General features: G+C 69.2%; 59 protein-coding genes, 1 tRNA gene and 1 other RNA gene. 33 read left to right on the top strand and 28 right to left on the bottom strand.

Annotation, left to right across the window (positions count from 1 at the left end):
• Positions 1-649: 649 nt before the first annotated feature.
• Positions 650-1,849 carry an MFS transporter gene (locus DC434_RS08025; protein ID WP_279303203.1) on the top strand — a complete coding sequence of 400 codons (1,200 nt, stop codon included), beginning with the start codon at positions 650-652 and terminating at the stop codon, positions 1,847-1,849.
• On the opposite strand, the gene DC434_RS08030 is transcribed toward DC434_RS08025, so the two are convergent.
• Complete coding sequence (locus tag DC434_RS08030; RefSeq protein ID WP_116634794.1) at positions 1,812-2,396, bottom strand: TetR family transcriptional regulator; 585 nt, start codon at positions 2,394-2,396, stop codon at positions 1,812-1,814. The genes DC434_RS08025 and DC434_RS08030 overlap by 38 nt on opposite strands.
• Positions 2,397-2,485: 89 nt before the next feature.
• Here DC434_RS08030 and DC434_RS08035 point away from each other — a divergent pair, with 89 nt between their 5' ends.
• A complete protein-coding gene (locus DC434_RS08035) occupies positions 2,486-3,184 on the top strand; it encodes an ABC transporter ATP-binding protein (RefSeq protein ID WP_116634795.1) in 699 nt (232 codons plus the stop codon).
• The gene (locus DC434_RS08040; RefSeq protein ID WP_116634796.1) at positions 3,181-3,774 is read left to right on the top strand and encodes an energy-coupling factor transporter transmembrane protein EcfT; all 594 of its coding nucleotides are present in this window, start codon (positions 3,181-3,183) and stop codon (positions 3,772-3,774) included. Before DC434_RS08035 ends, DC434_RS08040 begins: the two co-directional genes overlap by 4 nt.
• A gap of 4 nt (positions 3,775-3,778) precedes the next feature.
• Here the strand turns inward: DC434_RS08040 and DC434_RS08045 are convergent, their stop codons facing one another.
• The 4 genes from DC434_RS08045 to DC434_RS08060 form a co-directional block, all read right to left on the bottom strand.
• Positions 3,779-5,089 (bottom strand): acyltransferase, encoded by a 1,311-nt coding sequence (locus DC434_RS08045; RefSeq protein WP_116634797.1) that lies wholly within the window; start codon positions 5,087-5,089, stop codon positions 3,779-3,781.
• A gap of 98 nt (positions 5,090-5,187) precedes the next feature.
• Complete coding sequence (locus tag DC434_RS08050) at positions 5,188-5,859, bottom strand: response regulator transcription factor (RefSeq protein WP_116634798.1); 672 nt, start codon at positions 5,857-5,859, stop codon at positions 5,188-5,190.
• Positions 5,856-7,100, bottom strand: coding sequence for a sensor histidine kinase (locus tag DC434_RS08055; RefSeq protein ID WP_116634799.1), 1,245 nt, complete (start codon positions 7,098-7,100; stop codon positions 5,856-5,858). Before DC434_RS08055 ends, DC434_RS08050 begins: the two co-directional genes overlap by 4 nt.
• A 5-nt stretch (positions 7,101-7,105) precedes the next feature.
• Entirely contained in the window at positions 7,106-7,723 is a 618-nt protein-coding gene (locus DC434_RS08060; protein WP_116634800.1) for a VTT domain-containing protein, read from the bottom strand.
• Positions 7,724-7,887: 164 nt separating this feature from the next.
• Here DC434_RS08060 and DC434_RS08065 point away from each other — a divergent pair, with 164 nt between their 5' ends.
• The 6 genes from DC434_RS08065 to DC434_RS08090 all read left to right on the top strand — a co-directional run bounded on the left by DC434_RS08065 (position 7,888) and on the right by DC434_RS08090 (position 12,325).
• Positions 7,888-9,486, top strand: coding sequence for an ABC-F family ATP-binding cassette domain-containing protein (locus DC434_RS08065; RefSeq protein WP_116634801.1), 1,599 nt, complete (start codon positions 7,888-7,890; stop codon positions 9,484-9,486).
• A 30-nt stretch (positions 9,487-9,516) separates the two neighbouring features.
• Positions 9,517-10,101 (top strand): pyridoxamine 5'-phosphate oxidase family protein, encoded by a 585-nt coding sequence (locus DC434_RS08070; protein WP_243408867.1) that lies wholly within the window; start codon positions 9,517-9,519, stop codon positions 10,099-10,101.
• Between the two features lie 128 nt (positions 10,102-10,229).
• Positions 10,230-10,589 (top strand): metalloregulator ArsR/SmtB family transcription factor, encoded by a 360-nt coding sequence (locus tag DC434_RS08075; protein ID WP_116634802.1) that lies wholly within the window; start codon positions 10,230-10,232, stop codon positions 10,587-10,589.
• Positions 10,586-11,083: an SRPBCC family protein gene (locus DC434_RS08080; RefSeq protein ID WP_116634803.1), complete on the top strand. Its 498-nt coding sequence runs from the start codon at positions 10,586-10,588 to the stop codon at positions 11,081-11,083. The genes DC434_RS08075 and DC434_RS08080 overlap by 4 nt, the downstream gene beginning before the upstream one ends.
• Before the next feature lie 36 nt (positions 11,084-11,119).
• Positions 11,120-11,554, top strand: coding sequence for a cupin domain-containing protein (locus DC434_RS08085; RefSeq protein WP_116635376.1), 435 nt, complete (start codon positions 11,120-11,122; stop codon positions 11,552-11,554).
• A gap of 3 nt (positions 11,555-11,557) precedes the next feature.
• Positions 11,558-12,325: a hypothetical protein gene (locus tag DC434_RS08090; RefSeq protein WP_116634804.1), complete on the top strand. Its 768-nt coding sequence runs from the start codon at positions 11,558-11,560 to the stop codon at positions 12,323-12,325.
• 6 nt (positions 12,326-12,331) lie between these two features.
• Here the strand turns inward: DC434_RS08090 and DC434_RS08095 are convergent, their stop codons facing one another.
• From DC434_RS08095 to DC434_RS20255, 4 genes are read right to left on the bottom strand one after another with little or no spacing between them, the layout of a single operon-like run.
• Positions 12,332-13,144, bottom strand: coding sequence for an SURF1 family protein (locus tag DC434_RS08095; RefSeq protein ID WP_116634805.1), 813 nt, complete (start codon positions 13,142-13,144; stop codon positions 12,332-12,334).
• Entirely contained in the window at positions 13,141-13,335 is a 195-nt protein-coding gene (locus DC434_RS08100) for a hypothetical protein (RefSeq protein ID WP_116634806.1), read from the bottom strand. The genes DC434_RS08095 and DC434_RS08100 overlap by 4 nt, the downstream gene beginning before the upstream one ends.
• Complete coding sequence (locus tag DC434_RS08105) at positions 13,332-13,682, bottom strand: DUF3099 domain-containing protein (protein ID WP_116634807.1); 351 nt, start codon at positions 13,680-13,682, stop codon at positions 13,332-13,334. Before DC434_RS08105 ends, DC434_RS08100 begins: the two co-directional genes overlap by 4 nt.
• 50 nt (positions 13,683-13,732) lie before the next feature.
• On the bottom strand, positions 13,733-14,347 hold the full coding sequence (locus DC434_RS20255; RefSeq protein ID WP_116634808.1) for a DUF4190 domain-containing protein: 615 nt from the start codon (positions 14,345-14,347) through the stop codon (positions 13,733-13,735).
• Positions 14,348-14,490: 143 nt separating this feature from the next.
• Between DC434_RS20255 and DC434_RS08115 the strand changes: the two genes are divergently transcribed.
• On the top strand, positions 14,491-15,201 hold the full coding sequence (locus tag DC434_RS08115; protein ID WP_116634809.1) for a beta-ketoacyl-ACP reductase: 711 nt from the start codon (positions 14,491-14,493) through the stop codon (positions 15,199-15,201).
• Between the two features lie 24 nt (positions 15,202-15,225).
• Here the strand turns inward: DC434_RS08115 and DC434_RS08120 are convergent, their stop codons facing one another.
• From DC434_RS08120 to DC434_RS08130, 3 genes are read right to left on the bottom strand one after another with little or no spacing between them, the layout of a single operon-like run.
• Complete coding sequence (locus tag DC434_RS08120) at positions 15,226-15,921, bottom strand: alpha/beta hydrolase (RefSeq protein ID WP_116634810.1); 696 nt, start codon at positions 15,919-15,921, stop codon at positions 15,226-15,228.
• A gap of 45 nt (positions 15,922-15,966) precedes the next feature.
• Positions 15,967-16,602, bottom strand: coding sequence for a phosphoserine phosphatase SerB (gene serB / locus DC434_RS08125; RefSeq protein WP_116634811.1), 636 nt, complete (start codon positions 16,600-16,602; stop codon positions 15,967-15,969).
• A 50-nt stretch (positions 16,603-16,652) separates the two neighbouring features.
• Positions 16,653-17,894 (bottom strand): glucose-1-phosphate adenylyltransferase, encoded by a 1,242-nt coding sequence (locus DC434_RS08130; protein WP_116634812.1) that lies wholly within the window; start codon positions 17,892-17,894, stop codon positions 16,653-16,655.
• 70 nt (positions 17,895-17,964) lie between these two features.
• Between DC434_RS08130 and glgA the strand changes: the two genes are divergently transcribed.
• From glgA to DC434_RS08145, 3 genes are all read left to right on the top strand, one after another.
• Positions 17,965-19,149 (top strand): glycogen synthase, encoded by a 1,185-nt coding sequence (glgA, locus tag DC434_RS08135; RefSeq protein WP_116634813.1) that lies wholly within the window; start codon positions 17,965-17,967, stop codon positions 19,147-19,149.
• 17 nt (positions 19,150-19,166) lie between these two features.
• Positions 19,167-19,952, top strand: a complete 786-nt coding sequence (locus DC434_RS08140; RefSeq protein ID WP_116634814.1) for an ABC transporter ATP-binding protein — start codon at positions 19,167-19,169, stop codon at positions 19,950-19,952.
• A 111-nt stretch (positions 19,953-20,063) separates the two neighbouring features.
• The gene (locus tag DC434_RS08145; protein ID WP_021200734.1) at positions 20,064-20,321 is read left to right on the top strand and encodes a type B 50S ribosomal protein L31; all 258 of its coding nucleotides are present in this window, start codon (positions 20,064-20,066) and stop codon (positions 20,319-20,321) included.
• Between the two features lie 65 nt (positions 20,322-20,386).
• On the opposite strand, the gene DC434_RS08150 is transcribed toward DC434_RS08145, so the two are convergent.
• From DC434_RS08150 to DC434_RS08160, 3 genes are read right to left on the bottom strand one after another with little or no spacing between them, the layout of a single operon-like run.
• Positions 20,387-20,671 (bottom strand): hypothetical protein, encoded by a 285-nt coding sequence (locus DC434_RS08150; RefSeq protein ID WP_116634815.1) that lies wholly within the window; start codon positions 20,669-20,671, stop codon positions 20,387-20,389.
• 56 nt (positions 20,672-20,727) lie between these two features.
• The gene (locus tag DC434_RS08155; RefSeq protein ID WP_116634816.1) at positions 20,728-21,984 is read right to left on the bottom strand and encodes an alpha/beta fold hydrolase; all 1,257 of its coding nucleotides are present in this window, start codon (positions 21,982-21,984) and stop codon (positions 20,728-20,730) included.
• On the bottom strand, positions 21,984-23,987 hold the full coding sequence (locus tag DC434_RS08160) for a DUF262 domain-containing protein (protein ID WP_116634817.1): 2,004 nt from the start codon (positions 23,985-23,987) through the stop codon (positions 21,984-21,986). Before DC434_RS08160 ends, DC434_RS08155 begins: the two co-directional genes overlap by 1 nt.
• A gap of 176 nt (positions 23,988-24,163) precedes the next feature.
• Here DC434_RS08160 and DC434_RS08165 point away from each other — a divergent pair, with 176 nt between their 5' ends.
• Together DC434_RS08165 and DC434_RS08170 are read left to right on the top strand one after the other, a co-directional pair.
• Positions 24,164-24,937, top strand: coding sequence for a hypothetical protein (locus DC434_RS08165; RefSeq protein ID WP_116634818.1), 774 nt, complete (start codon positions 24,164-24,166; stop codon positions 24,935-24,937).
• A 196-nt stretch (positions 24,938-25,133) separates the two neighbouring features.
• On the top strand, positions 25,134-25,637 hold the full coding sequence (locus DC434_RS08170; RefSeq protein ID WP_116634819.1) for a DUF3145 domain-containing protein: 504 nt from the start codon (positions 25,134-25,136) through the stop codon (positions 25,635-25,637).
• A gap of 137 nt (positions 25,638-25,774) precedes the next feature.
• Here the strand turns inward: DC434_RS08170 and DC434_RS08175 are convergent, their stop codons facing one another.
• Entirely contained in the window at positions 25,775-27,178 is a 1,404-nt protein-coding gene (locus tag DC434_RS08175) for a PLP-dependent aminotransferase family protein (protein ID WP_116634820.1), read from the bottom strand.
• Positions 27,179-27,273: 95 nt separating this feature from the next.
• Here DC434_RS08175 and DC434_RS08180 point away from each other — a divergent pair, with 95 nt between their 5' ends.
• Complete coding sequence (locus DC434_RS08180) at positions 27,274-27,939, top strand: hypothetical protein (RefSeq protein WP_116634821.1); 666 nt, start codon at positions 27,274-27,276, stop codon at positions 27,937-27,939.
• 60 nt (positions 27,940-27,999) lie between these two features.
• Here the strand turns inward: DC434_RS08180 and DC434_RS08185 are convergent, their stop codons facing one another.
• The 6 genes from DC434_RS08185 to aceE all read right to left on the bottom strand — a co-directional run bounded on the left by DC434_RS08185 (position 28,000) and on the right by aceE (position 35,628).
• On the bottom strand, positions 28,000-29,238 hold the full coding sequence (locus tag DC434_RS08185) for a beta-ketoacyl-[acyl-carrier-protein] synthase family protein (RefSeq protein WP_116634822.1): 1,239 nt from the start codon (positions 29,236-29,238) through the stop codon (positions 28,000-28,002).
• A 93-nt stretch (positions 29,239-29,331) separates the two neighbouring features.
• Positions 29,332-29,580: an acyl carrier protein gene (locus tag DC434_RS08190; protein ID WP_017830435.1), complete on the bottom strand. Its 249-nt coding sequence runs from the start codon at positions 29,578-29,580 to the stop codon at positions 29,332-29,334.
• Between the two features lie 67 nt (positions 29,581-29,647).
• Positions 29,648-30,649, bottom strand: a complete 1,002-nt coding sequence (locus DC434_RS08195; RefSeq protein WP_116634823.1) for a beta-ketoacyl-ACP synthase III — start codon at positions 30,647-30,649, stop codon at positions 29,648-29,650.
• Complete coding sequence (locus DC434_RS08200) at positions 30,646-31,566, bottom strand: ACP S-malonyltransferase (protein ID WP_116634824.1); 921 nt, start codon at positions 31,564-31,566, stop codon at positions 30,646-30,648. The genes DC434_RS08195 and DC434_RS08200 overlap by 4 nt, the downstream gene beginning before the upstream one ends.
• Positions 31,567-31,666: 100 nt before the next feature.
• Entirely contained in the window at positions 31,667-32,869 is a 1,203-nt protein-coding gene (locus DC434_RS08205; RefSeq protein WP_116634825.1) for a helix-turn-helix domain-containing protein, read from the bottom strand.
• Positions 32,870-32,901: 32 nt separating this feature from the next.
• Positions 32,902-35,628, bottom strand: coding sequence for a pyruvate dehydrogenase (acetyl-transferring), homodimeric type (gene aceE, locus DC434_RS08210; protein WP_116634826.1), 2,727 nt, complete (start codon positions 35,626-35,628; stop codon positions 32,902-32,904).
• 254 nt (positions 35,629-35,882) lie between these two features.
• Here aceE and DC434_RS08215 point away from each other — a divergent pair, with 254 nt between their 5' ends.
• The 8 genes from DC434_RS08215 (at position 35,883) to DC434_RS08250 (ending at position 40,771) form a co-directional block, all read left to right on the top strand.
• The gene (locus tag DC434_RS08215; RefSeq protein ID WP_116635377.1) at positions 35,883-36,488 is read left to right on the top strand and encodes a carboxymuconolactone decarboxylase family protein; all 606 of its coding nucleotides are present in this window, start codon (positions 35,883-35,885) and stop codon (positions 36,486-36,488) included.
• A gap of 10 nt (positions 36,489-36,498) precedes the next feature.
• The gene (locus tag DC434_RS08220) at positions 36,499-37,392 is read left to right on the top strand and encodes an RNA polymerase sigma-70 factor (RefSeq protein WP_116634827.1); all 894 of its coding nucleotides are present in this window, start codon (positions 36,499-36,501) and stop codon (positions 37,390-37,392) included.
• Between the two features lie 41 nt (positions 37,393-37,433).
• Positions 37,434-37,506 (top strand) — tRNA-Val (locus tag DC434_RS08225).
• A 136-nt stretch (positions 37,507-37,642) separates the two neighbouring features.
• The gene (locus tag DC434_RS08230) at positions 37,643-37,978 is read left to right on the top strand and encodes a metalloregulator ArsR/SmtB family transcription factor (RefSeq protein WP_116634828.1); all 336 of its coding nucleotides are present in this window, start codon (positions 37,643-37,645) and stop codon (positions 37,976-37,978) included.
• Positions 37,971-38,405, top strand: coding sequence for an SRPBCC domain-containing protein (locus DC434_RS08235; protein ID WP_116635378.1), 435 nt, complete (start codon positions 37,971-37,973; stop codon positions 38,403-38,405). The genes DC434_RS08230 and DC434_RS08235 overlap by 8 nt, the downstream gene beginning before the upstream one ends.
• 35 nt (positions 38,406-38,440) lie before the next feature.
• On the top strand, positions 38,441-38,791 hold the full coding sequence (locus DC434_RS08240) for a nuclear transport factor 2 family protein (RefSeq protein WP_116634829.1): 351 nt from the start codon (positions 38,441-38,443) through the stop codon (positions 38,789-38,791).
• Positions 38,792-38,883: 92 nt separating this feature from the next.
• On the top strand, positions 38,884-39,774 hold the full coding sequence (locus DC434_RS08245; protein WP_116634830.1) for a TIGR01777 family oxidoreductase: 891 nt from the start codon (positions 38,884-38,886) through the stop codon (positions 39,772-39,774).
• 43 nt (positions 39,775-39,817) lie between these two features.
• The gene (locus DC434_RS08250; RefSeq protein ID WP_116634831.1) at positions 39,818-40,771 is read left to right on the top strand and encodes an L-lactate dehydrogenase; all 954 of its coding nucleotides are present in this window, start codon (positions 39,818-39,820) and stop codon (positions 40,769-40,771) included.
• Positions 40,772-40,784: 13 nt separating this feature from the next.
• Here the strand turns inward: DC434_RS08250 and DC434_RS08255 are convergent, their stop codons facing one another.
• Positions 40,785-41,549 carry an SDR family NAD(P)-dependent oxidoreductase gene (locus DC434_RS08255; protein WP_116635379.1) on the bottom strand — a complete coding sequence of 255 codons (765 nt, stop codon included), beginning with the start codon at positions 41,547-41,549 and terminating at the stop codon, positions 40,785-40,787.
• A gap of 100 nt (positions 41,550-41,649) precedes the next feature.
• Between DC434_RS08255 and DC434_RS08260 the strand changes: the two genes are divergently transcribed.
• Entirely contained in the window at positions 41,650-42,486 is an 837-nt protein-coding gene (locus tag DC434_RS08260; RefSeq protein WP_116634832.1) for a helix-turn-helix transcriptional regulator, read from the top strand.
• Between the two features lie 6 nt (positions 42,487-42,492).
• On the opposite strand, the gene DC434_RS08265 is transcribed toward DC434_RS08260, so the two are convergent.
• On the bottom strand, positions 42,493-43,332 hold the full coding sequence (locus DC434_RS08265) for an aldo/keto reductase (RefSeq protein WP_116634833.1): 840 nt from the start codon (positions 43,330-43,332) through the stop codon (positions 42,493-42,495).
• Positions 43,333-43,393: 61 nt separating this feature from the next.
• Between DC434_RS08265 and DC434_RS08270 the strand changes: the two genes are divergently transcribed.
• The 4 genes from DC434_RS08270 to rnpB all read left to right on the top strand — a co-directional run bounded on the left by DC434_RS08270 (position 43,394) and on the right by rnpB (position 46,668).
• Positions 43,394-43,777: a YchJ family metal-binding protein gene (locus DC434_RS08270; RefSeq protein ID WP_116634834.1), complete on the top strand. Its 384-nt coding sequence runs from the start codon at positions 43,394-43,396 to the stop codon at positions 43,775-43,777.
• A 36-nt stretch (positions 43,778-43,813) separates the two neighbouring features.
• A complete protein-coding gene (locus tag DC434_RS08275) occupies positions 43,814-44,548 on the top strand; it encodes a C4-type zinc ribbon domain-containing protein (protein WP_116634835.1) in 735 nt (244 codons plus the stop codon).
• Positions 44,549-44,570: 22 nt separating this feature from the next.
• On the top strand, positions 44,571-46,268 hold the full coding sequence (locus tag DC434_RS08280) for a bifunctional 3'-5' exonuclease/DNA polymerase (protein WP_116634836.1): 1,698 nt from the start codon (positions 44,571-44,573) through the stop codon (positions 46,266-46,268).
• 43 nt (positions 46,269-46,311) lie between these two features.
• Positions 46,312-46,668, top strand: an RNA gene (rnpB, locus tag DC434_RS08285) — RNase P RNA component class A.
• A 57-nt stretch (positions 46,669-46,725) separates the two neighbouring features.
• On the opposite strand, the gene ppgK is transcribed toward rnpB, so the two are convergent.
• Positions 46,726-47,472: a polyphosphate--glucose phosphotransferase gene (gene ppgK, locus DC434_RS08290; protein WP_116634837.1), complete on the bottom strand. Its 747-nt coding sequence runs from the start codon at positions 47,470-47,472 to the stop codon at positions 46,726-46,728.
• 68 nt (positions 47,473-47,540) lie between these two features.
• Here ppgK and DC434_RS08295 point away from each other — a divergent pair, with 68 nt between their 5' ends.
• The 4 genes from DC434_RS08295 to DC434_RS08310 are packed head-to-tail and all read left to right on the top strand — an operon-like array spanning position 47,541 to position 53,061.
• Positions 47,541-47,765, top strand: a complete 225-nt coding sequence (locus DC434_RS08295) for an SPOR domain-containing protein (protein ID WP_116634838.1) — start codon at positions 47,541-47,543, stop codon at positions 47,763-47,765.
• A gap of 2 nt (positions 47,766-47,767) precedes the next feature.
• Positions 47,768-49,105 (top strand): type I glutamate--ammonia ligase, encoded by a 1,338-nt coding sequence (glnA, locus tag DC434_RS08300; protein ID WP_116634839.1) that lies wholly within the window; start codon positions 47,768-47,770, stop codon positions 49,103-49,105.
• 9 nt (positions 49,106-49,114) lie between these two features.
• Positions 49,115-52,090 carry a bifunctional [glutamine synthetase] adenylyltransferase/[glutamine synthetase]-adenylyl-L-tyrosine phosphorylase gene (locus DC434_RS08305; RefSeq protein ID WP_116634840.1) on the top strand — a complete coding sequence of 992 codons (2,976 nt, stop codon included), beginning with the start codon at positions 49,115-49,117 and terminating at the stop codon, positions 52,088-52,090.
• Between the two features lie 50 nt (positions 52,091-52,140).
• Positions 52,141-53,061, top strand: coding sequence for a diacylglycerol kinase family protein (locus tag DC434_RS08310; protein ID WP_116634841.1), 921 nt, complete (start codon positions 52,141-52,143; stop codon positions 53,059-53,061).
• Between the two features lie 7 nt (positions 53,062-53,068).
• On the opposite strand, the gene DC434_RS08315 is transcribed toward DC434_RS08310, so the two are convergent.
• The 3 genes from DC434_RS08315 to DC434_RS08320 form a co-directional block, all read right to left on the bottom strand.
• Complete coding sequence (locus tag DC434_RS08315) at positions 53,069-54,226, bottom strand: AI-2E family transporter (RefSeq protein WP_116634842.1); 1,158 nt, start codon at positions 54,224-54,226, stop codon at positions 53,069-53,071.
• An 83-nt stretch (positions 54,227-54,309) separates the two neighbouring features.
• Positions 54,310-54,468, bottom strand: coding sequence for a hypothetical protein (locus DC434_RS20100; RefSeq protein WP_165808032.1), 159 nt, complete (start codon positions 54,466-54,468; stop codon positions 54,310-54,312).
• A 73-nt stretch (positions 54,469-54,541) separates the two neighbouring features.
• Positions 54,542-55,030 (bottom strand): pyridoxamine 5'-phosphate oxidase family protein, encoded by a 489-nt coding sequence (locus tag DC434_RS08320; RefSeq protein WP_116634843.1) that lies wholly within the window; start codon positions 55,028-55,030, stop codon positions 54,542-54,544.
• Between the last annotated feature and the right edge of the window lie 125 nt (positions 55,031-55,155).

Raw genomic sequence — 55,155 nt, forward strand, 5'->3', positions numbered from 1 at the left:
GGTGTAGTTCATTTACCTGGGCGTGCTCAGGCGAGCACCCCCAGTGCCACTGCAGTAAGCAAAAGGAGAGCCGCATCGAGCATCAGCACGATGTGCCAGCCGTTCTCTCGCGCAGTACGCCTGGTCATGGAGCCGCGCTCCGTGACCGACTGGGGGAGAGCAAGCGATATCGAGGCGGCGACGATCGAGGCGAGAGTCAACACAAGAACCACGGCTGTCCCGCTTTTCATTGCACTCGACGCTTTCTAAGCCCGGCCGCTTGATCGGACCGACCCGTGCGCCCCGCCTTAGGAAGGGACACCGTCTCCGTACCGGATCCAGCACACGAATAGTGGACTATTCGTGTGCTGCGCTCGATCTGCGCAGAGCAGGGCGCAGCGTGCCTACGAACCTGAGCGCTCGTGCCAAGAGCAGAGACAATGGAAGCGCACCTACGGCAACGGCTGGCATGATCCAGTTCCCAAGGACGAGGCCGCTGCACACAGTCAAGGCGAGACATATCAACCAACCAGCGGACGCCATTCCCCCGCCTGCGGGGGAGCCGAGGAAAGTGAAAGCGATCGCCGCGGTGACCGCAGCTCCGATCGCAAGCGCTGCACCGGCCAGACCGAGGAACGTGAAGGCGTCAAGAAGATCAAGCCAGAGGGCCATGTTCTTCTCACCCAAAGTGAGCTGGTGCRKGGKCGCGGCCGGAGCCTGGTCCGACGCGCGCGGGCCGCGCGGCGCCCTCTACGTCGCTGTGACGCTTTTCGTCGTCGGCCTCCTCATCTCGGGCCTCGCGACGACCATGCACCAGTTCCTCGTCGGCAGGCTCGTGCAGGGACTCGGAACAGGCGGTCAGACCGTCGCGCTCTACGTCGTGGTGGCCCGGCTGTACCCCGCGCATCTGCACGGCCGCATCTTCGCGGCGTTCGCGGCGGCGTGGGTGGTGCCCTCCATGATCGGTCCGTTCCTCGCCGGTGCCGTCGCGGAGTACCTGGACTGGCGCTGGGCGTTCCTCGGCGTCGCGGTGCTGACAGCGGCGGCCTTCCTGATGATCGCGGTGCGTCTCCGCGGCGTCGATCTCGGTCACGGCGAGCCTCAGGACGGGCGCGCACTGATCACCCGACTGCTGCTCGCGGTCGTGGTCGCCGTGCTCGCCGTGGTGATCGGTTTCTCCGCCGACATGGATCCCGTCGTCGGGTGGCCCGTCGCGCTCGGCGCGGTCGTCGTGATCGCCTTCGCCGTGCTCCCGCTGGTGCCGCGTCGCACGCTTCGCGCCGGACCCGGACTGCCGAGCGTCGTGCTCATGCGCGGTATCGCCGCGGGAGCGTTCTTCGCAGCCGAGGCGTACATCCCGTATCTGCTGATGGAGCGGTACGCGTTCACGGCCACCTGGGCCGGTGTCGCGCTGATGCTGGCCGCGTTCGCCTGGGCGGGGGCGTCCGCGCTGCAGGGGCGCTACGGGGAGCGTCTCGGAAACCACCGCATCACCCTGATCAGTCTCGGCCTGATCCTCGTGGCGATGGTGTGCGTGCTCGTCGCTGCGCTGACGGGTATCACGCCGGTCGTCGTGATCGTCGGCTGGGCGTTCGCCGGGGGAGGGATGGGCCTGCTGTACCCCCGCCTGACGGTGCTCACACTTGCATACTCCGACGAGACCAATCAGGGGTTCAACTCCTCCGCGCTGTCGATCTCGGATGCCACGGGATCAGCGGTGGCCATCGCCCTCGCCGGACTCGGCGTCGCGACGCTCGGCGGCGGGGCGGGTGCCTTCGGGGCTGTCTTCGCCTTCGGGATCGCGCTCGTGCTGCTCGCGGTGGTTCCCGGGCTCAGGCTCGGTCACGCGGCGGAGTCGCCGCAGCACTGACCTCCCCGGCGAGGGCGGTGACGCCGAGATCGAAGACGCGGTCCAGTCCCGCGGTCACGTCGGTCTCGTCCCCGCCGAGCAGGGCGCCGTGGCTGTCGGCGTGCATGCGCTGCTGCACGAGCGTGGCGTGTCCGAGGACGAAGTGCAGGATCGCGACAGCGCGCTGCTCGGCATCCGTCGCGCCCTCGCTCTCGAGGGCTCTCATGAGGGCGGACTGTGCCGGAGACGAGCCGAGCCGGAGGGCGTAGGTGCTGAGGACGAGCTCCGCGCCGTCGCGGTGGGCGAAGAGCGCGTCGCGGATGCCCCGGGCCGTCGCGAGAACGTCGGACCCGCCGCCCGGGATGACGGCGGTGATCCGATCGGCGAGATCGGCGAGGAGCTCCTGCTTGCTGGCGAAGTGCCAGTACAGGGCGCTGGGCTGCACGTCGAGTCGTCCGGCGATGCGCCGCATGGAGAGATCGGCGAGACCCACCTCGTCGAGCAGAGCGAGAGCCGTACGCGCGACGCTCTCACGGTCATGCCGTGCCGGATTGGGTTCGGGGGTCATGCTCTCACTATAGTGAACAGCGTTCAGGTGAACGGTGTTCAGGTGATGCCCGCGTCGAGCGCGGTGCGCTGTGGAGGAGAGGACCGCGGATGACGGAGAGCGTGACGACGGCGATCGCGGAGATCTCGGTCGAGCGCGTGTCGGTCGAGTTCGACGGCCGCGCCGTGCTCGACGACGTGACGGTGGAACTCACGGCGCCCACCATCGCCGTGATCGGAGCGAACGGCTCGGGCAAGTCGACGTTCGCACGTCTGCTCAACGGACTCGTCGCCCCCACCGCCGGGCGGGTGACCGTGGACGGGCTCGATACGGTTCGCGACCGTGCGCAGGTGCGCCGTCGTGTCGGCTTCGTGTTCGCCAACCCGGATGCACAGATCCTCATGCCCACCCCCGCGGAGGACCTCGCGCTCTCGCTCCGCGGAACGCCACGAGACCAGGCCGCGCTGCGCGTCAGGGAGACCCTCGCCGCACACGGACTCGCCGGCCATGCCGATGTCCCGGCGTCGGCGCTGTCCGGCGGGCAGAAGCAGATGCTCGCCCTGGCATCGGTCCTCATCACGGAGCCCCGACTGATCGTGGCGGACGAGCCGACCACGCTCCTCGATCTGCGGAACGCGCGCCGGATCGGCGATCTGCTTCTCGCGCAGTCGGCGCAGGTCGTGCTCGTGACCCATGACCTCGAACTGGCCGCCCGGTGCCACACGGCCGTGCTCTTCGAGGAGGGGCGCGTGATCGCGTCCGGCGCCCCGAAGGACGTCATCGAGGCGTATCGCCGAGGCTGCGGATGATCTCGCTGCATCGACCGGGCTCGAGCCTTCTCCACCGTGCGCCGGCCGGTGCGAAGCTCGGCATCCTCGCGGTGGCCGCGCTGGCGCTCTCGCTGTACCCGCATGACCCGCTGAGCATCGGCATCGCTCTGCTCGTGTCGTTCGGACTGTACGGCGTCGCCGGCTTCGGGCCTCGCGTCCTCGCCGCCGAGCTCTGGCGTCTGCGGTGGATCGTCCTGGTGCTCGCTGCCGCGCTGGCGATCTTCGTGTCGCCGGCCGCGGCCTGGACCAGCACCGGCCGCGTCATCGCGCTCCTCATGCTGGCGAGCCTCCTGACGCTCACCACGCCGATGTCCGCGCTTCTCGACGTCCTGCGTCGGCTCCTGCATCCGCTCCGCCGACTCGGCGTCGACCCGGATGCTGTGGCGATGACGATCTCGCTCACGCTCACGATGATCCCGGTGGTCGCGGGGTTCGCCGAGCGCGTGCGCGAGGCGGGGCAGGCGCGCGGGGTGCGACTCGGGCCGCGCGCGATCGTTCCGATGCTCGTGCTCGCCCTCCGGCATGCCGACGATGTCGGCGACGCGCTGGCGGCTCGCGGCATCGCCTGACTTCTCACGCGATCGCGAAGTCCGCACGGGTGGGCACCGCGTCGCTCGGAGTGCGGCGCGCGAGACGCAGGGACGCGGCGAGGAGGGCGACCGCGATCATCGCCGTCGCCACGGAGGTGCCGAGGACCAGGAGCATCACGATGCCGATCAGCCCCAGCAGCGTGCCCAGTGCGAGACCGCGCGTCGACCGGGTCGGCTCCGGCGCGGTCTGCGTCTCGAACCGGGTGAACGCGAGCGCGACCACCGCTGTGCAGGCGAGCGCCGCAGCGAGCCAGAGAGGACGCCCGGCCCACCAGTCCGCGCTGTCGAGCGCGGGGAGAGCAGCGCCGGTGAGCAGTGCGAAGGCTGCCGTGAATCCGGCCATGGCGAGCAGGATCGGCATGTGCCACAGGTAGATCGTCATGGCGCGTCGCGTCACGAATCCGGTGAAGGCGGCCGGCAGGGGACGTCGGCTCAGGCGCTCGATCCGGTCGCGGTGCAGCGAGAGGGCACCGGTGTGCGCCACACCGACGAGCAGCAGCGCCGCCGTGGGCGGGTTGATGTTCGCGATGAGATCGGGAGAGTACACGCCGGTGAGGAAGGTGACGGCCAGGAGCGCGACCGCTCCCACGACGGCGAGCGTGCGGGTGCGCCGGCTGAGGGCGTCGATACGGCCGTCGGCGAGGAAGAATCCCAGCTGCTGAAGGGCCATCCAGACGAAGGCGAGGTTCAGGAAGCCCAGGCCCTCGATGCCGCTGGCGGCGCGCAGCGCGTCCACGAGCACGGATGCCGCGGCCAGTGCTCCGATGGTCGTGAACGGGGCACGCTCGTGCGCGGCTGCGAGGACGGGCAGCAGCGCCTGGCAGAGGACGAAGACCCCGAGGAACCAGAGCGGCTGGCCGTAGCGGAAGCCGGCGGTGGCGATGAGATCGGCCGGGACGCCGATCACCGTGAGCACGGCGAGGGCGAAGCCGACGACGACCACGGTGAAGATCGCCGGTCGCAGCAGGCGATGGATGCGTCCGGCGACGAAGTCGGTCGCGGTCCCGCCGCGCTGCCGCAGGCGCCGATACGCCAGGAGACCCGAGAACCCTCCGATCACGAAGAAGAGCGGCATCACCTGGAGCACCCAGCTCAGCGGCGCGATCCATGCCGTGCCGTCGCTGGCGTTCTCGAAGAGCGGCCCGGCATCGGTGACCGTGACCCCGACCATGAGGGCGTGGAGCAGCACGACTCCCAGGACGCAGAGGGCCCGGATGAGGTCGATCCCCGTGTCGCGCGACGCGCGCGGCGGGGGAGTGGGAGTCGCCGTGCGCGGCGCCTGGGCGATGGTCATGAGTCCTCCTCGGGAGCGGTGTTCCCGAAGACTATGGACGCGGTATGCGCTGCGGCATCACCCTCCGGTGCCGTTCTCTCCCCCTACCGGAGGATGAGTCAGGAGGACGGCTCGACGAGCCCGGTGTCGTACGCGAGGATCACGGCGTGCACGCGGTCGCGCAGGTTCAGCTTCGCGAGGACCTTGCCGACATGGGTCTTGACCGTCTGCTCGGCGATGAACAGGTCGGCGGCGATCTCGGTGTTCGAGCGCCCCTTGCCGATGAGCACGAGCACCTCGCGCTCACGCTCGGTGAGCTCGGCCAGCGCCGTGGTCGCCTTGGGGCTTCGCGGGCGACGTCCGGCGAACTGCTCGATCATGCGCCGGGTGACGCTCGGGGCGAGCAGCGCGTCGCCACCCGCGACCACGCGCACCGCGTGCACGAGCTCCTCCGGCAGAGCGTCCTTGAGCAGGAAGCCGCTGGCCCCGGCCTCCAGCGCGTCGTAGACGTAGTCGTCGATGTCGAAGGTGGTGAGCATGAGGATCCGCGGCACATGCGCCGCAGGATACGACGGGCCGAGGATCCGTCGGGTGGCTTCGATGCCGTCCATCTCCGGCATCCGCACGTCCATCAGGATCACGTCCGGGTCGACGCGGGCCGCCAGCGTCACGGCCTCGGCGCCTGTGGCGGCCTGCCCCGTGACGCGGATGCCCTCGTGGGCATCCAGCAGCGCGGCGAATCCGGCGCGGACCATGGCCTGGTCGTCGGCGATGAGCACGCTGATCGTCACGTGATCTCCTTCTCGGTGGTGAGGGCGTCGCCGACGGGGAGCGACGCCTCGACGGTCCAGCCTCCGTCGTCGTCAGGGCCGGCGGAGAGGCTGCCGCCGAGCAACTCGGAGCGTTCCCGCATGCCACGGAGGCCGTAGCCCGTGCCATGGCTCTCCGGGGTGCGCGGGGGCGCGGCGTTGTGCACGCGGATGCGGATCGTCGCGGCATCCGCGTGCAGCCGTACGCTGATGCGCGCACCCGGCGCATGACGCACCGCGTTGCTCAGGGCTTCCTGGATGATGCGGAAGGTGGCGATCTGCACGGCTGGGTTCGCTGCGGACGCGGCGTCTCCGCCCTCGATCACCAGGCCTACTTCGACACCGGCGCGACGGATGCTGTCGATCAGGGCCGGAACATCGTCGATGCCCTGCTGCGGGGTGAGTTCGGCGCTCTGGTCCTCGGTGCGGAGCACGCCGAGCATCCGTCGCATCTCGGTGAGCGACGCTCTCGCCGTCGCCGCGATGTCCTCGAACTCGGCTGTCGCGGCCTCGCCGATCTCTGGGAGGCGGTAGCGGGCGGTCGACGCCTGCACCTGGATCACCGACATGCTGTGGGCCACCACGTCGTGGAGCTCACGGGCGATGCGGGTGCGCTCCTCGACGAGCGCGCGACGCGAACCTTCCAGAGCGCTGTGCTCTTTCTCGCGCGACAGCTCGGCCGAGACCCGCAGTCGGCCGGACACGAGCGCCGCGATCAGGAGCATCGCCGCCGCGATCGATGAGGTCACGATCAGATCGGCGGTCGCGCTTCCGGCGGAGCCGGCCGTCGCGACCATGTCCGGGCGGAGAAGAGGCGCGGTGAGCGACACGATCACGCCGATGATCAGGGGGAATGCCCCGATCCGCGCGCCGTGCACGAACGTCACGACCCCGACGAACAGGACGAACGTCAGGAGAGCGGGAACCGACCACGGCCAGGGCGAATGGGTCGCGAGCTCCGGGACGACGAGGAGCGGAAGGACGAAGGCGGCAGCGCAGAAGAGCGCGATGGCCCAGCGCGGATGGGCGATCGCGAGGAGCGGCGACACGCAGAGGGCGGCGCCGAGGATGAACGACAGGGGGAGCGGCGTACCGAGGAGGAGGGTCTGGAGGGGGACGAGGGTCGAGTACAGCGCGATGCTCGCCACGCACAGAGCAGCGAGCGCAGCGGTGCGCCGACTGATCCGCGGGGGGCGCGGGGTGCGCTCTCTGCGTCGTGCCATGTCTGTCATCCTGCCAGTTGGGGAACGGTCTCGCGCCGTCGACGGGCGGCGGCGACCCGGTCGATCACCACTCCGATCACGAGGGCGATGACGATGCCGAGCCCGGCGCTGAGGAGGGGCTGATCCTTGATCCAGGCTCCCGCGAGCAGACCGATGGTGAGGCTGAAGATGCTCCAGCTGAGTCCGGCGATCAGACTCAGGGGCACGAAGCGTCGCCACGGGAAGCCGAGCGCGCCGGCGGACATGTTGACGGCGACTCGGCCGACGGGGATGTATCGCGCGCCCAGGATCAGGACAGCGCTGCGACGGTCCAGCGCGGTCTGCGCATGCGCGAACGCGGCGGCGACCCGTGGTCGGCGCATCCAGGCGAAGCGGGTCGTCCCGAGCCGGCGTCCGATCGCGAAGGCGATGTTGTCGCCGATCGCGGCTCCGACGGCGCCGATCGCGCCGAGGAGCAGCAGGTTCCCGTCACCCGAGGATGCGGCCACTGCCGCCGCCGCGACCAGCACCGTCTCGCTCGGCACCGGAGGGAAGAACCCGTCGACGATCGTCACGACCAACAGCACGAGGTACAGCCAGGGCGAGGCGATGGCCTGCATGATGAGCTCGTTGAGGATGTCCACTCCTGCACGCTACGGAGCGCGTGCCGGTGCGGGCATCCCTCTCCGGTATCGTCCCTCTCACTCTCGGGACTGATCTTCCTGACCGGCGCTCCGTGCTGCGCCGCTTATACTGGGAGGCTGGCCCGTCGGCCGACTCTCTCCCCTTGAACGAACGGACATCCGCTGTGCTTGCCGTGCACGACCTCGAGATCCGCGTTGGCGCGCGCCTGCTCATGGAGAACGTCTCCTTCCGCGTCGCCGACGGCGACAAGATCGGACTCGTCGGTCGCAACGGCGCAGGGAAGACCACGCTGACCAAGGTGCTCGCCGGCGACGTGCTGCCGTCCGGTGGCAGCGTGACGCGCTCGGGCGAGCTCGGCTACCTGCCGCAGGACCCGCGTTCCGGCAATCCGGAGGATCTCGCGCGAACGCGCATCCTCGATGCTCGCGGCCTCGGCCAGCTGAACCTCGGGATGACCGAGGCGTCCCTCGCCATGGGGTCCGACGACCCCGCGGTCGCGGCGAAGGCGATGAAGCGCTACGCCTCCCTGACGGAGAAGTTCGAGGCGCAGGGCGGGTACGCCGCCGAGGCCCAGGCCGCCTCGATCGCGCACAACCTGTCCCTCCCCGATCGCATCCTCGATCAGCCGCTCTCGACGCTCTCCGGCGGTCAGCGCCGCCGCATCGAGCTCGCACGCATCCTGTTCTCGGACGCGCAGACGATGATCCTCGATGAGCCGACCAACCACCTCGACGCGGACAGCGTCGTCTGGCTGCGCGAGTTCCTCAAGGGCTACAAGGGCGGACTGATCGTCATCAGCCACGACGTCGAGCTCGTCGGCGAGACCGTGAACCGGGTGTTCTACCTCGACGCCAACCGTCAGGTCATCGACACCTACAACATGAACTGGAAGAACTACCTGCGCCAGCGGGTGGCCGACGAGGAACGTCGCAAGAAGGAGCGCGCCAACGCCGAGAAGAAGGCGACGACCCTGCAGCAGCAGGCCGCGCGCTTCGGCGCCAAGGCCTCCAAGGCCGCGGCCGCCCACCAGATGGTGGCGCGTGCCGAGAAGCTGCTCGCGGGTCTCGAGGATGTCCGGCAGGAAGACCGCGTCGCGAAGCTGCGGTTCCCGAAGCCCGCCCCGTGCGGCAAGACCCCGATGATGGCCTCCGGTCTGTCGAAGTCCTACGGCTCGCTCGAGATCTTCACGGATGTCGACCTCGCGATCGACCGCGGCTCGAAGGTCGTGGTGCTGGGGCTCAACGGTGCCGGCAAGACGACCCTGCTGCGGATGCTCGCCGGCGTCGACCAGCCCGACACCGGGCAGCTCGAGCCCGGACACGGACTCAAGGTCGGCTACTACGCGCAGGAGCACGAGAACCTCGATGTGAACCGCTCGGTGCTGGAGAACATGGTCTCCGCGGCTCCGCACATCACCGAGACCGAGGCGCGCAAGGTTCTCGGCTCGTTCCTGTTCACCGGTGACGACGTGCTGAAGCCTGCAGGCGTCCTGTCCGGCGGAGAGAAGACGCGTCTGTCTCTCGCGACCCTCGTCGTGTCGTCGGCGAACCTGCTCCTGCTCGACGAGCCCACGAACAACCTCGATCCCGCGTCGCGTGAGGAGATCCTCGGAGCTCTCGCGCACTACGAGGGCGCCGTCGTGCTGGTCTCGCACGACCCCGGTGCCGTGCAGTCGCTGAACCCGGAGCGCGTGCTGATCCTCCCCGACGGCGTCGAGGACATCTGGAGCCAGGAGTATCAGGACCTCATCGAGCTGGCCTGACCGCTCGCAGGGCGTGGCATAGTCGACAGCGTGACGTTCGACGATCAGGACCGTGAGCTGCTCCCTCTGAACGACTGGCTCCGCGGTCGCCATGCGCTGACCGGAGTCGCACCGGAGTGGGATCTCGACGCCGTGCCCGCGGAGCCGACAGAACTCTTCCGGGAGTGGCTGCTGCGGGCGGATGCCGACGGCGTCGCCGAGCCGCATGCCGCCACCCTCGCGACGGTCGACGTCGCGGGCGTCCCTGATGCGCGGGTGTTGATCCTCAAGGGGATCGACGCGGGCGGATGGGCCTTCGCCAGCACCCGTTCGTCGCGCAAGGGCGCGCAGCTCGCCAATTCGCCGGCCGCGGCGCTGAACTTCTGGTGGCAGCCGCAGGTGCGCGCCGTTCGGGTGCGCGGGCGCGTGGAGGAGGCGACCGCCGAGGAGAGCGCGGCGGACCTCGCGGCGCGATCGGTCGCGGCGCAGGCGGGTGTCGCCGCGGGGGACTGGGTGCGCTGGCGCGTCATCCCGTCGCGGATCGAGTTCTGGCAGGGGTCCCGCGACCGCCGGCACACGCGAGTGGTCTACGAGTCCGTCGGCGACGGCTGGCGGCACTCGGTCGTCCGGGACTGATCGCGCCGAAGGGGTACGGGCCGATGTCGGCGACCCTCGCCAGCGTGAACGGATGAGTCTCGCCCTGCTCGGGCGGCCGCGACATCTCGCACTCGACAAAGCGTAACCATGCGGTTACTCTTTTGTCCATGGACGGAGCTCGAGCGATCGCGGACCCGGTGCGACGGGAGATCCTCGAGCTGGTCAGCGCTGCGCCTCTCCCGGCCGGGAGCATCGCCGCGCATTTCTCGATCAGCCGACCTGCCGTGAGCAAGCATCTGCGCGTGCTCGTCGAGTGCGGCGTGATCGAGGCGACCGTGTCAGGGCGACAGCGGATATACGCGCTGCGCTCCGAGCCGCTCGTCGAGGTCGCGACCTACCTCGACCGCCTTCTCGGGGCGCCCTTCGACGCCCGATTGGACGCCCTGGAGACCGAGGTCGCACGAGCAAGGCGTCAGCGCAGGGCCCGACCGCCATCCGAATCGAGCATCAGAGGAGAGACAGCATGAACGCACCCGCACCGACCGGACGGCTGGTCCCCGCCGCAGACGGACAGGACCTGGTCTTCGCCCGGACGCTGCCCGGATCCCTGGAGGACTCCTGGGCGAGCATCACGGAACCGGAACGCACAGCCCGGTGGATCGGCGCCTGGGAGGGTGAGGGAGCGGTCGGCGCGACGATCAGGCTCCGTCTCGGCTTCGAGGAGGAGTCGCCCTGGGCAGACGTCCGCATCACCGAGTGCGATCGGCCACGACGGCTCCGGGTGCTGTCGATTGATGAGGCAGGAGCCTGGGATGTCTCGATGGAGCTGACGCCCGCCGGTGAGCGCACGGAGCTGCGCTTCACCATGCACGCCGTGGACGCCACGACGATCGGCGACGTCGGCCCGGGATGGGAGTGGTACCTCGATCAGCTGATCGCCTCGATGTCCGATGCTCCGCTGCCGCCGTTCGAGGACTACTACCCCGCGCAGCGCGAGTACTTCGCGGCGCTGGCGCGCTGAACAGGAGATCATCCGATGTCGAAGGAGGAGAGAAGCGTGAGCGGATATCAGGTGGTGGAGATCGGGGCTCTCGACGATTGGCGGGGACACCACGGCGGCTTCGACGAGACGCGGTCGCGAGACGGGCGCCGGGTCGTCGACCACGAGCTGACGATGCAGTACATCGGGATGACGGCGAATGCGCTCGTGCCCGGTGAGGAGGCCGGCTACTGGCACGCGCATCGGAAGATCGAGGAGGTCTACGTCTTCCTCGCCGGGCGCGGTCAGATGGGACTCGACGACGACGTCGTCGAGGTGGGTCCGGGAACCGTGATCCGAGTCGGCCAGGGCGTCGCTCGCACGTGGCGAGCCCGCCCGGACAGCCACGGCGAGCTGCGTTGGCTCTGCCTCCGCGCGGGCGGCGAAGAGCTGCCTCACCTCCCGGACGACAGCTCGCGACTGCCCGAGAAGCCGATGCCCTGGGCGGACTGAACCATGGACGAGACCCTCGCTGCCGCGCCACCGCGGTCGCCGGACTTCAGCGATGACTTCCGGGACGGACTCGATACGGAGAAGTGGATCCCGCACTACCTGCCGCAGTGGACGGTCTCCGAGCGGTCCGAAGCGCGGTATCGGATCATCGAGTCCGGGCTGGAGCTCCGGATCGACGCCGACCAGCTCGATTGGCGCGAGGAGGATGCTCCGATGCGCGTGTCGAACCTGCAGACCGCTGTCTTCTCGGGTGCGGTCGGGTCGATGCGCGGGACCCACCGCCATCGCCCCGATGGACTCGAGGTGCGGACGGCGACGCCGACGCGCATCCTGTTCGCTCCGTCGCGAGGACGCGTCGATCTGACTGTCGCTGCGAGCACAGACGACGGATGCATGCTCGCGGCCTGGCTCGTCGGAACGGAGCACCTCGCCGAGACCGACTCGGGCGAGATCTGCATCTTCGAGATCGACGCCGACGCCGTCTCTGCGGCGACGAGGGCGCGGACCGGCATCAAGGCACACCATGACCCGCGGCTCACGACCGACATGGCCGAGGTCGTGCTCCCGTTCGATGCGAGCGCGCCTCACACGTGGACAGTGATCTGGGGCGACGGAGAGACCACGATCGGATGCGAAGGGCGCGTGCTCCGCCGCATGCCGCAGGCACCGGATTATCCGATGATGCTGCTGATCGATCTCTTCGAGGTCGGCGCGCCCTCGGGCACCTACCCCAAGACCGCCGTCATCTCCGAGGTCAGGGCCTGGAGCTGATCGACGTCAGCGTGCGTCGAGCAGCTCGTCCTCGACGTCGGCATCCTTGTCGCGGCGACGCGTCTTCCTGACCGGTGCCGGAGCATCCTCCAGCTCTTCCCGATGCTTCACGATCTCGGTGCGGATGATGTAGCCGATGAACACGAAGCCCATCAGCGCGAACAGGATCCACTGGATCGCATAGGAGAGGTGCGGGCCGGGATCGTCGGTGGGGGAGTCGAACCCGCCCAGCGCCGCGTCGGCGGCAGGGGTCTCGCTGATGAGCTGGCCATAGGCGCCGGTGATCACGTCGCCATCCACGAGCTCGGCGATCGTCGGCAGATTGATCGTCGGGACCTGACCCTCCGGCGCACCGCGGCCGGATGCCGGGACCTGCTCGCTCTGGCGCAGTCGCGCAATCACAGTGACCTCGCCCTCCGGCGGTGCGGGTACCGCGTCGGGGGCGTCGCCGTCGCCCGGCGGCACCCAGCCGCGGTCCACGATGAACACGCGACCGTCGGCGTCGCGGAAGGGCACCAGCACCTCGAAGGCGCTCGTGCCCCCGTGTGGACGGTTGCGCACCAGCAGCTGCTGATCGGCGAGATACTCGCCCTGCAGAATGACCGGGTGCCACTGGTCGCCCGGTTCGAGCACGCCGTCGTCGCCGATGAGGTCGGCCAGCGGCACGGGGTCGGCGTCGTAGTTCCGCTCGATGAGCGCGATCTGCTCGGAGCGGGACTCGTTGCGCTCGAACTGCCAGTTCGACAGGAAGGCGCAGGCGATCGCGAAGCCGATCGCGACGAGCACATACACGCCCCACCGGGTCATCCTCTTGCTCATGCAGGGACACCGTCCCGCACCGTCACCGGGAAGTCCCGCGCGGCCAGGTAGTCCCGCAGGAACTCGACGTGCTCGTCGCAGGCGAGCCAGACCTTCTCGCGGTCAGCGGCGTGGATGCGGGGATTCCGCCAGACCACGCTCCTGGTAGCCGCGCGCCGGCATCCGGCGCGCGAGCATTCGAGTACGGTCACGATCCGTCCTGCCGGCTTTCGCGGATCGTGAACACCGTCGGATCCGTGGTCTCGACGACCGTCGGCTCCGGTCGCGGTGCTTCCAGCTCCTGGACGGGGGATTCCGCGGTGGTCTCGGTGCTGTCGCTTCCCGCGTTCGCGAACACCACGGCGATGTACGGCAGCACCGCGGCGGCGATCCCGAAGACCCACGTGTACCAGCCGTACGGCTGGACCAGCACCATCAGCGCGAAGCAGGCGATGCGGATGGTCATCGTGAGCGCGTAGCGGCGCACACGATGGTCAGCCTCATCCCGCGGGGACTGCGGGAGGGAGGTGACAGCCGGGACCTGACGCGCGTTCTTCACGATGAGTCCAGCCTACGCCGGTGCGGGATGCACGGCGTGCGGTATCGCGCTCAGCTGGAGAAGAGGAACGGGATCGTGAACGCGCCGAAGAAGAGCAGGCTGATGACGGTCGAGACGATCGTGAACAGCAGCAGCGCCACGACCACGTAGCCGGTGATCAGACCGGCGAATGCCATGCCACGGCCGCCGAGCGCCGGATTGCGCTTGGTCTGACCGAGTGCCATGTGGCCGGTGATCACTGCGACGATCGACGCCAGCATCGGGACGACGGCCCAGAACAGGACGATCCCGGCGATGCCGCAGACCAGCGAGGTGATCGCCAGGCCGCTCGTCGGTCGCGCGGGGGGCATGGGGTAGCCCGGGGTGACGTACGGTGCGTAGCCGGGCTGCTGCGGCGGAAGCTGAGCGGGAGCGGCCCCGTACCCCTGCGGGGCGGGCGGTGCGCTGTAGACGGGCTGACTCGGGGCGACCGCGTAGCCCGGCTGCGGCGCGGCGGCGGGCGGTGCCGGGTATCCGACGGGAGGCGGGGGCGCCTGACCGTACGACGGCGCGGCTCCTGGATACGCCTGCACGGGCTGCGCGGGCGGCAGAGCCGGAGGCGCGGGCGGCGGGGGCGGGGAGACCGGCTGTTCGCCGGCGGGGGGAGGGAAGCTGTTGTCGCTCACGCGGAGGCCCTTTCGTCACGTTCAGAGTTCCAGGGCGGACTGCTCGTGTCAAACGCCTCGCCCGGGTCTGCGGGGCATCCTCGATAGGATCGATCACGGCTCGGACGCTCCGAGACCGCCGGTTCAGATCAGGAGTGATACCCATGAGTGCTCAGCGCGTCGTCCTCGTCACCGGAGGCAACCGCGGCATCGGCCGCGCGATCGCCGAGCGCTTCGTCCGTGACGGCTACCGCGTCGCCGTCACCGCGCGATCAGGGGAGGGCCCGGACGGCACGCTCACCGTCCGCGCCGACGTGACGGATGCCGCCGCGCTCGATGCCGCGTTCACCGAGGTGGAGCAGCAGCTCGGTCCGGTCGAGATCGTCGTCGCGAACGCCGGGATCACGAAGGACACCCTGCTGCTGCGCATGAGCGAGGACGACTTCGACAGCGTCGTCGCGACCAACCTCGGCGGCACCTTCCGTGTCGTGAAGCGCGCATCGAAGGGCATGCTCCGCGCTCGCTTCGGTCGCGTCATCCTCATCTCGAGTGTCGTCGGACTCTACGGCTCCGCCGGGCAGGTCAACTACTCGGCCTCGAAGAGCGCCCTGGTCGGCTTCGCCCGTTCGCTCACCCGAGAGCTCGGCGGTCGCGGGATCACCGCGAACGTCGTCGCTCCCGGTTTCATCGAGACCGACATGACCGCCGAGCTCCCGGAGGAGACGCAGAAGCAGTACAAGGCGAACATCCCCGCCGGCCGGTTCGCGACCCCCGACGAGGTCGCGGGCGTCGTCACCTGGCTCGCCGGCGACGACGCCGGGTACATCTCCGGCGCGGTCATCCCGGTGGACGGCGGACTGGGGATGGGGCACTGACCGCGAGCCGCCGGCTCTGAGCCCTCAGCGGGCGACCGCGGCGACGATCAGCTCGCCGAGCTTCTCCGGCACGGAGAACTGCGGCCAGTGGCCGGAGCCGATCCTCACGACCTCTGCGTCATCGATCGCGTGGTACTCGTCGGCGTACGGCCCCCACTGGTCGATCATGCCCTCGAACGTCTCCTGATCGAGACCTCCCATGAGGAGCGTCACGGGAACGTGGTGGCGCGCGCTGTCGGCGAGGACGATCTCGTCGGTCGGCACGCGGGCCGGCACGCTGAGCGTCAGGGGAGCGGTGCGAGCGCGCACGGCCGCGTCGAGATCGCTGACGTCTTCGTCGGGGAAGAAGTCCCACCCGGGGAAGGGCACGACGCCGTCGACCAGCTCGAACTCGCTGATGCCGTTGCCGGACGGCGGCGGCACGGTGTCGACGAAGATCACGCGGCTCACGCGCTCGGGTCGAGCGTCGGCGACGCCCCACGCGACGTTGCCCCCGCCGCTGTGACCCACCACGACGGCTGCGCCGGGCAGAGCATCGACCGCGCGTGCGGCCGCGTCGACCCAGTCGGCGATGCCGATGTCCGCCGACTCCGCGGCGGGGGCTCCGACACCCGGCAGGGTGAGCGGATGCACGCGGTGCCCCGCCTTCTCGAGCGTCGGGATCACCTCGTCCCAGCTGGAGGCGTCGAGCCAGAGTCCCGGGATGAGGATGATGTCCATTCCCCGACGGTAGCCGGGGTCGCCGACATCCGCCACGGGCGGGCGCTACGGCAGCAGCGCGATGACCTCGGCGAGGTCCTGCGGGCCGATGACCAGGCTGGCCGCCTCCCGCACCGCGGGCTTCGCGTTGAAGGCGAGGCCGAGGCCCGCCGCCGCCATCATCTGGAGGTCGTTCGCGCCGTCTCCGATGGCGATCGTCGCGTGCGGCGCGACGCCGAGCTCGATCGCCCACTCCCGCAGGGAGGAGGCCTTCGCCGCCGCATCCACGATGTCGCCGTCGACCTGGCCGGAGAGCGCGCCATCGACGACCGCGAGCCGGTTGGCGCGCCAGCGGTCGACTCCGAGCTCGGGAGCGACGCTGTCGAGGATCTCGTGGAACCCGCCGGAGACCACGCCCACCACGCCACCGCGTGCGTGCACGGCCGCCGTCAGCTCGCGCACGCCCGACGTGGGCTCGATGCGGGCGCGGACGCGGGCGAACGCGGACACGGGTACGCCGGCCAGAGCGGCCACACGCGAGCGCAGGCTCGCGGCGAAGTCGACCTCGCCGCGCATCGCTGCCTCGGTCGCGGCCTGCACCTCGTCGCGGCGGCCGGCCTCGTCGGCGAGCAGCTCGATCACCTCGTTGCGGATGAGGGTGGAATCGGCATCGAGGACGACGAGGAATCGCGCGGAGGTCACGGCTTCGAGCCTAGCGACCGCGGGGACCGTCTTCGCGCCGCGTGACCGACTCAGCGCTCGATGAAGACGCCCTTGCCGACGACGGTGATCCCCGACTCGGTGACCGTGAACCCGCGCGCCAGGTCGCGCTCGCGATCGACTCCGACGGTCGCACCGTCGGCGAGGACGACGTTCTTGTCGAGGATCGCGCGATGCACCCGCGACCCCTGGCCGAGCTGCACATGGTCGAACACCACGGAGTCCGTGATGGTCGAGCCGCCGCCGGCCAGGGTCCACGGCCCGACCACGCTGCGCTCCAGATGCGTCCCGGAGAGCACGGAGCCGAGCGAGACGATCGAGTCGATGGCGTTCCCGATGCGGCCGACCGAGTCGCGCACGAACTTCGCGGGAGGGGAGTTGACCGCCTGCGAATGGATCGGCCATTCCATGTTGTAGAGGTTGAAGATCGGAAGCGTCGAGATCAGGTCGCGGTGGGCGTCGAAGAACGAGTCGATCGTCCCCACGTCGCGCCAGTACGAGCGGTCGCGCGGCGAGGAGCCGGGAACCTCGTTCTGCTTCATGTCGTAGTAGCCCGCTTCGCCCCGATCGACGAAGTAGGGCACGATGTCGCCGCCCATGTCGTGTCCCGAGGTGGGGGATTCGCCGTCGGCCTCGACCGCGGCGATCAGAGCGTCGGCATCGAAGATGTAGTTGCCCATCGAGGCCAGCACCTCGTGGGGCGAGTCCTCGAGACCGGCGATGTCGGTCGGCTTCTCCAGGAACTGCTTGATCCGGCCCGTCTCGGCATCCGCATCGATCACGCCGAACTGCGAAGCCAGGGCGAGCGGCTGGCGGATGCCGGCGACCGTCGCCTTCGCGCCCGAGGCGATGTGCGCCTCGAGCATCTGTCGGAAGTCCATCCGGTAGACGTGGTCGGCGCCGATGACGACGACGATGTCGGGCTTCTCATCGTTGATCAGGTTCATGCTCTGCAGGATCGCGTCGGCGGAGCCGGAGAACCAGCGCTTGCCGAGCCGCTGCTGCGCCGGGACGGAGGTCACGTAGGAGTCCAGGAGCGCCGACATCCGCCACGTCTGCGAGATGTGGCGATCGAGGCTGTGCGACTTGTACTGCGTGAGCACGACGACCTGGCGGAGGCCGGAGTTTATGAGGTTCGAGATCGCGAAGTCGATCAGTCGGTACTGTCCGCCGAAGGGCACGGCGGGTTTGGCACGATCGGCCGTCAGGGGCATGAGGCGCTTGCCCTCGCCGCCGGCGAGGATGATCCCGAAGACCTTCTTTGGAGCGGACATGGCTCCACCATAGATGCCACTCCTTTCCGGTTCCTAGCGTCTGGACAAGTGAGTCGCTAGCGTCTAATGCATGCGAGTCGAGATGATCACCAAGGAATACCCGCCGGAGATCTATGGCGGGGCCGGTGTGCACGTCGCCGAGCTCGTCACCGCCCTGCGGAAGAGCATCGACGTGCGCGTCCGCGCATTCGGCGCACCGCGCGATGAGGAGGGGACTTTCGCCTATCAGCCGCCCGCGGAGCTCGCCGGGGCGAACGGGGCGCTCCAGACGCTCGGCACCGACCTCGAGATCGTCTCGGCGATCGCCGACGCCGACGTGGTGCACAGCCACACCTGGTACGCGAACTTCGCGGGACACCTGGCATCGCAACTGCACGGGATCCCGCACGTGCTCACCGCGCACAGCCTCGAGCCGCTGCGTCCGTGGAAGGCCGAGCAGCTCGGCGGCGGCTACGCCGTGTCCAGCGGCATCGAGAAGCTCGCATACGAGAACGCCGCCGCGGTGATCGCCGTCAGCGCGGGGATGCGCGCCGACATCCTGCGCAGCTACCCGCAGGTCGATCCGGCCAAGGTGCGGGTGATCCACAACGGGATCGACGTCGAGCGCTGGCGTCCGGTGCACGATGCCGCGTTCCTCGAGTCGATCGGGATGGATCCCGATCGGCCGTCCGTCGTCTTCGTCGGTCGGATCACGCGGCAGAAGGGACTCCCGTATCTCCTCCAGGCAGCGCGGCTGCTGCCGCCGGAGGTGCAGCTCGTGCTGTGCGCGGGCGCCCCGGACACCCCCGAGATCATGGCCGAGGTGCAGGAGGGCGTCCGCCTGCTGCAGCAGAGCAGGGACGGCGTGATCTGGATCGAGCGGATGCTGCCGCGCGACGAGCTGTCCGCGATCCTGACGGCCGCCACGACGTTCGTCTGCCCCTCCGTGTACGAGCCCCTCGGGATCGTGAACCTCGAGGCCATGGCCTGCGGCGCCGCTGTCGTCGGCACGGCGACCGGCGGCATCCCGGAGGTCGTCGCCGACGGCGTGACCGGACGGCTCGTGCCCATCGAGCAGCTGCAGGACGGCACGGGGACGCCGGTCGATCCGGAGCGCTACATCGCCGATCTCGCGGCCGTGCTCACCGAGGTCGCGGTGGATCCGGAGCGTGCGCGCGAGTACGGCGCTGCCGGACGCGAACGCGCCAGGAGCGACTTCAGCTGGGGCGCGATCGCCGACACCACCCGCGCGCTCTACGCGGAGCTCCTCACCTGAGCCGATAGGCTTGGTGCATGCCGAGCGCTCTGGAATTCACCGACGTCGTCGTGCGCCGTGAGGGACGCAACATCATCGATCACGTGACCTGGGAGGTCGCCGACGACCAGCGATGGGTGATCCTCGGCCCGAACGGCGCGGGCAAGACGACGCTGCTCCAACTGGCCGACACGCTGATGCACCCGACCTCGGGCACGGTCACCGTCCTCGGGGAGACCCTGGGGCGCACCGATGTGTTCGAGGTGCGCCCGCGCATCGGGTTCGCGTCGTCCGCGATGGCCAAGCGGGTCCCGCGCGACGAGACCGTGCTCAACACCGTCCTCACCGCCGCGTACTCGGTGCTCGGACGCTGGAACGAGAACTACGAGGACATCGATGAGCGCCGCGCGCTGCGCGTGCTCGGCGACTGGCGCCTCGCCCACCTCGCGGAGCGCACCTTCGGCACGCTGAGCGACGGCGAGCAGAAGCGCGTGCAGATCGCTCGGGCGGTGATGACCGACCCGGAGCTGCTGCTGCTCGACGAGCCGACCGCGTCGCTCGACCTCGGCTCCCGCGAAGAGCTGCTGGCGCTGCTCAGCGGCTATGCGTCGTCGCCGACGACACCGGCGATGCTCATGGTCACGCACCACGTGGAGGAGATCCCGGTCGGATTCACGCATGTGCTGCTGATCCGCGACGGCGCCGTCGTCGCCGCGGGGCCGATCGCCGAGACGCTCACGGCCGAGACGCTCGGCGACACCTTCGGGATGCCGATCGTGCTGACCAGCGACGAGGGTCGGTACGCCGCGCGCGCCGCGGCCTGATCCTGATTACTGAGCTTCGTCGAAGTACTGATAGAATCGACCCTTGGTGCTCTCCGCGCCGCAGACTTCCCTCGTCCCTGGCACAATCCAGGGCAGCAACTAAGGAATCCCATGAAGACTGACATTCACCCCGAGTACAAGGCTGTCGTGTTCCGCGACCTCGGCTCGGGCGAGACCTTCCTCACCCGCTCCACCGTGTCGAGCGACAAGACGATCGAGCTGGACGGCGTGGAGTACCCCGTCATCGACGTCGAGATCTCCTCGGCATCGCACCCGTTCTACACGGGCAAGCAGCGCATCATGGACTCGGCCGGTCGCGTCGAGAAGTTCAACCAGCGCTTCAAGGGCTTCGGCGGCTCGTCCAAGTAAGGACCTCTGCGACGAAGGCCCCGTGCTCCTCGGAGTGCGGGGCCTTCGTCATGTCCGGGACGGTGTCAGATGTCGATGACGATGCGTCCGCGGTCGATCCTGCTCGGCGGGTCGCCGGGAGACGGCGCCGGTGCGGTCCGCTGCGTCTGCCGGTCCCGCTCCTGTCCGGCCTCGTGCGCCGATGGTGACCAGACGGCGTCGAAGGCACCGCCCAGGCCGCCGGCCGCGCTGTTCTCGTACTTCTCCTCGACGGGCTTGCGCGAGAACGTGTGCATCATGCCGATGACGAGCAGTACCGGGCCCAGAAGGAGCACGCCTGCCGCCGTCGCCCACCCCAGCACATCGCTCATACGACCAGGATAGGCAGGCGGTGTCGCGGCGGCATCCGTCTGCGGGAGGATAATCCTCAGCGGATGCGCCGCCCGTGGGCGAGGTCGATGAGGTGCGTCAGCACGGGCCCGGAACGGAGCCCGTTGTGCTCGTGCTCGCTCGTGACCCAGAGCTCGACGCCGGGGAGCAGGCGGGCGGTCTCGAGCGAGAACTCCATCGGCACGTAGACGTCGTTGACGTAGACGGCGGCGGCGCCGGTGGCCCCGGAGGCCGAGATGGCATCTGCGTCGTAGATGCTCGGCCAGACGAAATCGGCGAGCTCGAGCGCGACATCGCGCCACGGCTGGAACGCGGGGACGGTCTCGGTCCACTCCCGACGGATGTGCTCGCCCGTGAACAGGGTCGGATCCTCGCGGAAGTCGGTCGGCTCGGTCCGCTCCGCCGACCAGCGGGTGGCGTCTCCGTCGGCGTAGCTCGACTCATGGAACGCGAAGTACATCGGATTGCGCCCGTCGTACGGCATCGCGTGCATCAGGTCGTGGCGGAAGGCGTTGGACCGCGGATCGCGCTCCAGCAGGGACCACACGGTCTGCCAGCCGTCGTTCGTGCCGAGGGCGGAACCCAGCGAGCGCAGGCGCGAGCGCGAGACGACCTCGCCGTCGGGCAGGACGATGTCGCCGGCATCCGCTCGGTCGACCAGGCGGCGCATCGCGTCGCGGTGCTCAGGGAAGCGACGGTAGTACCGCTCGGATGCCGCGCGCATCTTGTCGTAGCAGAGCGCGTAGACGTCGTCGGGGTGACGACCCACGGCGCTCAACCCTCCGGTGATGAACACCTGCTGCAGGGAGTCGGCATCGGTCGACAGGTACGCCAGCGTCGTGAAGCCGCCGAAGGACTGGCCGAGCACGCTCCAGTCCGCGGCTCCCAGGTGCTCGCGGAGCGCCTCGCAGTCGCGGACGATCGCGTCGGCGCGCAGGTGCGTGAGATGCTCGGCGACGGCCGAGGCGCCCCGAGCCAGATCGTCGTCGCCGACCGGGGTGGATCGGCCGGTGCCGCGCTGATCGAGCAGGACCACGCGGTAGTGGGCGAGAGCCTCGTCCAGCCACGCGGGTGAGGCGGGGGAGTGGAACGGGCGCGGCGCCTCGTGACCCGGTCCGCCCTGGAGGAACACGAGGAACGGAAGTGTCTCGCCGCCCTCGCGCGACACGACGGCGGCGAACACGTCGATCGTCCGGTGATCGGTCGGGTCGCCCCAGACGAGGGGCACGGTGAGCGTGTGCTCCTCGACCGTCAGGTCCATCAGCCGGCGCGTCGTGGTCTTCGCGGTGGTCATCACATCACATTCCCGATGTACGAGTACTTGACGAAGACCTCCGAGGCGATGCCGGACTCCTCCAGCACGCCCTGCACGGCGGTCATCATGTAGTTCGAATCCCATCCCATGTAGAGGAAGTGGGTGTCGTCGAGGTCATCCCACTGTCCCTTCCATGCCATCTCGTCGTAGATGGGGCCGCCGTGGCTCGCGCAGTAGACGAGGGCGGCGGCTCTGCTGTCGGTCCACGCGCGGCGGAACACGCGGTTGAAGAGGTACTTGACGTCGGGGACGTCCCAGCGCTCTCCGCGGTATTCGACGTAGTCGAACTCGCGCTCCCAGCCGGCAGGCCAGCCCCGACGGCGGACGGCGTCCAGGATCGGGGTCAGGCCGTCGTCGTCGATCTCCGGAAGCGCCGGGCGCGCCCAGATGCGCAGCAGGTCGGCGGTGAGGGAGACGGTGCGCTGCGTGATCGCCGCTGTGCCCCAGGAGGCCGTCTCGCCCACGGCCCGGGTGGCCGGCACCACGCTCCGTGCGTAGGCATCGACGCGCTTGATCGGATAGGAGGCGCCGAAGACACGCTCGGCCAGCGGCTGCTCGAGCAGGGTGAGGTTGCCGAGAGTGGGGGCGAGCGCGCGATGGCTGTTCTGCTCGTCTTCCGAGTACTCGCTCCACGGACGCCGTCCGTCACCCGACCAGGTGTCGCCGGGCACTGCGGGCGCGATGTGCTCCACGTCGAACCCGTCGATGTCGTCGACGCCCTCGAGGCGCCCGAGCACGTAGGCCGCATGCGGCAGCTCGCTGTACTTCAGCACGGCGCTCACCCGCTCGTCCGACGGCGTGATGCGGGCGAACGCGCGTGCGAGGGCATCGCGGCCCGCATCGCGCGCCCGGCACAGCCGCGCGATGAGACGCTCACCCGGCAGATTCACGAGCGTGCGGCGCAGGTGCATCGCCTGGATCCACTCCAACGTCTCGATGAGCTCAGCGCGATCGATGACGCCGCGCGCGTGGTCGCTGTACGCGCTCATCACCAGCGGATAGGTCGAGCGGCCGAACGTGTTCACGGAGCGGAGCTGGCGGGCGATCTCCTCGTCCTTCTCCCGCGACGGATCGAGCAGGACTCCGTAGATCTCGGCGAAGTGCCGCCAGCTCTCGGCATCCGCCTGCAGGTGGGCGACGTCGACGCGGGGGAACGACCGGCGGAACGCGCTGTACACGCCGTGCTCGCCGTTCGCCGCCAGCTCGCGCCCCGTGGTCATCACGAGGTAGTGCCGCCAGAACGCCCCGATCGCCTCGCCGGTGTGGCGCTCGATCGGCAGCCAGAACCGGGCCTCCACATCGAGCTGCTCGGCGTGCGTCAGCCCCATGAGGATGTAGTTGTGGATGAGCTCGTGATCGCGCAGAGGCTCTCCGGTGGAGTTCAGGCTCTCGAAGATCTGCTGCGCGTTCGCCCGGGCGCCGAGCGTGATCGAGACGTGCTCGAGCTTCTGCAGTCCGCGCCAGATGCGGGGGGCCTCGTCGGCATGGATCTGACTGCGGAAGAAGGCGTAGTTGTCGTCGAAGCGGGACTCGCGATCGACGTCGTCGCGGCGGTCCAGCACCACCGACTCGTACAGGTCGGCCCAGGCGTCGTGCGGTCGCAGCTTCGTGCGTCCGGGCTCATCCGGTCGTACCAGCACGCGTTCGAGCTCCGCCGCCATCGTCGGGTCTCCGTCACGGACCGCGTGGTGCAGAGCGGCGACGAGCAGCATCAGCGTCGTGATGCGCTGCTGTCCGTCGATGAGGATGAGGTCGGAGCCGGGCTCCGGCCCGTCCTGTGCGGAGAGGATCGATCCGATGAAGTGCCGATGCTCGTCGTCTTCGCCGGCCACCGCACGGATATCGGAGAGAAGCCGCTCGCAGCCCCCGATGTCCCACCGGTACTGCCGCTGATACACCGGCACGACGATGCTCGTCGTCCCCGCGGCGAGCCACTCGATCGTGTTGACTGCTGTCGCCTCGACGTTTGTCGCACAGCTCATGCTGGTGTCTCGTCCTCCCGTTGCACAGGGCACCGAGGACTCGCCGGGCGCCCCCGTCAGTCTATTCGGTTATGCACGGCGGACCTCCGGGGAGCGCCCGCCGGTCGCTGTTAGGCTTGCCTTATCAGGGCCTGTTAAAACGTGCTGGCCCCCGATGAAAGGATCTGACTCAGATCATGGGATACATCAAGTCCGCTGCCCTCGAGGAAAAGGGATTCGTCGTCCTCGACAGCTACAACCAGGAGCTCGACCCCAAGGAATGGCTCGACATCGAGTACAACGACTGGAAGTCGTCCGGCGACACCCGGTTCGCCCCGCTCGCGAGCGCTTTCGGTGACATCGAATGCAACGGCTTCTGGAACCACAAGCCGCCGCGCACCGACAAGGACGGCGTCTGGATCGACTCGCAGACGGCCAAGGCGCCGAACCTGACGCGTCGCGCCCAGGAGCCGGGCGCCAACGTGGGGCGCTGCCGCGTCATCGAGCTGCAGCCCACGCCCTACGGCGACTGCCTCTACAACCTGCACCAGGACGACAACAACCGTCTGAACCCGGACGGGACCGGCTGGGTCGTCCGCGGGTTCTTCAACCTCACCGACGACAAGGACAGCTACTTCGTCCTGCGCGAGAACCGCACCGACCCGAGCATCGAGTACCGCATCGCTCTGCCGGCGGGTGCCCAGCTCATCGTCGACACCCAGCGCCTGTGGCACGCCGCCACGCACAACGGCGACGAGCCGCGCTACTGCCTGATCACGTCGTGGACCTCGGGCCCGGAGCTCGACGCCTACATCGAGAAGTACAACGGCACCGACGACGTCCCCAACTACGAGGTCGACCAGGAGACGCTCGAATTCGGCTACGCCGAGCAGGCCCGCAAGGACGCCGCTCGCGCCGCGTACTACGCGGCCAAGGGGCAGCAGGTCAAGCAGGCGATGAGCGAGGCGTAAGCCGCCCATCCTGGGTCGCTGAGCCTGTCGAAGCGGGAAAGGCCCCGGTCGGAATGACCGGGGCCTTTCTGTGCCCGAACTACATGCTTGTGATTTCGGCCCGACTGGGCGAGAATGGGCCCATAATCGCATATTCTCGCCACTCTCGTGGGTTTCAGGTCGTTGGGGAAGACGCACCTGATGAAACGGAGAGATCATGGCGACGGCCTACGCACGCGGAGTGGTTTTCGTCCACTCTGCGCCTCGCGCGCTCTGCCCGCACCTGGAATGGGCGGTAGGACGCGCCATCGGGCGCGCGGTCAACTTCGACTGGACCGAGCAGCCCGTGCTCGACGGTGCCCGTCGCGCCGAGTTCTACTGGGACGGACCTGTCGGCACCGGCGCCGCTCTCGCGACCGCGATCCGCGGTTGGGAGCATCTCCGCTTCGAGGTCACCGAGGATCCTACTCCTCGCAGCGACGGCGGCCGCTGGCTGCACACCCCCGATCTCGGCATCCATTACGCGCAGACGGATGCCGCGGGCAACATCGTCATCGGTGAGGATCGCATCCGCTACGCGATGGAGATCTCCGCAGGGAACGCGGTCGAGCTGCAGCGCGAACTGGACATCGCGCTCGGCTCGGCCTGGGACGAGGAGCTGGAGCCGTTCCGCCATGCCAGCGACGACGCGCGCGTCGTGTGGCTCCACAAGGTCGGCTGACGCCGGCGAGAGACCTGGAGCGGGGGAGGCGTGAGTATCGGATGCCGGTGATCCGTCCCGGACGCTGAGAAGACGTATCCCCGCTTCACATGACGAGGACCCCGCCCCGGAAGAGGCGGGGTCCTCGTCACGCTGTGTCAGATGACGGCTGCGCGGGGCAGAGCGTCGAGCTGCGAGACCTCCCCCTCCCGCACGTCCGTCCACGCGAGACGCAGCCGTTCCATCGCCTCATCCGTCCGCGCAGGCGGGAGCGTGATGGGAATACGCAGACGCCGTTCGAGCACGCCGCCTGTGGTGAACCTCGGTCCTGGCGGCAGGATCAGTCCGTGCTCGCGCGCCGCGAGAGACAGCATCGTCGAGACGGGAGCGCCGAGATCCACCCATGCGGAGAGCCCTCCGTCGGTCTGCGGCATGCGCACGCCGTCGATGCGTTCGAGTCCCTCGGCGACGGCCGCGCGTCCCGCCGCGAGCCGCGAGCGGACGTGTGCGGTGAGGGCGGGCATCTCGGTGAGGAGCTCGATGGCGATGCACTGCTCGAGGAGTGCGGTGCCGAGTTCGAACGACGGCCGCACCGCGAGCAGTCGGGAGATCACGGAGCGCTCCGCGCGGATCCAGCCGATGCGCATGCCGCCCCAGGCGATCTTCGACATCGAGCCGACCGTGATGACGTGCGGTCCGAACGCGGCCAGGGGGAGTGGGCGCCAGCCGCGATCGATGTCGAGCTCGGCGGTCGTCTCGTCGACGATGAGATGGGTTCCTGTGTTGCGCGCGGTCGCCGCGATGAGCGGACGATCGGCGTTTGGCAGCGTGGCGCCGGTGGGGTTGTGGAAGTCGGGGATCAGATAGGCGACATGAGGGCGGCTCTGCAGCAGCAGGTCGGAGAGGTGCGCCGTGTCCCACCCGTCGACGTCGACCGGCGTGGGGAGCAGGCGGTAGCCGTACCGGCGTATCGCCTCGAGGGCGTGCGGGAACGTCGGCTGCTCGACGACGGCGCGCTCTCCGCGTCTTCCGATCGTGGCGAGCACCAGGTTGAGGGCGTTCAGGGCACCGGAGGTGATGATGATCTCCTCGGCCGTGGTCGGGGCGCCGCGCTCGGTGAATCGCTGTGCGACGGCATCGCGGAGCTCCGGCATGCCTCGCAGGGAGTAGCCGCTCGTGCCCCGCAGAGCGGCCAGCCGTGGCAGCGAACGTACCGTCGCGTCGTAGAGCCCCGGTGTCGAGTCCATGGAGGCGATGGACAGGTCGATCGCCGAATCGTCCTCATGCTCCCGGGGTGAGACGTACTCGCGGGGGAGCGCCACCCGCGTTCCGCCGCCCTGTCGGCGGGAGACGTATCCGTCGCCTTCGAGCAGGTCGTACACCCGAGTCGTCGTCGATCGCGACCGGCGCAGCTCGACGGCGAGAGCTCGCTCGCTGGGCAGGCGCTCACCGACCGTGAGTCGTCCGTCGAGGATCAGGGCGCGGATCCGCCCCGCGAGCGCCGCCGCTGTCGCCCCGGCGACGCTCTGCGCGCCGAGCTGGTCCACCAATCGAGAGGTCACTCTTCCAGCATGCCCGACACTGGCCTGGTGAAAGCAGGCCACTTTTCGAAGACTGGCCTCGTCGTCACCAGTGGACGGCCCACCACGATGAAGAGATGAGCATGCGTTCCGTCTTCCTCCCCGTCACCGCCACGAGCCGCCGCGACCTCGCTGAGCGCCTGGTGCAGCTGGTCGTCGGGCTGGTGCTGTACGGCGTCGCGCTCGGACTCATGGTGCGCGGCGGGATCGGAGTCGCTCCGTGGGATGTGCTGTCGCTCGGTGTCGCGGCGCAGAGCGGACTGGGCTACGGCGCGGTCACGAATCTCGTCGCCGTCGTCGTGCTGATCCTCTGGATCCCGCTCCGGCAGCGGGTGGGAATCGGTACATTGCTCAATGCGCTGCTGATCGGCCCGAGCGCGGATCTCACACTGGTCCTGGTTCCCGCGCCCACGTCCATCTGGTGGGGCGCACCCCTGTTCGCCGGAGGACTGGTCCTCCTCGCGTTCGCGACCGGTCTGTACATCGCGGCGGACTTCGGACCAGGACCCCGTGACGGATTGATGACCGGCCTCGTGCGCCGGACCGGATGGAAGGTCTGGATCGTGCGCACCGTGATCGAGGGCAGCGTCCTGATCATCGGCTTCCTGCTCGGAGGACCGGTGGGAGTCGGCACCGTCGTCTTCGCGCTCGGCGTCGGCCCGCTGATCGGCTGGTTCCTGCCGCGCATCACCGCGCTGCGCCAGGAGCGCTCTCGTCGACTCGCGACGAGCGTGCGCCCCTGAGCGGAGTGGGACGAGAAGAGGCCCCGGGAGGATCTCCCGGGGCCTCTTGACGAGCGACGGTCAGTCGCCGTTGGAGAACACGGCGACGGCGTTGTGGCCGCCGAAGCCGAACGAGTTGCTGATCGCGATCTGCGGTCCGTCCCCGAGCGGCGTCGGCTCGCCGGAGAGGCGGAACGGCACGGCCGGGTCGGGCTCGGTCATGTTGATCGTCGGAGGGGCCACACGATCGCGCAGGGCGAGCAGCGAGAAGATCGCCTCCAGGGCGCCGGTGCCGCCGAGCAGGTGGCCGGTGGAAGCCTTCGTCGCGGAGACGGGGATCTCGTCGAGCCGCTCGCCGAAGACCTTCTTGAGCGCCACGTACTCGTTGGGGTCGCCGACCGGGGTCGACGTCGCGTGCGCGTTGATGTGCGTCACCTGGTCGGGGGTCACGCCGGCCTCTTCCAGCGCCTGCGTGACGGCACGTGCGGCGCCGTTGCCCTCGGGGTCGTTCCCCGTGATGTGGTACGCGTCGGCCGTGACGCCGCCGCCGAGCACGTAGCCGTAGATCTTCGCGCCGCGGGCCTTGGCGTGCTCCTCGGTCTCGAGGATCAGCGCGGCGGCGCCTTCACCCATGACGAATCCGTCACGGTCGATCGCGCCGGGGCGGGACGCCGTGGCGGGGTCGTCGTTGCGACGCGACAGCGCCTGCGCGGACGCGAACGAGGCCATCGTGATCGGGTGGATCGCCGACTCGGTGCCGCCGGCGATGACGACGTCGGCGAGGCCGTCCTGCAGGTGGTGGTACGCGTGGATGATCGACTCGGTGCTCGAGGCGCAGGCGCTCACCACGGTCTGGGCGTACGCGCGCGCCTGGAACTGGAGCGAGAGGTTGCCCGCAGCGGCGTTCGGCATGAGCATCGGGACGGTGAGGGGCATGACACGCCGCGGGCCCTTCTCGCGGAGGGTGTCCCAGGCGTCGAGCAGCGTCCACAATCCGCCGATGCCGGTGGCGAAGTCGACGCCGAGGCGCTCGGGGGCGACCTCGGGCGAGCCCGCATCGGCCCAGGCCTCACGCGCGGCGATCAGCGCGAACTGGGAGGAGGGGTCGAGCCGCTTCGCCTCGTGGCGGGGCAGGACCTCCTCGGGGCGGACGATGGCCTCGGCGGCGAAGGTGACGGGCAGCTCGTACTGCTGCACCCAGTCGTGCTCGAGGGCCCGGGTCCCGGACACGCCTGCGAGCAGGTTGGCCCAATTCTCCGGAGCGGTCCCGCCGATGGCGGAAGTGGCGCCGATGCCGGTGACGACGATGCGCTTGGTCATGGTGTGGTTCCTTGTCGGGCGGGGGTGGAGCGGAGTTCGGGCAAGGCAGAGGATGCCACGCCCCGCAGATGCGGGGGTGGCATCCTGCGGGGATTACTCCTGGCCTGCGACGATGAAGCTGACGGCGTCGCCGACGGTCTTGAGGTTCTTGACCTCGTCGTCGGGGATGGTGACGCCGAACTTCTCCTCGGCGTTGACGACGATCGTCATCATCGAGATCGAGTCGATGTCGAGGTCGTCGGTGAACGACTTCTCCAGGGCGACCTCGGAGGCGTTGATGCCGGTCTCGTCGGTGATCAGCTCTGCGAGGCCAGCGAGGACCTCATCGTTGGTGAAAGCCATGTGGTCTTCCTCTTTCTTACGGGTTGTATTCGGAACCGTGGAACAGTCTAGGGAAGGTCGCGCGATCTCAGGGGAGGACGACGACCTGTGCGGCGAAGACGAGGCCGGCGCCGAAGCCGATCTGCAGTGCGAGACCCCCGGAGAGCTCGGGGTGCTCAGCCATCAGCCGGTGGCTCGCGAGCGGGATGGACGCGGCCGACGTGTTGCCGGTCGTCTCGATGTCGCGCGCGATGACCGTGGTCTCCGGCAGCTTCAGCTGCTTGGCGAACTCGTCGATGATGCGCATGTTGGCCTGGTGCGGGATGAAGGCGGCGATGTCGGCCGGCTGGACACCGGCCTTGTCGAGCGCCTCGCGGGCGACCTTCGCCATCTCCCAGACGGCCCAGCGGAAGACGGTCTGCCCTTCCTGACGCAGCGTCGGCCACGGCGCCTCGCCGTCGCGGAACTCGGTGAGAGTGGCGTTCATGCCGACGGCACCGGCCTTGGAGCCGTCGGAACCCCACACGGCCGGGGCGATGCCAGGCGTGTCGCTGGGGCCGATGAGGGCGGCGCCCGCGCCGTCGCCGAGCAGGAACGAGATGCTGCGGTCGGTCGGGTCGACGACGTCGGAGAGCTTCTCCGTGCCGATCACGAGGGCGTAGCGGGCCGCTCCGGCCTTGATCAGGGCATCGGCCTGCGCGACCGCGTAGGCGTACCCCGCGCACGCGGCGTTGATGTCGTACGCCGCGGCGGGGTTCGCTCCGACCCGGTCGGCGACGATCGCGGACACCGAGGGGGTCTGCTTGGGGTTGCTGATCGTCGCGACGATCACGAGGTCGACCTGATCGGCGGGGATGCCGGACTTCTCGATGGCCTCGGCGGCCGCTTCGGTGGCGAGATCGATGGCGTCCGTGCCCTTGTTCGCGCGAGCACGCGTGATGATGCCGGTGCGCTGGCGGATCCACTCGTCGCTGGAGTCGATCGGGCCGATGAGGTCCTCGTTGGGCACGGCGTTCTCTCCGCGCGCGGCACCGAACGAGTAGATGCGCGTGTAGGCAGGGCCGGCGACCTGGGCGAGGGTGATGCTCATGCGGCTTCTCCGTTCAGCAGCGCGACCGCCGCATCGAGGTCTTCGGGGGTCTTCACGGCGACGGTGGGTACACCGCGGAGGCCGCGCTTGGCGAGTCCGACCAGGGCACCGGCCGGAGCGAGTTCGATCAGACCGGTGATGCCGTGGTCGGCGAACGAGCTCATGCACAGGTCCCACCGCACCGGGGAGGACACCTGGTCGACGAGGTGGGAGAGCGCCTGAGCGCCGTTGTCGACGACCGAGCCGTCGCGGTTGCTCCACAGGGTGATGGAGGGGTCGGTGGGCGTCACGGTCGCCACGGCGTCGCGCAGAGCGGCCACGGCCGACGCCATGTACTCCGTGTGGAACGCACCGGCGACCTGCAGGGGGATCACCCTGGTTCCCTTGACGGGCTGCGTGGCGAGGGCCTCGAGCCCGGGGAGCTCGCCGGCGACGACGAGCTGGCCGCCGCCGTTGTAGTTCGCGGGGGAGAGCCCGAGCTCGGTGAGCCGCTCCAGGACCACGGCCTCGTCGCCGCCGAGGACCGCGCTCATGCCGGTCGGGGTCTGCGCTGCGGCATCCGCCATCGCACGACCGCGGATGCCGACCAGGCGCATGCCCGTCTCGGCGTCGATGACGCCGCTGCCGACCAGGGCGGCGATCTCGCCCACCGAGTGTCCGGCGGTTCCGTCCGCGCGGCGACCGGCCCGGGCGGTCAGGGCGTCAGCCGCGATGAGTGAGGCGGCGACGATCAGCGGCTGCGCGATGCGCGTGTCGCGGATCGTGTCGGCATCCGACACCGTGCCGTGTTCGCGAAGATCGACCTCCGCGGCGTCCGAGTATGCGGCGAGGCGCTCGGCCACCCCGTCGAGCTCGAGCCAGGGGGCGAGGAATCCGGGGGTCTGCGAGCCCTGTCCAGGGCAGACGACGACAATCACATCCTCAGTCTGTCAACGTTTCGCGCCGAACGGTGGATGATCCATCACAAGATTCCGAAGAACCCTTGTGTGTGGCGTACAGACCGCGTGATCGTCGGCCTCAGCGCTGCGGTCGGCGGAGAGCCGGGCGACGGCGTGTCTGATCCGTCACTCCGATGGAGCCGAGGATCAGCGCGGTCTGGAGGATCAGCGCCTCGCGCGGGCCCGTGGCATCCCAGCCGATGACCTCGCTCACGCGCTTGAGGCGGTAGCGCACGGTGTTCGGGTGGACGAAGAGCTCGCGGGCGGTCGCCTCGAGGGAGCGGCCGTTGTCGAGGTAGCTCCACAGCGTCGTCACGAGGTCGGTGGAGTGCGCCTGCAGCGGGCGGAAGATGCGTTCGATGAGGGTCTGCTTCGCGAGCGGATCGCCGGCGAGGGCGCGTTCCGGCAGCAGATCGTCGGCCTCGACGGGTCGCGGCGCGCTGCGCCAGGCGCGGGCGACGGCGAATCCGGCCAGGGCGGCGCGGGCGCTCTGGCTCGCGTCCACGAGTGCGGCGACCGCCGGGCCGAGCACGACGTAACCGGGCCCGAACGAGGGCTCGAGACGCGTGGCGATCTCCTGGAAGCCGAGCTCGTCCTCGACCTCTTCGGTGTCCTGTCCGGCGATCCTCGCACGGCCGAGGACCAGCACCAGGCGCGAGCCCTGCACGCCGATGAGGACGTCGACCGCGAGCTTTCGGGCTGTGCGACGCACGAGGTCGACATCGAACTGCGGGGGAGTCGTGCCGACCAGGACGGCGACCTCTCCGTGGCCGTGCCAGCCGAGTGCCGCGATGCGGCTGGGCAGCTCCTCATCGGCCTCGCCCGTGAGGATCGAGTCGACGACGAGGGCCTCGAGCCGCGCGTCCCAGAGCCCGCGGGCCTCGGCGGCGCGCGCGTACACGTCGGCCGCCGCGAACGCCACATCGCGAGAGTAGAGCAGGATCGCCTCGCGGAGATCGTTGCCGCGACCGGCGACACGCTCCTCGGTGACCTCGACCGTCACACGGATCAGCTGCAGCGTCTGCTGGAGGCTGACGCTGCGCAGCAGCTCCCGCGGTGCGGCGGCGAAGATGTCGGCCGCGATCCACGGTGTCGAGGTCGGATCCTCGTACCACTGGATGAACGAGGTGATGCCCGCCTGCGCCACCAGCCCGACCGCGGAGCGGCGGGCCGGTGGCATATCGGCGTACCAGGGGAGGGTGTCTTCCAGCCGCTTGATCGTCACCGAGGCGATGTCACCGGAGATACGGCGCAGCCAGGTGAGCGTGGCGGTCTTGTCCATACCGCTGGAAGACGAAGCTGTCACCGAGGGGCTCAGCTCTCCCCGCCCGCGTTTCCGCTGGTGCCGGCATTCACGTCGTGCAGGCTGTACTTCTGGATCGCCTGCGCAGCGAGCGACCGGTCGACCACGCCGTCTTCGGCGAGCGACTGCAGCGTGCGGACGACGACCGACGGGCCGTCGATCTTGAAGAAGCGACGCGCAGCGGCACGGGTGTCCGAGAAGCCGAAGCCGTCGGCGCCGAGCGTGGCGAAGCGGTTCGGGACCCACGGGCGGATCTGGTCCTGCACGGCGTGCATGTAGTCGCTCACAGCGACGACGGGACCTTCGGCGCCCTGCAGCTTCTGGGTGAGGTAGGCCGTGTGCGGCTCCTCCTCCGGGTGCAGGAAGTTGTGCTCGTCGGCGGCGAGGCCGTCGCGGCGCAGTTCGGTCCAGGAGGTGACCGACCAGACATCGGCGATCACGCCCCAGTCGTCCTTGAGCAGCTGCTGAGCCTCGAGTGCCCAGGGGAGTCCGACGCCCGACGCGAAGAGCTGGGCGCGCGGGCCCTCGCCTTCGCCCACCGACACGCGGTGGATGCCGCGCACGATGCCGTCGACGTCGACATCCGCCGGCTCGGCGGGCATCACGATCGGCTCGTTGTAGAGCGTGATGTAGTACATCACGTTCGGGTCCTCGTGGTTCCCGCCGTACATGCGCTCGATACCGGAGCGCACGATGTGCGCGATCTCGTAGCCGTAGGCCGGATCGTACGAGATGGTCGCCGGGTTGGTCGCGGCCAGCAGGTGCGAGTGGCCGTCGGCGTGCTGCAGACCTTCGCCGGTCAGCGTCGTGCGACCGGCGGTGGCACCCATGATGAAGCCGCGCGCCATCTGGTCGCCGGCGGCCCACTGGGCGTCGCCCGTGCGCTGGAATCCGAACATCGAGTAGAAGAGGTAGACCGGGATCAGCGGCTCGCCGTGCGTGGCGTACGAGGTTCCGGCGGCGGTGAAGGCCGCGAGTGCGCCGGCCTCGTTGATGCCGACGTGCACGATCTGGCCCTGCGGGCTCTCCTTGTAGGCGAGGAGCAGCTCACGGTCGACCGACGTGTAGTGCTGACCGTTCGGGTTGTAGATCTTCGCGGTCGGGAAGTACGCATCCATTCCGAAGGTGCGCGCTTCGTCGGGGATGATCGGCACGATGCGGTGGCCGAAGTCCTTCGAGCGCAGGAGGTCCTTGAGCAGGCGGACGAACGCCATGGTGGTGGCGATCTCCTGCGTGCCGGAGCCCTTCTTGGGGAGGGCGTACGCCGTGTCATCCGGCAGAGCCAGGCCGACGTGGGTCGTGCGGCGCTCCGGGAGGAAGCCGCCGAGTTCCCTGCGACGCTCGAGCATGTACTGGATCGTCTCGTCCTGGGGTCCCGGGTTGTAGTACGGGGGCAGGTACGGGTTCTCCTCGAGCTGCGCATCCGTGATCGGGATGTGCATGGCGTCGCGGAACGTCTTGAGGTTGTCCAGCGTCATCTTCTTCATCTGGTGGGTCGCGTTGCGGCCCTCGAAGTGCGGACCGAGGCCGTAGCCCTTGACGGTCTTGGCGAGGATGACGGTGGGCTTGCCCTTGTGCTCGGTCGCGGCCTTGAAAGCGGCGTAGACCTTGCGGTAGTCGTGGCCACCGCGCTTGAGGTTCCAGATGTCGTCGTCGGAGTAGTCCTTGACGAGGGCGGCTGCGCGCTCGTCGCGGCCGAAGAAGTGCTCGCGGATGTACGCGCCCGACTCGGCCTTGTAGGTCTGGTAGTCGCCGTCGGGGGTGACGTTCATGAGGTTGAGCAGCGCGCCCTCGGTGTCGCGGGCGAGCAGGTCGTCCCATTCGCGACCCCAGACGACCTTGATGACGTTCCAGCCGGCGCCGCGGAAGAACGACTCGAGCTCCTGCACGATCTTGCCGTTGCCGCGCACCGGGCCGTCGAGGCGCTGGAGGTTGCAGTTGACGATGAAGGTCAGGTTGTCGAGACCCTCGTTGGCGGCGACCTGCAGCTGGCCGCGGCTCTCGACCTCGTCCATCTCGCCGTCGCCGAGGAAGGCCCAGACGTGCGAGGCGGAGGTGTCCTTGATGCCGCGGTTCTCGAGGTACTTGTTCGACATCGCCTGGTAGATCGCGTTGATCGGTCCGAGACCCATCGAGACGGTCGGGAACTGCCAGTACTCCGGCATGAGGCGCGGGTGCGGGTACGACGGGATGCCGTTCGGCGCGTGCGACTTCTCCTGGCGGAATCCGTCGAGCTGATCCTCGGTCAGGCGGCCTTCGAGGTAGGAACGCGCGTACGTTCCGGGGGAGGCGTGCCCCTGCACGAAGATCTGGTCGGCCCCACCGGGGTGGTCCGCGCCCTTGAAGAAGTGGTTGAAGCCCACCTCGTACAGTGCGGCAGACGAGGCGTAGGTCGAGATGTGGCCGCCGACCCCGATGCCGGGGCGCTGCGCGCGGTGCACCGTGATGGCCGCGTTCCAGCGGATCCAGGCGCGGTAGCGACGCTCGACCTCTTCGTCGCCGGGGAACTCGGGCTCGTTCTCCGGGGCGATGGTGTTGATGTAATCCGTGGTCGGAACCATCGGAACGCCCAGGTGCAGCTCCTTCGAGCGCTTGAGCAGGCTGAGCATGATCTCGCGACCACGTCCGTGGCCCTTCGCATCCACCAGCTCATCGAGCGACTGCTGCCACTCGCCGGTCTCTTCCGGATCGCTGTCCTGGGGGCCCTGGGAATACGGATCCTGGTCGTGCACGGTCACGGGGCGAACCTTTCGTCAAGCTGGCAGGTCATGCCAAGGAAACGGGAAGCGACGCGGGCAGCCTTGTCGGCTGTGCACAACGCGCGCCGGGTTCAGCCTATCCCTCTTCCACGACACGGGCGCGCACCGGGTCCCCGAGCGCGGATCGGCGGATGCCGACGAGTCCGGCGAGTCGTATGTCACATCCCGGGCGCGGGCGGTGTCTCCGTGTGGAAGGCCCGCAGAACGGCATCCGAATCGAAGGAGACATGAACATGAGCAGCAGCACGACCCGCATCCCGGCGGCCGAAGTCACCGGGGTCTACGGCGCGATGGTGAAGGTGTTCGCGAAGAAGATGATGGGCCGGGTGCCCGAGTCGGTCGGGGTGCTCTGGAACAACCCCGCGGTCATGAAGGACGCGATGGGCATCGGCCGGAAGGCCGAGAGCTGGTCGGAGCTCGACCGGGACCTCGCGTCCTACGCGGCGATGGCGGCCGCAGCGACGATCGGCTGCAGCTTCTGCCTCGACTTCAACTACTTCATGGGTCACAACCACGGCCTCGATGCGACGAAGATCCGGCAGGTGCCGCGCTGGCGGGAGGCGAGTGTCTTCTCGCCCGTCGAACGCAGAGTGATGGAGTACGCGGAGGCTGCAAGTCAGACGCCGCCGGCCGTCACGGATGAGCTCTCCGATGCGCTGCTGGCCGACCTCGGACCCGCGGCTCTGGTCGAGCTCGCGGCGCGCGTGGCGTTCATGAACATGAGCGCCAGGATGAACGTGGCCCTCGGCATCCACTCCGAGGAGTTCGCCGACGCATGCGGGCTGCCTCCGCTCGCGGAACGGCAGGTCGTCCGCGAGCACATCGGCGACACTGCGTAGGCTCGCGGACATGGACCGCGTCGTGAGCGCCGTCGACGACCCGTTCGTCGTGCACCGCAATCTCCTCTTCACCGTCGCCTACGAGATGCTCGGTTCAGCGGCGGATGCCGAGGACGTGCTGCAGGAGTCCTGGCTGCGCTGGGCGGCGGTCGACCCGTCGACGGTCGCGGCGCCGAAGGCGTACCTCGTGCGGATCGTGACGCGGCAGGCGCTCAACCACATCCGCTCCACCTCGCGGCGTCGGGAGGACTATGTCGGCGAGTGGCTTCCCGAGCCGCTGCTCACGGCGCCCGACGTCGCCGATGATGTCGAACTGGCTGAGAACCTGTCGATCGCGATGCTCACCGTGCTGGAGACCCTGAGTCCCGCCGAGCGCGCGGTCTTCGTGCTGCGCGAGGTGTTCGATGTGCCATATGACGAGATCGCCGACGCCGTGGCGAAGACCCCCGCGGCGGTGCGGCAGATCGCCCACCGCGCGAAGGATCATGTCGCGGCCCGCCGTCCGCGCATCCGCGTTGTGCCCGCCGAGCATGAGCGCGCGGTCGACAGGCTCGTCGCCGCGCTCAACACCGGCGACATCCAGGGGCTCATGGACGTCCTCGCTCCGGATGTGGTGTCCGTCGCGGACGGCGGCGGCAAGGTGCGCGGTGCCGCGCGGCGGCCGCTGGTCGGCGCGGACACGATCGCCCGCTACCTCATCGGCGGCCTCGCCAAGGTCGCCGGCGCCGTCCATGCGGCGGCGACGACGATCAACGGCCAGCCGGGGATCCGGGTGGAGATCGACGGAGAGCTCGCCGGGATCGTGACGATCACGGTCGAGGACGGGCGGATCACCCGGATCTATTCCGTCGCGAACCCGGACAAGCTCGGACGCGTGGACCTCGAGGTGCCGCTGGTGCGGTGACGACCATCTCGGAGCTGTGTCGTCGATAGGATGATCGGGAAGGGCCTTTAGCTCAGCTGGTAGAGCGCCACGTTTACACCGTGGATGTCGTCGGTTCGATCCCGGCAGGGCCCACCGTTCCGGATCCCTCAGGCACCTTTTCGCTCGGGCACTCGCCTGCCCCGGCTCGAGTGCGTCCACTCCACCAATACTCTTGAGTACAAACGCGCATTTGTGCTACGGTCGGCCCATCCGAACGAAGGGGAGACCGATGAGTGCCGACGCCGTTGCCGATCTCGACCTGGCACTGCGCGCTCTGGCGGATGGGAACCGGCGCGCGATCCTCCGGGAGATCCGCTCCGCTCCGTTGCCCGTCGGCGCCATCGCGGATGCCGTCGATCTCTCTCAGCAGACGACCTCGCATCACCTCGGCGTCCTGCGGCGAGCGGGGCTCGCCGCCAGCACCCGCGAGGGGACGCGGCACCTCTTCGCCGTCGACACCGACGGCCTGGCGGCCGTCCGCTCCTACCTCGATGACTTCTGGCCCGACAAGCTGGCCGCACTCAAGGCGGTCATCGAAGCGCGTGAAGGTGCGGATCGTGGCTGAGTTCCGCGACTCGATCGACATCGCCGCCGCCCCGGAGACGGTGTTCGAGTATCTGGTCACGGCGGAGGGCATGACCGCCTGGATGGGCCAGTATGCCGAGCTCGACCCGACGCCGGGCGGTCGGTTCGCCGTCGACATCGCCGGACACGCCATCCGGGGCGAGTACCTGCATGTCGAGCATCCGCGTCGCGTGGTCGTCTCCTGGGGAGTCGCCGGGAGCGAGACGCTTCCCGCCGGATCATCGCGCGTCGAGTTCACTCTCACTCCGACCGGTACCGGCACGCGCGTCGAGCTGACCCACTCCGACCTTCCCGACACCGAGGTGCGCGGACATGCGCACGGCTGGGCGCACTTCCTCCCGCGTCTCGGCACCGCAGGTGTCGGCGGCGATGCCGGCACCGACGACTGGCATCCGCTCGACGACTGAACACCCGCCCATCCCGGAACGGCAAGGAGAACAGCATGAATACGGCATTCGACATCGTGCAGGGGTATCACCGCGCGTGGACCGGCGGTGACGTGGAGCAGGCGATGACCTTCGTCGCGGATGACATCACGTGTCGCGCGCCCGGAGTCGACCTGCAGGGCAAGGAGGCGTACGCCCGATACATCGGCGGGTTCGCGCCCACGCTGACCGGCATCGGGGACATCGCCGAGTTCTCCGACGGGGATCGTGTCGCGCTGTTCTACTACCCACGGACCGCTGCGACGTCGACCGCTCCTGCCGCCGAGTACTTCACGGTTCGCGACGGGAGGATCAGCGAGAGCATCCTCGTGTTCGATCGGCTCTCCTATGGGCCGCCGCGTCCGTGAACCTGTGCGGATCCGGCCCTCCGGTTAGTCTGGACAGCACTCATCCCGTGCGCGATCGGCCGCGGCAGAGGGACTGAACTCCAGGAGCGACCATGGCTCGACGCATCGTCATCAGCGGGGCATCCGGACTGATCGGCGGCGCGCTGGCCTCAGCGCTCCGCGCCGACGGCATCGACGTGCTGACGCTCGTCCGTCGCCCGCCCCGGGATGCGACCGAGTCGCAGTGGGCGCCGGGGGAGCGCGAGCTCGACCCCGACGTCATCGCCGGAGCAGAGGCCGTCGTCGCCCTCGGCGGCGCGAGCGTCGGACGGCTGCCCTGGACGCCTCGGTACAAGGAGGAGCTGGTCGACTCGCGCCTGAAGAGCACGCGCACGCTCACGACCGCCCTGCGCGCGTTGAGGCAGGATGCTCCCGCCCTGATCTCCGCATCCGCCGTCGGCTACTACGGCTCGGCCCCGGGCGAGCAGCTCACCGAGGACTCGCCTGCGGGCGACACGTTCCTCGCGGAGCTCTGCGTGCAGTGGGAGGCCGAGGCGCGCCGCGCCGAGGACCAGACCAGGGTGGCTCTGCTGCGCACGGCCCCGGTGATCCATCGGCAGGGAGTCCTCAAGCCGCTGATCCAGCTCACGCGCTTCGGCGTCGCGGGCCCCATCGGCCGAGGCACGCAGATCTGGCCGTGGATGTCGCTCGAAGACGAGGTGCGAGCGATCCGTCACATCATCGACCAGAAGATCGCCGGACCGGTGAACCTCACCGGACCCACGCCCGCGACGGCCAACGACATCGGGCGCGCGCTCGCCCGCGAGATGCACCGGCCGTTCTGGATCCCCGCGCCCGCCTTCGCCCTGCGACTCGTGCTGAGCGCTGCAGCAACCGATTCGCTCCTCGTCTCGGATGCCGACGTGCGTCCTGCGGTGCTCGAGAAGACGGGCTTCGTCTTCACGCATCCCACGGCCGCCGAGGCGGTCGCCTCCGCGGTCTGAGACGTTCTCCCGCATCGAGGGCTCCGACTGCGAGACTGAGCGCATGGAGATCATCGAGAACTCGAAGCTCACGGTCGTCGGTGCGGGAAGCGTGGGCTCGAGCGTCGCCTACGCCGCCTTGATCCGCGGATCCGCGCGCCACATCGCCCTCTACGACATCGCGACCGAGAAGGTCGAGGCCGAGGTCCTCGATCTCGCGCACGGCACGCAGTTCACGGGCACGAGCGACATCATCGGCGGCAGCGACATCTCGGTCGCGGCCGGATCCCACGTGGTCGTGATCACCGCCGGCGCGAAGCAGAAGCCCGGCCAGACGCGCACCGAGCTGGCCGAGGTGAACGCCGGCATCATCCGCAGCATGATGCCGGCGCTGCTCGAGGTCGCCCCGCACGCGGTGTATGTCATCGTCACGAATCCGTGCGATGTGCTCACGGTCATCGCGCAGGAGGTCAGCGGGCTGCCGCCCGAGCGCGTCTTCGCCTCGGGAACCGTCCTCGACACCTCCCGCCTGCGCTGGAAGCTCGCCGAGCGCGCCGGCGTATCGACCGGGAGCGTGCACGCCCACATCGTCGGCGAGCACGGAGACACCGAGTTCCCGCTGTGGTCGCGCGCCACGATCGGCACGGTCCCGATCCTCGACTGGGAGGTGCCGGGGCATCCGCGATTCACTCTCGAGGAGCTCCAGGCGATCGCCGTCGACGTGCGAGACGCCGCGTACAAGGTGATCCAGGGGAAAGGCGCGACGAACTACGCGATCGGGCTGTCGAGCGCCCGCATCGTCGAGGCGATCCTGCGCGACGAGCACGCCGTGATGCCGGTCAGCACGGTGCTGCGCGACTTCCACGGCGTGGACGGGGTGGCGCTCTCGGTGCCGTCGATCGTGAGCGCCACCGGCGCGGTGCCGATCCGGAGCACGTCGTTCTCCACGGAGGAGCTCGACCTGCTCCGTCACTCGGCGACCGCGCTCGAGGGAGTCAGGGCGACCCTGGGCGCCTGAGCCGCCCGCCGGGTCAGCGACCGTGCGGGTCGCGACTGTTCAGCGTGGCGACGACCTGGTCGTAGTCTCCGCGCGCCTCGCCGTAGCGGAGGAACTTGACGTTCTCGACCTGGATCTCGGTCGCTTCGGGCTGTGACTCCAACAGATGCATCACCTCGGCGATGAAGGCATCGAGCGGCATCGCGAAATCGCTCTCCCGCTGACCGGGCATCAGGTCGGTCTGCACGGACGGCGGCTCGAGCTCCACGACCTTCACGGTCGATCCGTCGAGCTGGAGCCGCAGCGACTCGCTGAGCATGTGGATCGCGGCCTTGCTGGCGTTATAGCTCGGCGTGGCGCGCAGGGGAGCGAAGGCCAGCCCGGACGACACGGTCATGATGGTCGCGTCGGGCAGGCTGCGCAGATGCTCGATGAACGCGCCGACGAGGCGAATCGGACCGAGCACGTTGGTCACGATGGTCTCCTCGGCCGTCGTGAGGAATCCGGACGGCTTCGACCAGTCCTCGACGCGCATCACGCCCGCCATCGTGATGACGACGTTCAGTTCGGGGTGCGCCGCGATGACCTCGGATGCCGCGGCACGGATGCTCTCGGCATCCGTCGTGTCGATCTGTACCGTGTGGATGCCGGGATCCCCCGCGGCGATCTCCTGCAGGAGCGCGGTGCGGCGCCCGCCGACGATCACGGTGTTCCCCTGGGCGCGGAGCGCGCGGGCGAGGGCCAGGCCGATGCCGCTCGTGGCACCGGGGATGAAGATGGTGTTTCCGCTGATGTTCATGCCTTCAGCGTCGATCAGGCGCGGGGCGCCCACCAGAGAGCGCTCATCCAGGGATCCGCGGTCCCTGGATGCCGACCTCCGCGGGAGGGATACTTCAGAGGTGGATCGAGAAGCGCTGGCCGAGTTCCTCCTGCGGCGACGGGAGATGCTGCAACCCTCCGATGTGGGGCTGAGTCCGGGCGTGCGCCGACGCACCCCCGGACTGCGCAGGGAGGAGGTCGCACAGCTCGCGACCATGTCGACCGACTACTACACGCGCCTGGAGCAGCAGCGCGGCCCGCAGCCGAGCCCGCAGATCCTCACGGCTCTCGCGCGGGCTCTCCGGCTCACCTCGGATGAACGCGACTATCTGCATCGCGTCGCCGGCTACAGCGCCCCGGATCGAGCGGCCGTGACCGACTACGTGCGCCCGGGCATGCTCCGCATCCTCGACCGGCTGCACGACGCTCCGGCTTTCGTGGTCTCCGTGCTCGATGAGGTCCTGGTGCAGAATGACGCGGCTCGGGCGCTCCTCGGCGACGCCGGTCATCTGGTCGGCCTGGAGCGAAGCGGGATCTTCCGATGGTTCGCGCACCCGGACACCGAGCGGGGGCGCTACCTCGAGAGCGATCACGCTCGGCAGAGCCGCTCGCTCGTCGCGTCGCTCCGTGCCGCGCAGGGCCTGCTCGGCAGCCGTTCCCGTGCCGGGGAGATCGTCCGGGAGCTGACGGCGCGGAGCCCCGAGTTCGTCGAGCTCTGGGACGCGCAGGAGGTGCGCCGCCGGTTCGAGGAGCACAAGGTCCTCGTGCATCCCGAGCTCGGCGAGATCGAGGTCGACTGTCAGGCGCTCTTCACCGAGGACGAATCCCAGGCGCTGATCGTGCTGACCGCCGCGCCCGGAAGCGAGGCGGCCGGCAAGCTCGAACTGGTCCGAGTGCTCGGCACGCAGACCGTCTGATCGGGCTCAGGACTCCTCGTGGGTCCGCGGGTCGGCGTCGAACAGCCGTCCGTCCGCACGGCCGAGTGCCGTGATCGCGGCGACCTCCGTGTCGTCGAGGACGATCTCGGCGGCGGCCAGGTTCGAGACCTGATGCTCGAGCGACGAGGCCTTCGGGATCGACACGGTCTCGCGTGCGACGTGCCACGCGAGCACCGCCTGCACCGGGGTGATGCCGTGCGCCGCGGCGACCTCGGCCACCACGCCCTCGTCGACGAGCTCGCGGGCCCGGCCGAGCGGGCTCCAGGCCTCGGTCAGGATGCCGTGCTCGCGGTGGTAAGCGAGCTGCTCCTCCTGCGGGAAGTACGGGTGCAGCTCGATCTGGTTCACGACGGGCCGGACCCCCGTCTCGCGCTCGATGCGCTCGAGGTGCTCCGGAAGGAAGTTCGACACGCCGATCTGTCGGACGATGCCGCGCTCCCGGGCATCCACGAGGGCAGCCCACGCCTGCACGTACTCGTCCTGGCTCGGGTTCGGCCAGTGGATGAGATGCAGGTCGGTGATGTCGAGTCCGAGGCGCGAACGGCTCTCCTCGATGCTGGCCCGCGCCTTCTCCGTCGGGTGGTGGCGTCCGGGGAGCTTCGTCGTGACGATGATCTCCTCGCGCGGCGCGTCGGATGCTGCGACGCCGAGTCCCACCGAACCCTCGTTCTCGTAGTTGAACGCGGAGTCGACCAAGCGATAGCCCGCATCGAGGGCACCGGCGATCGACGCGGCCCCCTCGTCGCCGTAGAGCGCGTAGGTGCCGAGGCCGATGGCCGGCAGGGCGAAGCCGTTGTGAGCGGTGAAGGTGGGGACGGTGGGCATCGGGGCTCCTTCGGTGCGGGGGTCACTTCAGAGTACGGCGTGACCTGCGATGCTGGCTCCCATGACCGAGCCCTCACGCTGCCCGTGCCTCTCCGGGAACACCTTCGAGTCGTGCTGCGGACCCCTGCTCCAGGGCGCGCCGGCGCCGACGGCGGAGCGCCTGATGCGATCGCGGTTCACCGCCTTCTCGCTCGCCGACGCCGGGCACCTGCTGCGCACGTGGCATCCGTCGACCCGACCCGGATCCATCGAGTTCGACCCAGAGCTGAGCTGGCGCCGCCTCGTCATCCTCGATCGTGCCGCGGGCGGTCCCTTCGATCGCGTGGGCGTCGTCGAGTTCGAGGCGCACTGGCGGCAGGGTGCCGAGCGCGGATCGCTGCACGAGCGCAGTCGCTTCGTCCGCGACGGACGCGAGTGGTACTACGTCGACGGCGACGTGGAGTGATGGGCGGATGTCGCCGCAGCGGCTAGATTTGAAAGCGTGAACGCCACCCCCGAGAACCAGCGCATCCTGCTCGACATCGCCGACCTCGACCGGCGCATCGCGCAGGCGGAGCGCGCCCGTACGCAGCCGGCCCAGGGGGCGCGGATCACAGAGCTCGTCGCCATCCGTCAGGAGCAGCTGCGCGAGCTCACCACGCTCACGGGCACCCGAGACGACGTGCGCACCGAGTTGACGCGGCTGGAGTCCGATGTCGCGGTCGTGGAGCAGCGCCGCAACCGCGACGCCGAGCGCCTTGCGGCCTCGACCAGTTCCAAGGATGCGCAGGCGCTCGAGCACGAGCTTGCGAGTCTCGCCCGGCGCCAGAGCGATCTCGAGGATGCCGAGCTCGACGTCATGGGCCGGCTCGAGGAGGCGGAGGCGGCTGTCGCCGCACAGCAGGCTCTGCTCGCCACCACGACGGAGGAGGGCACCGCGCTCACCTCGCAGGCGAAGGCCGATGTCGCTGCCGCGACCGACCGCGGCGCCGAGCTGGCGCGCGATCGTGCCGCCGTCGTCGCGAACGTGCCCGCCGACCTCCTCGCCGAGTACACGCGTCGTGCCGCGAACAGCGCGGGTGCAGCGCTCCTCACGCGCGGCACGTGCGAAGGGTGCCGCATGGTGCTTCCCAGCACCGATCTGAACGACATCCGCCGCGCGGCGGACGAACTCGTCGTCTTCTGCCCCGAGTGCGGCTGCATCCTCGTGCGCACCGAGGAATCCGGGCTCTCTTGAGCGGGGTCCCCGCGCGACGTCGATGAGCCGTTCGACGTCGCAGGGACGGCGGATCGCGCTGATCGACCTCGGCGACGGGCAGTACCTGGCGGTCGAGCTCGACGACGAGGGCGGCGAACGGAGTCGCGCACCCCTCGCCGGCACGGAGCTCCTGACCTGGGTCGCCGATCTCGAGAAGACCGCGGCGCCGCGGTGGATCATCCGCAGCGCCCGCGAGATCTACCCGATGCTGCTCGCGGGAGGCGTGCGACTCGGGCGGACGCACGACCTGCTGCTCTGCCACGCGATCCTGCGCGATACGGATGCCGTGGCTCGTCCCCTCGCTCCCTCGTCGGCGTGGGTGCGCCGTGAGCCGACGGATGCCGCTCCCGCCCTGTTCGACGTGGTCGAGCAGGGCCGCGCCGACGACCCTGTCGCCGAGGTTCTGGAGCAGTTCCGCGCGCAGCGCCGGGTGATCGAGCAGGAGCGCGATCGCCGCCTGACGCTTCTGTGCGCCGCGGAGTCGGCGGGCGGTCTGATCGCGGAGGAGATGCGGGCGGCCGGCCTTCCGTGGGACGAGGGCGTCCACGACGCGATCCTGACCGAGACGCTCGGCACCCGGCCCGTCGCGGGTGGTCTGCCCAGCAGGATGGTCGAGCTGGGCGATCGCGTGCGCGCGATCCTCAGCGACTCGACGCTGCACCTCGACAGCCAGCCGAAGCTGCTGCGTGCCCTGCACCGCGTCGGCGTGCACGTCGAGTCGACGAGCCGGTGGGAGCTCGCGAGCCAGTCGCACGCGGTCGTCGAACCGCTGCTGGAGTACAAGAAGCTCTCCCGTCTGCTCAGCGCCAACGGCTGGGCCTGGCTGGCCGAATGGGTGCATGATCGGCGATTCCGCCCCGTGTACATCCCCGGAGGCGTCGTGACCGGCCGATGGGCGTCGGCGGGCGGCGGCGCCTTGCAGCTGCCGCGCAGCCTCCGACCCGCTGTGCGCGCCGATCCCGGCTGGACCCTGGTGGTCGCCGACGTGGCGCAGCTGGAACCGCGGATGCTGGCCGCCATGGCATCCGATTCGTCTATGGCGCGCGCGGCCCAGGGGAGCGACCTGTACGAAGGCGTCGTGGCATCCGGTGCCGTCGGAACCCGGGAAGAGGCGAAATACGCGGTGCTCGGCGCGATGTACGGCGCCACGACCGGAGACAGCGGCCGCCTGGTGCCGCGGCTGCGCAAGGTCTATCCGCGGGCGATGGCCCTCGTCGACAAGGCCGCGCGCACGGGCGAGGACGGCGGCGTGGTCTCGACCTGGCTGGGGCGCTCGTCGCCGCGTCCTTCGGCGGAGTGGGAGGAGCTCCAGTCGCGGGCCACAGGGGCGGATGCCGATCCGGTCGAGGTCGCCCTGGCGCGGCGGCGAGCGCGGGACTGGGGTCGGTTCACGCGCAACTTCGTGGTGCAGGGGACCGCGGCCGAGTGGTCGCTGATCTGGCTCGCCGAGATCCGTCACCGGTTGCAGCGCGCGCCCGAGGCGGCAGTGGCCGCCACGGCATCCGGACCGTTCGCCCGGCAGCCGCACCTCGCGTTCTTCCTTCACGACGAAGTCATCCTGCATGTGCCGGAGGAACAGGCCGAAGCCGCGGCCGACGCGGTGCGGGTGGCGGCGGCGGTCGCCACCCGGCGCCTCTTCGGCGACTTCCCGATCGACGTGCCGCTCGACCTGCGCATCGCCGCGTCGGCCGAGAAGTAGCCGCCGTCGCCGGGGACGCGGCGAAGTAGACTGAAGACGCGAATGGGTCGACTGGACGGCCGCGTGGCGGGCAACCGCACCGAGGAACGTCCGGGCTCCACAGGGCAGGGCGGTGGGTAACACCCACCCGGAGTGATCCGCGAGAAAGTGCCACAGAGAGCAGACCGCCCCGCAGGGGGTAAGGGTGAAAGGGTGGTGTAAGAGACCACCGGGGGTCATGGTGACATGACCCGCCAGGTAAACCTCGCCCGGAGCAAGGTCAGACAGAGGATGTTGACGCGGCTCGCCGAGTCCTCGGGTAGACCGCTAGAGTGCCACGGCAACGTGTCGCCGAGAGAGATGGCCGTCGAAGGGGCGAAGAACCCCGGAACAGAACCCGGCGTACAGGTCGGCCCATTCGCCTCAGACGCAGAAGGCCCCGCTCGATGAGCGGGGCCTTCTGCGTGGTTCCCGCTGTTCAGTCGCCCGCGAGCGACGCCGCGCCGATGATGCCGGAGTTGTTGCGGTGGATCGCCGGGACGATCGGCGTCTTTAGCTCGAGCAGCGGCAGGAAGTCGCCGGCGTTCTTCGACACGCCGCCGCCGACCACGAACAGGTCGGGGCTGAAGAGGAACTCGATGTGCGAGTAGAACGCCTGCAGGCGCTCCGCCCAGGCCTCCCAGCTGAGATTCTCGCGCTCGCGCGCCGAGGTCGCGGCCCACTGCTCGACGGACTCGAACTCGCGGAAGTTCAGGTGGCCGAGCTCGGTGTTGGGGATGAGGATCCCGTCGTACAGGAAGGCCGAGCCGATGCCGGTGCCCAGGGTGGTCAGCAGCGTGAGGCCGCGGACGTCTCTCGCGGCGCCGTGGCGTGCCTCGGCGACACCGGCCGCGTCGGCGTCGTTCACGAACACGATGTTGCGACCGAGGCCATCGCGGAAGAACCGCTCCGCGTCGAAGTCGATCCATTCCTTCGAGACGTTCGCCGCCGACAGCGTCTTGCCGCGCTTGACGATGGCCGGGAAGGCGACGCCGAGCGGCATGGTCGAGTCGTGCACGTCGAGGGTCTTCAGCACCGACTGCACGGCGACGAGGACATCCTGCGGCGATGCGCCCTCCGGAGTGGGGACGCGCACCCGGTCGGAGGCCATGGTGCCGTGCGTGAGGTCGACGATTCCTGCTTTGATTCCCGTGCCGCCGATGTCGACGCCGATCGCTTTTGCCATGGGCGATAGCTTAGCGACCACCGCACACGCCAGTAGGATCGATGACATCACGCGAAGAAGGGGCAGCTATGTCTGACGGCGACGCAAAGTACTGGTACAACTCCGAGACCGGTCAGGTCGAGTTCGGCATGATCTCGCCCTCCGTGGACCGGGTCGGACCGTTCGACACCGAGGCGGAGGCGGCTCGTGCGCCGGAGGTGCTCAAGGAGCGTTCGCGCGCCTGGGCCGAAGAGGAAGCCGCCGAGCAGGGCTGGGACGTCAAGGGCGACGCAAAGGGCCAGGGCGCAGAGTAGTCATGGACAAGCAGAGGGACTTCGTCCTCCGGACCATCGAGGAGCGCGGCGTCAAGTTCGTGCGGCTGTGGTTCACCGACGTCATCGGCACGCTCAAGTCGGTCGCGATCGCGCCGGCCGAGGTCGAGGGCGCCTTCGCCGAGGGTATCGGTTTCGACGGCTCGGCGATCGAGGGACTCACGCGCAGCCACGAGTCCGATCTGCTCGCGCAGCCCGACCCGACGACTTTCCAGACGCTGCCCTGGCGCGGTGAGATCGATCCGACGGCGCGCATGTTCTGCGACCTGACGACACCCGACGGGCAGCCGGCGGTCGCCGACCCGCGACAGGTTCTCAAGCGCACGCTCGCGAAGGCCGCCGATGCCGGGTTCACCTTCTACACGCACCCCGAGATCGAGTTCTACCTGCTCAAGTCGTCGTCGTTCGGTCCCGAGGGTCCGGTGCCGGTGGACTCCGCCGGCTACTTCGACAACGTGCCGGGAGGCACGGCGCACGACTTCCGTCGTCGGTCGGTGCGGATGCTGGAGGATCTCGGCATCTCCGTGGAATTCAGCCATCACGAGGGCGGCCCCGGCCAGAACGAGATCGACCTCCGGTACGCCGACGCGCTGACGACGGCGGACAACATCATGACGTTCCGCACGGTCATCAAGGAGGTGGCGATCGAGCAGGGCGTCTACGCGACGTTCATGCCGAAGCCCCTCAGCGGTCACCCGGGCAGCGGCATGCACACGCACATGTCCTTGTTCGAGGGCGACCAGAACGCCTTCTACGAAGAGGGTGCGAAGTACCAGCTCTCCAAGACCGGACGCCATTTCATCGCCGGTCTCCTGCGGCACGCCAACGAGATCGCCGCGGTCACCAACCAGTTCGTGAACTCCTACAAGCGGCTCTGGGGCGGCGATGAGGCCCCGAGCTTCGTCACGTGGGGCCACGCGAACCGCTCGGCGCTCGTCCGGGTGCCGATGTACAAGCCCAACAAGGGGCAGTCCTCGCGTGTCGAGTACCGCGCCCTGGATTCCGCGGCGAACCCGTACCTGGCGTACTCCCTGCTGCTCGCCGCGGGCCTGAAGGGCATCGAGGAGGGCTACGAGCTCCCGCCCGAGGCCGAGGACAACGTGTGGGCTCTGAGCGACGCCGAACGGCGCGCGCTGGGCTACTCGGCGCTGCCGGCGAGCCTCGATCACGCTCTCGAGTTCATGGAGGCGTCCGAACTCGTCGCCGAGACGCTCGGGGAGCAGGTGTTCAACTACGTGCTGCTCAACAAGCGCAAGGAGTGGGAGGCCTACCGCGGGCAGGTCACGCCGCTGGAGCTGAAGAACAACCTCGAACTCCTCTGAGAATCGCGCATGGCCCGTCCGGACGATTCCGTCTCTCTCTCCGCTCTGGCCAGGCTCGGCTTCGCGGAGCTGAGCGAGGCCGCGGCATCCCTCTCCGAGCTGGCGACGATCCTCGACATGCCGAGATCGTCGCTGCTCGAGGGGGCGGACGCCGCCGATCCCGATGCGGCGGTCCGCGGGATGGTGCGCGTCGCGCGACGCGACGCCGTGCCGCTGAAGGCTCTGCTGAAGGAGCCGCAGTCGCGCCATCGCGTCTGGCGGGTGTTCGGCGCGTCCGAGGGCCTCGCGGACTTCTTCCTCCGGCATCCGGAGCAGCTGTCCGTGCTGGGGGAGCCGATCACCGCGCTCCCCACCCCGGAGGTCCAGCGGGAGCAGATGCTGGCCGCGGTGGGCACACGGAACGGGTTCGCCGGCTCCGGAGATGACGCCGCCGTCGTCGCGGTGCGGGTCGCGTATCGGCGGAGTCTCGCCGGCATCGCCGCCTACGATCTGACGCATCCGGAGCCGCAGACGGTCGTGGCGGCGGTGTCCGCTGCCCTCGCCGATGCGGCCGGAGCCGCCCTCGAGGCCTCCCTGGCCATCGCACGTGCTCGACTGCGCGACACCATTCCGGAGGAGCAGATCGCGGCCACCCGACTCTCGATCATCGGGATGGGCAAGGCCGGTGCCAGGGAGCTGAACTACGTCAGCGACGTGGACGTCATCTTCGTCGGCGGCACGAGCGACGAGGAGATCGTCGCCGAGGCTCGGGCGATCGACATCGCCACCCGGTTGGCGCGGGAGACGATGCGCGGCCTCGACAGCATCGAGGTGGAGCCGCCGCTGTGGGAGGTCGACGCCAACCTGCGACCCGAGGGCAAGCAGGGTGCTCTGGTGCGCTCGCTCGCCTCCCATCTCGCCTACTACGACCGCTGGGCCAAGAGCTGGGAGTTCCAGGCGCTGCTCAAGGCGCGCCCTCTCGCCGGCGACACCGAGCTGGGGGCCGAGTACATCGCCGCGGTGCAGCCGAAGATCTGGTCCAGCGCCGCCAGAGAGGACTTCGTCGAGAGCGTGCAGCGCATGCGCGAGCGCGTGACGGAGCACATCGACCCGGAAGACGCGCCCTATCAGCTGAAACTGGGCGCCGGCGGGCTGCGGGACATCGAGTTCACCGTGCAGCTTCTGCAGCTCGTCCACGGTCTCACCGATGAGTCGCTGCGCACCCGAGGCACCCTCGAGAGCCTCGATGCGCTCGTCGCCGGCGGGTACATCGGTCGAGCGGATGCCGCCACGTTCGCAGACGACTATCGCATCCTCCGGCTGATGGAGCACCGTCTCCAGCTGCGGGAGCTGAGCCGCACGCACCTGCTGCCGCGCACCCCGGCCGGACGGCGCGTGCTCGCGCGCGGCACCGGACTGGCCGACAGCGGCGAGGGCATCTGGACGCGCTGGGAGAGCGTGCGGCGCGAGGTGCGCGAGATCCACACGCGCCTGTTCTATCGGCCGCTGCTCAGCGCTGTCGCCGGCCTCCCCGAGGAGGAGCGCACCCTCTCTGCGGCTCAGGCGCACGACCGCCTCACGGCCATCGGATTCCGTGACCCCGCAGGGGCGCTGCGCCATATCGGCGCGCTGACCACCGGACTCAGCCGCAAGGTGACGATCCAGCGAGCCCTGATGCCGATCATGGTGCGCTGGTTCGCCGATGGCAGCGACCCCGACTACGCCCTCATCGCCTTCCGACGCATCAGCGAGCGCCTGGGCGACACCCCGTGGTTCCTCCGCATGCTGCGCGACTCCTCGGGAGCGGCGGAGAGCCTGACGCGCCTGCTGTCGTCGTCCCGCTACATCGGCGAGCTGATGGAGTGGATCCCCGAGTCGGTCGCCTGGCTCGACAGCGCCGAGCGCCTGCGTCCGCGCGGCGCGGCGGCGCTGGACGAGGAGGCGAGGGCGATCCAGACCCGACATGAGACGGTCACCGACGCCCTGCGGGCCGTCCGTGCGCTGCGGCGTCGCGAGCTCCTGCGCACGGCCATGGGCGGAGTCCTCGACGTGCTGACGATCGAGGAGGTCGCGACGGCGCTCACCGAGATCACCGAGGCGACGATCCAGGCCGCGCTGCGCGCTGTCATCCGGGAGGTCGTGCCGCCCGAGGACGACGCGCTGGACTTCGCGGTGATCGCCATGGGGCGCTTCGGCGGCGCGGAGCTCGGCTTCGGGTCCGACGCGGACATCCTCTACGTCTACGACGCCAACGGCGTGGACGGTCAGCGCGCGCAGACGCTCGCCACCCAGATCGTCGCGGGACTGCGCGAGCATCTCACGGATCATCGCGTGCCGCTGGACCTGGATGCCGATCTCCGCCCGGAAGGCCGTCAGGGCCCCGTCGTACGGTCCATCGAGGCATATACGGAGTACTACCGACGGTGGTCGCTCTCCTGGGAGGCGCAGGCTCTGCTCCGGGCCAGGGGGATCGCCGGAAGCTCCAAGCTCGTCGCCCGTTTCACGGCGCTCGCGGATTCGATCCGCTATCCCGAGACCGTCGATCTGCAGGGCACCCGCGAGATCAAGCGGATCAAGGCGCGCGTCGAGGGGGAGAGGCTGCCCCAGGGAGCCGACCCGCGGCGGCACCTCAAGCTCGGTCCCGGCACGCTCAGCGATGTCGAGTGGCTCGTGCAGCTGCTCCAGCTCCAGCACGCCCACGACGTCCCCGGGCTGCGGACGACCTCGACGCTCTCGGCGCTGGACGCGGCCGTCGCGGCTGACCTGGTGCCGGAATCCGACGCCGTGCTGCTGCGAGAGGCCTGGCGGCTGGCGAGCCGTCTGCGCTCCGCGATCACGCTCCTGACCGGGAAGACGAGCGATGTGCTGCCCGCCGATCGTCGCGAACTCGATGCGATCGCTCGGCTGCTGGGCTATCCCGACCGGTCGGCGACCGAGCTCGAAGAGGACTATCTCGGGGTGACGCGACGAGCGCGGAAGGCCTTCGAGCACCTCTTCTACGGGTAGCGCGATACCGCGAATTTGCAGTATCCGAAGCCGTGACTCATGCTGACGCTATGACCCACGCACGCATCGGCATCGTCTGGAATCCCTCGAAGGTCGAGCAGGAGGTTCTGCAGGATGCTGTCAGCGGCGTGTTCGACGACCGGACCGACATCCGCTGGTGGGAGACCACTCCCGAGGATCCGGGCCGGGGGATGGCCCGTGAGGCCGTGGAGGACGGCCGGGACATCGTCATCGCGGTCGGCGGAGACGGGACCGTCCGTGCGGTCGCGGAGTCCCTGGCAGACTCGGAGACCGCGATCGGGATCGTGCCGCAGGGCACCGGCAACCTGCTCGCGCGCAACCTCGAGGTGCCGCTCAACAACGTGAAGGCCGCTCTCGAGCGCGTCCGCGACGCCGAGCCGCGGCGCATCGACCTCGGCTGGGTGTCGTACGACGGCACCGAGCACGCCTTCGCTGTGATGGTCGGCTTCGGTGTCGACGCGCAGATGCTCGTCGAGACGGATGACGACCTCAAGTCGAAGGCCGGATGGCTCGCCTACGTCGAGGCGATGGGGCGTGCCCTCGCCGGCACCGAGATGACCGACATCACCCTCGCGATCGACGGCGAGAAGGCGGTCGCGGTGCGCGGCCACACCATGCTCATCGGCAACTGCGGCATGGTGCAGGGCGGCATCCGCCTGCTGCCGGACGCCGTCCTCGACGACGGCAAGCTCGACGTCCTCATGATCAGCGCCGACGGCGCGCTGCAGTGGCTCGACACCGTGCGCTCGTTCGTCTGGGACAACGGCATCCGTCGTCTGTTCGGCGCGACCGACGAGGCCGTGAGCACGGACTCGGCGCGTCACCTGCCCGTGGAGAAGATCTCCGTCGAACTGGACACACCGCTCGTCTTCGAGATCGACGGCGAGGAGATGGGCGAGGTCTCCGCATTCGACGTGCGGGTGCAGCCGGGCGCCCTGCTCGTCCGCTGAGAAGCCGTCACATCGTGACGACGGGCGGGACGGTCTTCCGGTCCTGAGCGGGGAACGTCACCTTCTGCACGATGATGATGATGCTGGCGGCGACCGGGATCGCGACGAGCGCTCCGAGGATGCCGCCGAGGGCACCACCGGCGACCGCCGCGATCACGACGAGTGCGCCGGGGACGGCCACGGCCTTGCTCATGATGCGCGGCGAGAGCACGTATGCCTCGATCTGCATGTAGACGAGGTAGTAGCCGATCGCGATCAGTGCGGTCAGCGGCGAGACGAAGAGGCAGATCAGCGAGTTGATGATCGAGGCGGTCAGCGTTCCGACCAGCGGGATCATCGAGCCGATGAAGGCGATGAGTGCGAGCAGCGCCGGCACGGGAGCGCCGATGATGCTCAGGAAGATGAGGCTCAGCACGCCGTTGATGAGGGCGAGGCTCGCCTGACCGATGACGTAGCGGCCGACGGCGCCGGAGACGTCCTCCAGCAGCTCGCTGAACGTGTCGCGCTGGTATGCCGGGACGAAGCGGGCGGCGGTGCGCTTCATGCCGCGCAGGGATGCCATGAAGTAGAGGGTGAGGATCAGGACGATCGTGATGCCGGTGAAGCCGCCGGCGATGCCGGCACCCACCGCGAAGACGCCGCCGCCGATGTCGGCGAAGTTGCCGGGATCCTGGAAGAACCCGAGGACGCCCTGGACGGCTTCCTCGATCGTCGAGCCGAACTGGCCGCTGACGTCCTTGAACCAGTCGGTGTTCATGAAGTCCTCGATCATCGTCGGACCGTTCTTGATCAGGTTGCTGATCTGCTCGACGAGGAGCGGAACGATCGCGAGGATGATGCCGGCGAACGCGAGAACGACAACGGCCACGACGATGGCGACAGCGGCGGCACGGGGGAGCTTCTGCTCGATGAAACGGACGATCGGGTCGAGGCCGAGCGCGAGGAAGACGGCCACGCCGATGTAGACGAGAACCGTGGCGAGCTGGTCGACGATCCCGCCGATCACCAGCGCGACCAGAACGCCGAGCGCGCCGAGCAGGCCGAACATGAACGGGTTCGTCCGCGCGTACGCTGCCACGCCGTTGGACGGCTGGGAGCGCTTCAGCTCCGGCGTCCCGGCGACCGGCGCAGCATCCGTCTTCGCGATCACTCTTCTACGCCGCATGATTCCCCCGGTCGGTTGTAAGACTCACCCGTCGATCATCCCTCATCCGCGCGGACAACCGGCCGGACACGCGAGGAGCCGCATCAGGCTTTCGGGGTGCGGTTGCGGATGACGCCGAAGAGGATCGTCCCGACGAAGAGGATGATCCCGATGATGGCGATCCACAGGAGACCCTCGATCGCGAATCCCACGACAGCCACGATGGCCCAGGCGACGAGCAGGATGATCAGTACGGTCCACATGCTGCGAACGTACAGCCGCGACGCGGCGTCGCGCAGGCCCTTGACGGGGAGCGCGACGCCGCGTAGCGAACAGTCACTTGCCGGAGAGCTCCACCGTCTCGTTCTCGGCGTCGTAGGGCTCACCCGTGATCTTCGACTTCACGAAGCTGAAGAGCGAGGCGATCTTCCCGCCGGGGCTGTCCCAGTACTCGGCGGATTCGGCGGAGAACTTCAGCAGTCCGACGTCGGGGTCGTCCGGGCCGTTCGTGAACCACGCTTCGACGGTCGGGCTCCACAGCTCTTTCACCTTGGCCTTGTCCTCGACGAGGGCGGCGGTGCCCGAGAGCGACACCCACGAGTCGTTCGAGCTCAGAGAGATCCCGACGCGTTCGTCCTTCGCGATGTCGGCGACGAGGGAGGCGCTGCGGGAGACGAGGAACCAGAGGTCTCCGTCGAACTCCGCCTCCTGCACGGTGAGTGGATGGGAGACCAGCCGATCGTTGGCGTTGCGCGTGGTGAACATCGCGAAGCGGAAGTCCTTGATCAGCTCGGCGACCCGCTGGGTGGGGGTGGTGTCGGTCATGGGTGTCGTCCCTTTCGCATCGGTGGAACTCCCATCCTGTTCGCCTCCTCCCGCCGGGCCGAGGGGGTTGCGGATCGTCACACCGCGCGTTAGGTCGCCGGGGTGTACGACGAGAGCCCCCGGAG

It is taken from the genome of Microbacterium sp. TPD7012, from assembly GCF_003075395.1.
GTDB lineage: Bacteria > Actinomycetota > Actinomycetes > Actinomycetales > Microbacteriaceae > Microbacterium.

Coding starts and splice junctions, on each gene's coding strand:
- DC434_RS08215 (WP_116635377.1), top strand. CDS start 35,883: ATGAGCAGCAGCACGACCCGCATCCCGGCGGCCGAAGTCACCGGGGTC.
- DC434_RS08305 (WP_116634840.1), top strand. CDS start 49,115: ATGGCCCGTCCGGACGATTCCGTCTCTCTCTCCGCTCTGGCCAGGCTC.
- DC434_RS08030 (WP_116634794.1), bottom strand. CDS start 2,396: ATGACCCCCGAACCCAATCCGGCACGGCATGACCGTGAGAGCGTCGCG.
- DC434_RS08250 (WP_116634831.1), top strand. CDS start 39,818: ATGGAGATCATCGAGAACTCGAAGCTCACGGTCGTCGGTGCGGGAAGC.
- glgA (WP_116634813.1), top strand. CDS start 17,965: ATGCGAGTCGAGATGATCACCAAGGAATACCCGCCGGAGATCTATGGC.
- glnA (WP_116634839.1), top strand. CDS start 47,768: ATGGACAAGCAGAGGGACTTCGTCCTCCGGACCATCGAGGAGCGCGGC.
- DC434_RS08090 (WP_116634804.1), top strand. CDS start 11,558: ATGGACGAGACCCTCGCTGCCGCGCCACCGCGGTCGCCGGACTTCAGC.
- DC434_RS08265 (WP_116634833.1), bottom strand. CDS start 43,332: ATGCCCACCGTCCCCACCTTCACCGCTCACAACGGCTTCGCCCTGCCG.
- DC434_RS08140 (WP_116634814.1), top strand. CDS start 19,167: ATGCCGAGCGCTCTGGAATTCACCGACGTCGTCGTGCGCCGTGAGGGA.
- DC434_RS08075 (WP_116634802.1), top strand. CDS start 10,230: ATGGACGGAGCTCGAGCGATCGCGGACCCGGTGCGACGGGAGATCCTC.
- DC434_RS08080 (WP_116634803.1), top strand. CDS start 10,586: ATGAACGCACCCGCACCGACCGGACGGCTGGTCCCCGCCGCAGACGGA.
- DC434_RS08055 (WP_116634799.1), bottom strand. CDS start 7,100: ATGGCACGACGCAGAGAGCGCACCCCGCGCCCCCCGCGGATCAGTCGG.
- DC434_RS08270 (WP_116634834.1), top strand. CDS start 43,394: ATGACCGAGCCCTCACGCTGCCCGTGCCTCTCCGGGAACACCTTCGAG.
- DC434_RS08245 (WP_116634830.1), top strand. CDS start 38,884: ATGGCTCGACGCATCGTCATCAGCGGGGCATCCGGACTGATCGGCGGC.
- DC434_RS08190 (WP_017830435.1), bottom strand. CDS start 29,580: ATGGCTTTCACCAACGATGAGGTCCTCGCTGGCCTCGCAGAGCTGATC.
- DC434_RS08280 (WP_116634836.1), top strand. CDS start 44,571: ATGAGCCGTTCGACGTCGCAGGGACGGCGGATCGCGCTGATCGACCTC.
- DC434_RS08185 (WP_116634822.1), bottom strand. CDS start 29,238: ATGACCAAGCGCATCGTCGTCACCGGCATCGGCGCCACTTCCGCCATC.
- DC434_RS08120 (WP_116634810.1), bottom strand. CDS start 15,921: ATGGACATCATCCTCATCCCGGGACTCTGGCTCGACGCCTCCAGCTGG.
- DC434_RS08240 (WP_116634829.1), top strand. CDS start 38,441: ATGAATACGGCATTCGACATCGTGCAGGGGTATCACCGCGCGTGGACC.
- DC434_RS08320 (WP_116634843.1), bottom strand. CDS start 55,030: ATGACCGACACCACCCCCACCCAGCGGGTCGCCGAGCTGATCAAGGAC.
- DC434_RS08295 (WP_116634838.1), top strand. CDS start 47,541: ATGTCTGACGGCGACGCAAAGTACTGGTACAACTCCGAGACCGGTCAG.
- DC434_RS08040 (WP_116634796.1), top strand. CDS start 3,181: ATGATCTCGCTGCATCGACCGGGCTCGAGCCTTCTCCACCGTGCGCCG.
- DC434_RS08205 (WP_116634825.1), bottom strand. CDS start 32,869: ATGGACAAGACCGCCACGCTCACCTGGCTGCGCCGTATCTCCGGTGAC.
- DC434_RS08170 (WP_116634819.1), top strand. CDS start 25,134: ATGGCGACGGCCTACGCACGCGGAGTGGTTTTCGTCCACTCTGCGCCT.
- DC434_RS08115 (WP_116634809.1), top strand. CDS start 14,491: ATGAGTGCTCAGCGCGTCGTCCTCGTCACCGGAGGCAACCGCGGCATC.
- DC434_RS08045 (WP_116634797.1), bottom strand. CDS start 5,089: ATGACCATCGCCCAGGCGCCGCGCACGGCGACTCCCACTCCCCCGCCG.
- DC434_RS08130 (WP_116634812.1), bottom strand. CDS start 17,894: ATGTCCGCTCCAAAGAAGGTCTTCGGGATCATCCTCGCCGGCGGCGAG.
- DC434_RS08150 (WP_116634815.1), bottom strand. CDS start 20,671: ATGAGCGATGTGCTGGGGTGGGCGACGGCGGCAGGCGTGCTCCTTCTG.
- DC434_RS08145 (WP_021200734.1), top strand. CDS start 20,064: ATGAAGACTGACATTCACCCCGAGTACAAGGCTGTCGTGTTCCGCGAC.
- DC434_RS08180 (WP_116634821.1), top strand. CDS start 27,274: ATGAGCATGCGTTCCGTCTTCCTCCCCGTCACCGCCACGAGCCGCCGC.
- DC434_RS08160 (WP_116634817.1), bottom strand. CDS start 23,987: ATGAGCTGTGCGACAAACGTCGAGGCGACAGCAGTCAACACGATCGAG.
- DC434_RS08155 (WP_116634816.1), bottom strand. CDS start 21,984: ATGACCACCGCGAAGACCACGACGCGCCGGCTGATGGACCTGACGGTC.
- DC434_RS08035 (WP_116634795.1), top strand. CDS start 2,486: ATGACGGAGAGCGTGACGACGGCGATCGCGGAGATCTCGGTCGAGCGC.
- DC434_RS08315 (WP_116634842.1), bottom strand. CDS start 54,226: ATGCGGCGTAGAAGAGTGATCGCGAAGACGGATGCTGCGCCGGTCGCC.
- DC434_RS08220 (WP_116634827.1), top strand. CDS start 36,499: ATGGACCGCGTCGTGAGCGCCGTCGACGACCCGTTCGTCGTGCACCGC.
- DC434_RS08255 (WP_116635379.1), bottom strand. CDS start 41,549: ATGAACATCAGCGGAAACACCATCTTCATCCCCGGTGCCACGAGCGGC.
- DC434_RS08095 (WP_116634805.1), bottom strand. CDS start 13,144: ATGAGCAAGAGGATGACCCGGTGGGGCGTGTATGTGCTCGTCGCGATC.
- DC434_RS08165 (WP_116634818.1), top strand. CDS start 24,164: ATGGGATACATCAAGTCCGCTGCCCTCGAGGAAAAGGGATTCGTCGTC.
- DC434_RS08230 (WP_116634828.1), top strand. CDS start 37,643: ATGAGTGCCGACGCCGTTGCCGATCTCGACCTGGCACTGCGCGCTCTG.
- ppgK (WP_116634837.1), bottom strand. CDS start 47,472: ATGGCAAAAGCGATCGGCGTCGACATCGGCGGCACGGGAATCAAAGCA.
- DC434_RS20100 (WP_165808032.1), bottom strand. CDS start 54,468: ATGTGGACCGTACTGATCATCCTGCTCGTCGCCTGGGCCATCGTGGCT.
- DC434_RS08310 (WP_116634841.1), top strand. CDS start 52,141: ATGACCCACGCACGCATCGGCATCGTCTGGAATCCCTCGAAGGTCGAG.
- DC434_RS08195 (WP_116634823.1), bottom strand. CDS start 30,649: ATGAGCATCACCCTCGCCCAGGTCGCCGGCCCTGCCTACACGCGCATC.